General features: G+C 57.9%; 51 protein-coding genes, 3 tRNA genes and 2 pseudogenes (1 of these 56 running past the window's edge). 23 read left to right on the plus strand and 33 right to left on the minus strand.

Annotated features, from left to right (window positions below; genetic code table 11):
* From C1949_RS19545 to uvrB, 12 genes and pseudogenes are all read right to left on the minus strand, one after another.
* Window positions 1–192, minus strand: a pseudogene (locus tag C1949_RS19545) (inovirus Gp2 family protein); the annotation flags it as partial.
* A 418-nt stretch (window positions 193–610) separates the two neighbouring features.
* Window positions 611–687 (minus strand) — tRNA-Pro (locus tag C1949_RS16270).
* Window positions 688–763: 76 nt separating this feature from the next.
* Window positions 764–1,123, minus strand: coding sequence for a MerR family transcriptional regulator (locus tag C1949_RS16275; RefSeq protein WP_083727851.1), 360 nt, complete (start codon window positions 1,121–1,123; stop codon window positions 764–766).
* Window positions 1,104–1,406, minus strand: a complete 303-nt coding sequence (ihfA, locus tag C1949_RS16280; protein WP_083727852.1) for an integration host factor subunit alpha — start codon at window positions 1,404–1,406, stop codon at window positions 1,104–1,106. Before ihfA ends, C1949_RS16275 begins: the two co-directional genes overlap by 20 nt.
* 5 nt (window positions 1,407–1,411) lie before the next feature.
* Window positions 1,412–3,790 carry a phenylalanine--tRNA ligase subunit beta gene (gene pheT / locus C1949_RS16285; RefSeq protein WP_104739518.1) on the minus strand — a complete coding sequence of 793 codons (2,379 nt, stop codon included), beginning with the start codon at window positions 3,788–3,790 and terminating at the stop codon, window positions 1,412–1,414.
* 39 nt (window positions 3,791–3,829) lie between these two features.
* On the minus strand, window positions 3,830–4,834 hold the full coding sequence (gene pheS / locus C1949_RS16290) for a phenylalanine--tRNA ligase subunit alpha (RefSeq protein ID WP_104739519.1): 1,005 nt from the start codon (window positions 4,832–4,834) through the stop codon (window positions 3,830–3,832).
* 107 nt (window positions 4,835–4,941) lie between these two features.
* On the minus strand, window positions 4,942–5,298 hold the full coding sequence (gene rplT / locus C1949_RS16295; RefSeq protein ID WP_083727855.1) for a 50S ribosomal protein L20: 357 nt from the start codon (window positions 5,296–5,298) through the stop codon (window positions 4,942–4,944).
* A gap of 31 nt (window positions 5,299–5,329) precedes the next feature.
* Window positions 5,330–5,524 (minus strand): 50S ribosomal protein L35, encoded by a 195-nt coding sequence (rpmI, locus tag C1949_RS16300; protein ID WP_083727856.1) that lies wholly within the window; start codon window positions 5,522–5,524, stop codon window positions 5,330–5,332.
* Window positions 5,525–5,585: 61 nt separating this feature from the next.
* On the minus strand, window positions 5,586–6,137 hold the full coding sequence (gene infC / locus C1949_RS16305; protein WP_188656508.1) for a translation initiation factor IF-3: 552 nt from the start codon (window positions 6,135–6,137) through the stop codon (window positions 5,586–5,588).
* On the minus strand, window positions 6,134–8,059 hold the full coding sequence (gene thrS / locus C1949_RS16310; RefSeq protein ID WP_104739521.1) for a threonine--tRNA ligase: 1,926 nt from the start codon (window positions 8,057–8,059) through the stop codon (window positions 6,134–6,136). Before thrS ends, infC begins: the two co-directional genes overlap by 4 nt.
* Window positions 8,060–8,238: 179 nt before the next feature.
* Window positions 8,239–8,315, minus strand: a tRNA-Val gene (locus tag C1949_RS16315).
* 167 nt (window positions 8,316–8,482) lie between these two features.
* Complete coding sequence (gene uvrB, locus C1949_RS16320; RefSeq protein ID WP_104739522.1) at window positions 8,483–10,492, minus strand: excinuclease ABC subunit UvrB; 2,010 nt, start codon at window positions 10,490–10,492, stop codon at window positions 8,483–8,485.
* A gap of 335 nt (window positions 10,493–10,827) precedes the next feature.
* Here uvrB and C1949_RS16325 point away from each other — a divergent pair, with 335 nt between their 5' ends.
* Window positions 10,828–12,030, plus strand: coding sequence for an amino acid aminotransferase (locus tag C1949_RS16325; RefSeq protein WP_104739523.1), 1,203 nt, complete (start codon window positions 10,828–10,830; stop codon window positions 12,028–12,030).
* 76 nt (window positions 12,031–12,106) lie between these two features.
* Window positions 12,107–12,182 (plus strand) — tRNA-Asn (locus C1949_RS16330).
* Between the two features lie 47 nt (window positions 12,183–12,229).
* Here C1949_RS16330 and C1949_RS16335 read toward each other — a convergent pair.
* Both C1949_RS16335 and C1949_RS16340 read right to left on the minus strand, forming a co-directional pair.
* Window positions 12,230–12,829 (minus strand): FMN-dependent NADH-azoreductase, encoded by a 600-nt coding sequence (locus C1949_RS16335; protein ID WP_104739524.1) that lies wholly within the window; start codon window positions 12,827–12,829, stop codon window positions 12,230–12,232.
* A gap of 103 nt (window positions 12,830–12,932) precedes the next feature.
* Window positions 12,933–13,253, minus strand: a complete 321-nt coding sequence (locus C1949_RS16340) for a 3-phosphoglycerate kinase (protein WP_104739525.1) — start codon at window positions 13,251–13,253, stop codon at window positions 12,933–12,935.
* A gap of 78 nt (window positions 13,254–13,331) precedes the next feature.
* Between C1949_RS16340 and C1949_RS16345 the strand changes: the two genes are divergently transcribed.
* The 3 genes from C1949_RS16345 (at window position 13,332) to C1949_RS16355 (ending at window position 15,710) form a co-directional block, all read left to right on the plus strand.
* A complete protein-coding gene (locus tag C1949_RS16345; protein WP_104739571.1) occupies window positions 13,332–14,222 on the plus strand; it encodes a LysR family transcriptional regulator in 891 nt (296 codons plus the stop codon).
* A 67-nt stretch (window positions 14,223–14,289) separates the two neighbouring features.
* Window positions 14,290–15,129, plus strand: coding sequence for an alpha/beta fold hydrolase (locus tag C1949_RS16350; protein WP_104739526.1), 840 nt, complete (start codon window positions 14,290–14,292; stop codon window positions 15,127–15,129).
* A 14-nt stretch (window positions 15,130–15,143) separates the two neighbouring features.
* Window positions 15,144–15,710, plus strand: a complete 567-nt coding sequence (locus C1949_RS16355; RefSeq protein WP_104739527.1) for a peptidylprolyl isomerase — start codon at window positions 15,144–15,146, stop codon at window positions 15,708–15,710.
* A gap of 5 nt (window positions 15,711–15,715) precedes the next feature.
* Here the strand turns inward: C1949_RS16355 and C1949_RS16360 are convergent, their stop codons facing one another.
* Window positions 15,716–16,840 carry a GNAT family N-acetyltransferase gene (locus C1949_RS16360; RefSeq protein ID WP_104739528.1) on the minus strand — a complete coding sequence of 375 codons (1,125 nt, stop codon included), beginning with the start codon at window positions 16,838–16,840 and terminating at the stop codon, window positions 15,716–15,718.
* A gap of 132 nt (window positions 16,841–16,972) precedes the next feature.
* On the opposite strand from C1949_RS16360, the gene ada reads away from it, so the two are divergent.
* From ada to C1949_RS16410, 11 genes are all read left to right on the plus strand, one after another.
* Window positions 16,973–18,040: a bifunctional DNA-binding transcriptional regulator/O6-methylguanine-DNA methyltransferase Ada gene (gene ada, locus C1949_RS16365; RefSeq protein WP_104739529.1), complete on the plus strand. Its 1,068-nt coding sequence runs from the start codon at window positions 16,973–16,975 to the stop codon at window positions 18,038–18,040.
* Window positions 18,033–18,944, plus strand: a complete 912-nt coding sequence (locus tag C1949_RS16370) for a DNA-3-methyladenine glycosylase 2 (RefSeq protein ID WP_104739530.1) — start codon at window positions 18,033–18,035, stop codon at window positions 18,942–18,944. Before ada ends, C1949_RS16370 begins: the two co-directional genes overlap by 8 nt.
* A 672-nt stretch (window positions 18,945–19,616) precedes the next feature.
* Window positions 19,617–20,051: a hypothetical protein gene (locus tag C1949_RS16380; RefSeq protein WP_104739532.1), complete on the plus strand. Its 435-nt coding sequence runs from the start codon at window positions 19,617–19,619 to the stop codon at window positions 20,049–20,051.
* A gap of 76 nt (window positions 20,052–20,127) precedes the next feature.
* Complete coding sequence (locus C1949_RS19285; RefSeq protein WP_146040340.1) at window positions 20,128–20,529, plus strand: hypothetical protein; 402 nt, start codon at window positions 20,128–20,130, stop codon at window positions 20,527–20,529.
* 20 nt (window positions 20,530–20,549) lie between these two features.
* A complete protein-coding gene (locus C1949_RS16385; RefSeq protein ID WP_229744354.1) occupies window positions 20,550–21,008 on the plus strand; it encodes a DUF2251 domain-containing protein in 459 nt (152 codons plus the stop codon).
* Window positions 21,009–21,110: 102 nt separating this feature from the next.
* On the plus strand, window positions 21,111–21,470 hold the full coding sequence (locus C1949_RS19290) for a phosphopantetheine-binding protein (RefSeq protein WP_170063099.1): 360 nt from the start codon (window positions 21,111–21,113) through the stop codon (window positions 21,468–21,470).
* An 81-nt stretch (window positions 21,471–21,551) separates the two neighbouring features.
* Window positions 21,552–21,911, plus strand: a complete 360-nt coding sequence (locus C1949_RS16395; RefSeq protein ID WP_104739534.1) for a hypothetical protein — start codon at window positions 21,552–21,554, stop codon at window positions 21,909–21,911.
* Between the two features lie 68 nt (window positions 21,912–21,979).
* Window positions 21,980–22,306, plus strand: a complete 327-nt coding sequence (locus C1949_RS16400) for a hypothetical protein (protein ID WP_104739535.1) — start codon at window positions 21,980–21,982, stop codon at window positions 22,304–22,306.
* A gap of 94 nt (window positions 22,307–22,400) precedes the next feature.
* Window positions 22,401–22,895: a hypothetical protein gene (locus C1949_RS19295; protein WP_146040342.1), complete on the plus strand. Its 495-nt coding sequence runs from the start codon at window positions 22,401–22,403 to the stop codon at window positions 22,893–22,895.
* Window positions 22,896–23,551: 656 nt separating this feature from the next.
* Window positions 23,552–24,457 carry a YihY/virulence factor BrkB family protein gene (locus tag C1949_RS16405; protein WP_104739536.1) on the plus strand — a complete coding sequence of 302 codons (906 nt, stop codon included), beginning with the start codon at window positions 23,552–23,554 and terminating at the stop codon, window positions 24,455–24,457.
* Between the two features lie 164 nt (window positions 24,458–24,621).
* Window positions 24,622–25,818 carry a serine hydrolase domain-containing protein gene (locus C1949_RS16410; RefSeq protein WP_104739537.1) on the plus strand — a complete coding sequence of 399 codons (1,197 nt, stop codon included), beginning with the start codon at window positions 24,622–24,624 and terminating at the stop codon, window positions 25,816–25,818.
* Between the two features lie 188 nt (window positions 25,819–26,006).
* Here the strand turns inward: C1949_RS16410 and C1949_RS16415 are convergent, their stop codons facing one another.
* From C1949_RS16415 to C1949_RS16470, 12 genes are all read right to left on the minus strand, one after another.
* Complete coding sequence (locus C1949_RS16415; RefSeq protein WP_104739538.1) at window positions 26,007–26,714, minus strand: DUF2057 family protein; 708 nt, start codon at window positions 26,712–26,714, stop codon at window positions 26,007–26,009.
* 167 nt (window positions 26,715–26,881) lie between these two features.
* Window positions 26,882–27,931, minus strand: coding sequence for a porin (locus C1949_RS16420; protein ID WP_104739539.1), 1,050 nt, complete (start codon window positions 27,929–27,931; stop codon window positions 26,882–26,884).
* 262 nt (window positions 27,932–28,193) lie between these two features.
* Entirely contained in the window at window positions 28,194–28,949 is a 756-nt protein-coding gene (locus tag C1949_RS16425; protein ID WP_104739540.1) for an HvfC family RiPP maturation protein, read from the minus strand.
* On the minus strand, window positions 28,946–29,782 hold the full coding sequence (locus C1949_RS16430) for an HvfB family MNIO-type RiPP peptide maturase (protein ID WP_104739541.1): 837 nt from the start codon (window positions 29,780–29,782) through the stop codon (window positions 28,946–28,948). The genes C1949_RS16425 and C1949_RS16430 overlap by 4 nt, the downstream gene beginning before the upstream one ends.
* Window positions 29,783–29,785: 3 nt before the next feature.
* Window positions 29,786–30,022, minus strand: a complete 237-nt coding sequence (locus C1949_RS16435) for an HvfA family oxazolone/thioamide-modified RiPP metallophore (protein WP_104739542.1) — start codon at window positions 30,020–30,022, stop codon at window positions 29,786–29,788.
* Between the two features lie 132 nt (window positions 30,023–30,154).
* Window positions 30,155–30,391 (minus strand): anti-sigma factor family protein, encoded by a 237-nt coding sequence (locus C1949_RS16440; RefSeq protein WP_104739543.1) that lies wholly within the window; start codon window positions 30,389–30,391, stop codon window positions 30,155–30,157.
* On the minus strand, window positions 30,385–30,990 hold the full coding sequence (locus tag C1949_RS16445; RefSeq protein WP_104739544.1) for an RNA polymerase sigma factor: 606 nt from the start codon (window positions 30,988–30,990) through the stop codon (window positions 30,385–30,387). The genes C1949_RS16440 and C1949_RS16445 overlap by 7 nt, the downstream gene beginning before the upstream one ends.
* Before the next feature lie 5 nt (window positions 30,991–30,995).
* Window positions 30,996–32,117, minus strand: coding sequence for a beta-ketoacyl-ACP synthase III (locus tag C1949_RS16450; protein WP_104739545.1), 1,122 nt, complete (start codon window positions 32,115–32,117; stop codon window positions 30,996–30,998).
* Complete coding sequence (locus C1949_RS16455; protein ID WP_146040343.1) at window positions 32,102–33,100, minus strand: alpha/beta fold hydrolase; 999 nt, start codon at window positions 33,098–33,100, stop codon at window positions 32,102–32,104. Before C1949_RS16455 ends, C1949_RS16450 begins: the two co-directional genes overlap by 16 nt.
* Window positions 33,101–33,122: 22 nt before the next feature.
* A complete protein-coding gene (gene hrpA / locus C1949_RS16460; protein ID WP_104739547.1) occupies window positions 33,123–37,022 on the minus strand; it encodes an ATP-dependent RNA helicase HrpA in 3,900 nt (1,299 codons plus the stop codon).
* Between the two features lie 83 nt (window positions 37,023–37,105).
* Window positions 37,106–38,794 (minus strand): long-chain-fatty-acid--CoA ligase FadD1, encoded by a 1,689-nt coding sequence (fadD1, locus tag C1949_RS16465; protein ID WP_104739548.1) that lies wholly within the window; start codon window positions 38,792–38,794, stop codon window positions 37,106–37,108.
* A 260-nt stretch (window positions 38,795–39,054) separates the two neighbouring features.
* Complete coding sequence (locus C1949_RS16470) at window positions 39,055–40,740, minus strand: long-chain-fatty-acid--CoA ligase (protein ID WP_104739549.1); 1,686 nt, start codon at window positions 40,738–40,740, stop codon at window positions 39,055–39,057.
* A gap of 323 nt (window positions 40,741–41,063) precedes the next feature.
* On the opposite strand from C1949_RS16470, the pseudogene C1949_RS16475 reads away from it, so the two are divergent.
* Together C1949_RS16475 and C1949_RS16480 are read left to right on the plus strand one after the other, a co-directional pair.
* Window positions 41,064–41,933, plus strand: a pseudogene (locus C1949_RS16475) (lysophospholipase); the annotation flags it as partial.
* Window positions 41,920–42,390 (plus strand): MaoC/PaaZ C-terminal domain-containing protein, encoded by a 471-nt coding sequence (locus tag C1949_RS16480; RefSeq protein ID WP_104739550.1) that lies wholly within the window; start codon window positions 41,920–41,922, stop codon window positions 42,388–42,390. The pseudogene C1949_RS16475 and the gene C1949_RS16480, both read left to right, overlap by 14 nt.
* 318 nt (window positions 42,391–42,708) lie before the next feature.
* On the opposite strand, the gene C1949_RS16485 is transcribed toward C1949_RS16480, so the two are convergent.
* Window positions 42,709–43,887: a vWA domain-containing protein gene (locus C1949_RS16485; RefSeq protein ID WP_104739551.1), complete on the minus strand. Its 1,179-nt coding sequence runs from the start codon at window positions 43,885–43,887 to the stop codon at window positions 42,709–42,711.
* Window positions 43,888–43,996: 109 nt separating this feature from the next.
* Complete coding sequence (locus C1949_RS16490; RefSeq protein ID WP_104739552.1) at window positions 43,997–44,842, minus strand: AAA family ATPase; 846 nt, start codon at window positions 44,840–44,842, stop codon at window positions 43,997–43,999.
* A gap of 282 nt (window positions 44,843–45,124) precedes the next feature.
* Between C1949_RS16490 and cysK the strand changes: the two genes are divergently transcribed.
* From cysK to C1949_RS16510, 4 genes are all read left to right on the plus strand, one after another.
* Window positions 45,125–46,099, plus strand: coding sequence for a cysteine synthase A (gene cysK, locus C1949_RS16495; RefSeq protein ID WP_104739553.1), 975 nt, complete (start codon window positions 45,125–45,127; stop codon window positions 46,097–46,099).
* Between the two features lie 114 nt (window positions 46,100–46,213).
* Window positions 46,214–47,932 (plus strand): bifunctional isocitrate dehydrogenase kinase/phosphatase, encoded by a 1,719-nt coding sequence (gene aceK, locus C1949_RS16500; protein WP_104739554.1) that lies wholly within the window; start codon window positions 46,214–46,216, stop codon window positions 47,930–47,932.
* Between the two features lie 283 nt (window positions 47,933–48,215).
* On the plus strand, window positions 48,216–48,422 hold the full coding sequence (locus tag C1949_RS16505; protein WP_083727464.1) for a cold-shock protein: 207 nt from the start codon (window positions 48,216–48,218) through the stop codon (window positions 48,420–48,422).
* A 236-nt stretch (window positions 48,423–48,658) separates the two neighbouring features.
* The gene (locus tag C1949_RS16510) at window positions 48,659–49,240 is read left to right on the plus strand and encodes a TetR/AcrR family transcriptional regulator (protein WP_104739555.1); all 582 of its coding nucleotides are present in this window, start codon (window positions 48,659–48,661) and stop codon (window positions 49,238–49,240) included.
* Between the two features lie 8 nt (window positions 49,241–49,248).
* Here the strand turns inward: C1949_RS16510 and C1949_RS16515 are convergent, their stop codons facing one another.
* Window positions 49,249–49,638 carry an MFS transporter gene (locus tag C1949_RS16515; RefSeq protein ID WP_104739556.1) on the minus strand — a complete coding sequence of 130 codons (390 nt, stop codon included), beginning with the start codon at window positions 49,636–49,638 and terminating at the stop codon, window positions 49,249–49,251.
* Between the two features lie 55 nt (window positions 49,639–49,693).
* Here C1949_RS16515 and C1949_RS16520 point away from each other — a divergent pair, with 55 nt between their 5' ends.
* Entirely contained in the window at window positions 49,694–51,706 is a 2,013-nt protein-coding gene (locus tag C1949_RS16520) for a S9 family peptidase (protein WP_104739557.1), read from the plus strand.
* Window positions 51,707–51,781: 75 nt separating this feature from the next.
* Here C1949_RS16520 and putP read toward each other — a convergent pair whose 3' ends face one another.
* From putP to C1949_RS16535, 3 genes are all read right to left on the minus strand, one after another.
* On the minus strand, window positions 51,782–53,257 hold the full coding sequence (putP, locus tag C1949_RS16525; RefSeq protein ID WP_104739558.1) for a sodium/proline symporter PutP: 1,476 nt from the start codon (window positions 53,255–53,257) through the stop codon (window positions 51,782–51,784).
* Between the two features lie 161 nt (window positions 53,258–53,418).
* Window positions 53,419–56,574, minus strand: coding sequence for a bifunctional proline dehydrogenase/L-glutamate gamma-semialdehyde dehydrogenase PutA (putA, locus tag C1949_RS16530; protein ID WP_104739559.1), 3,156 nt, complete (start codon window positions 56,572–56,574; stop codon window positions 53,419–53,421).
* A gap of 342 nt (window positions 56,575–56,916) precedes the next feature.
* On the minus strand, window positions 56,917–57,671 hold the 3' portion of the coding sequence (locus C1949_RS16535) for an AraC family transcriptional regulator (RefSeq protein ID WP_104739560.1). Its footprint extends 13 nt past the window's final position; the window shows 755 of its 768 coding nt (coding positions 14–768); the start codon falls outside the window, past its right edge — the gene reads right to left on this strand; the stop codon is at window positions 56,917–56,919.

Below are 57,671 nucleotides of genomic sequence, written 5' to 3' on the forward strand. Positions count from 1 at the left end.
CCCTAGCACCCTTGGATACTCAGCCAGTGCAAGCTCGATAGTCCTGTAAAGGGCGTCTAGATACTCTCGAATGAAAGGCCCCTTATCCACCATCAGAGGTAATCCTTCATAGCTGCCATCCTGATACAGATGGAGATTGCTATTGGATGGATGACGACGAGGGTATCGAGGTTCTGGTAGATGATTAGACATGGTCATGACTCCATTACTAGGTGAAGGTCATAACCATTGCTCTGTATTTCTTTTTTTACTGCCCTCTCTTATACGGACCTTGAGAGAGTTGAGTGGTGCTGCGCTAACCCTACGGGTGAAGCACTAGACATAAAGCATAATACCCGTACCGCGAGACCAAGCGCTGACCAGCCAGTCAAGATGCAGTCAACTTACCAAGCTGGCGCACGGTTTTTGGTCGCGGGTAATTCCGGAGAAAAAGCATCACTCAGGAAGACCTCTAGCCCACATGCCAGACGACAGCGTTTACGGTCTCACCGGAAAATTCAGAGACATTTTGCTGGTAGGGGTAAAAGTAGGGGTATTTTTTTAGGAACACATTCCGAACAGGCATAAAAAAATCCAACCACCGCTAAGTAGTTGGATTTTCTATGTATTTTGGTCGGGACGGAGTGATTCGAACACTCGACCCCTTGCACCCCATGCAAGTGCGCTACCAGGCTGCGCTACGCCCCGACGATGCTTCGATTTGTCTGCCGAAGCGGGTCGCATAATACATTAACTATCTGAAATGAGAAAGTTTTTTTTCGTATCAGCGAACCCGAAGCACGTTAAGCACTTCTTCCAGCTCAGCGATGGTCTGACGAATCAGTTGCTTGTACTGCGTAAGGTCTTCACGCGCTTCCTCACCGGACAGGCGCTGGCGCGCTCCACCGATAGTAAAACCCTGGTCGTACAACAGCGCACGGATCTGGCGGATCATCAACACATCCTGACGCTGGTAATAACGCCGATTACCCCGGCGCTTGACTGGCGACAGCTGGGGGAACTCCTGCTCCCAATAACGCAGAACATGAGGCTTGACTGCACACAACTCGCTCACTTCACCGATGGTGAAATAGCGCTTGCCGGGGATCGCCGGCAACTCGTCGTTATGGCTGGGTTCCAGCATACGCTTCTACTCGTGCCTTCAGTTTTTGTCCTGGACGAAAGGTCACCACACGTCTGGCGGTGATTGGAATCTCTTCGCCGGTCTTGGGATTACGGCCGGGGCGCTGACGCTTATCGCGCAGATCGAAGTTGCCGAATCCCGACAGCTTCACCTGTTCATTGGTCTCGAGTGCATTACGAATTTCTTCGAAAAACAACTCGACCAACTCTTTGGCTTCGCGCTTGTTGAACCCTAACTCTTCGTACAGCCGCTCAGCCATTTCCGCTTTTGTCAGAGCCCCCATTTGACCTATTTCCTTAGTGTGGCGTTGAACCCTTGCTCCAAGGACTGCAGCACTCTGTCCATGACAGCATTCACCTCGTCATCAGTAAGAGTGCGTGACGAATCCTGCAACGTCAAGCCAATTGCCATGCTTTTTCTATGCGGATCAATACCTTTGCCTTCATACACGTCAAACAACCTGAGGTTTTTGAGGTGAGCTCCGGCTTCCGCACGAATACAGCTCAGCAAATCATCGGCCAGCACATCACGATCCACCACCAGCGCTATATCCCGTCTGACTTCAGGGTAGCGGGACAATTCCGCAAAGCGCGGCAGCAAGCCCTGGCAAATTTTTGCCAATGCCAACTCGAACACAAAAACCGGGCCGTTAAGGTCAAGATCAGCAGCCAGCTGCGGGTGCAGCGCACCGACAAGACCCACCTGCTCATCGCCATTAAGAATGCACGCTGACTGCCCCGGATGCAGCGCCGGATGCTCTACCGGTGCGAAGCGGAAGCTGACGCCCGCGGCACTCTGCGCCAGGATGGCTTCGACATCCGCCTTGATATCAAAGAAGTCGATCTTCTCTGCACCGTTGGCCCAACCCTCGGGCTGACGGGCGCCGGTGGCAATACCAGAGAGCATGACTTCCTGCCGCAGACCCTCTGCGCAGGGAATGAAGCGTTGGCCGCTCTCAAACAGACGCACCCGGCCTTGCTGGCGGTTCTGGTTGTACTGCACCGCCTTGCTCAGACCCGGCCATAGCGAGGGACGCATGACAGCCATATCGCTCGAGATCGGGTTGGCCAGCGCCAGTGGTTCGATACTCGGCTCAAACTGCTTGCTCAGACCCGGCTCGATGAAGCTGTAGGTAATGGCTTCATGGTAGCCACGAGCAACCAACAGACGTCGCAGCGCAGGCAGCTCACCACGCACCTCTGGCTTGCCAGCCAGGGTCAGGGCAGCCGTCGGCGCACTAACCGGCAGACGGTTGTAGCCGTAAAGCCGGGCCAGTTCCTCAATCAAATCCACCTCGATGCCGATGTCAAACCGGTGACTCGGCACGTCGATTTTCCACTGGCCATCAGCAATAGCACTAACGCCTAGACCCAGGCCAGTAAGGTAGCCAACCACATCACTCTCGCTCATCTGCATGCCGAGCATCTGTGCAATGCGATCCTTGCGCAAAGTGATCTGCTTCAGTGTAGGAAGCGCCCCCTGTTCTACTGCCTCGATAACCGGACCCGGCTCACCACCGACGATCTCGAGGATCAGTGCGGTAGCGCGCTCGATAGCTTCGCGCTGCAGCTGCCAGTCAACGCCACGCTCGAAGCGGTGCGAGGAATCAGTGTGCAAGCCGTAACCACGCGCCTTGCCAGCAATGGCAATGGTGTCGAAGAAAGCGCTTTCCAGGAACAGATCCCGCGTGCCCTCACTAACGCCACTATGTTCGCCACCCATGATGCCAGCCATGGCCAGCGGACGCTCGTGGTCCGCAATCACCAGAGTGTCGGCGCGCAGGCTGATTTCCTGGCCATCGAGCAGCACCAGTTTTTCACCCTCTTCCGCCATGCGAACACGAATACCGCCCTTGATCTCGGCCAGATCGAAGGCGTGCATCGGCTGCCCCAGCTCGAGCATCACGTAGTTGGTGATATCGACAACCGCGTCAATGCTGCGAATATCGCTGCGACGCAGACGCTCAACCATCCACAGCGGCGTTGGGCGTGACAGATCAACGTTGCGAATAACACGCCCCACATAACGCGGGCAGGCGTCCGCAGCCTGGAGCTCAACCGGGCGCACCTCGTCGTGCACGGCCGCCACAGGCTCAACCTTGATGCGAGCAACCGCAGCGCCGTAGTTGGCACCCACTTCGCGGGCCAGACCGGCGATAGACAAGCAATCGCCACGGTTCGGCGTCAGATCCACTTCAATGATGGCATCATCGAGACCAAGGTACTCGCGCACGCTTTGGCCGGTCGGGGCATCTTGAGGCAGTTCGTACAGGCCGTCGTGGTCTTCAGAAATCTGCAGTTCAGCGGCGGAGCACAGCATGCCGAATGACTCGACACCACGCAGCTTCGCCTTCTTGATTTTGAAGTCCTCGCCCAGCACTGCGCCAACCATGGCGAACGGGATTTTGATGCCGGCTCGCGCATTCGGCGCGCCGCAGACCACCTGAAACTCCTCACTGCCATTGCTGACGCGGCACACCCGCAGCTTGTCGGCATCGGGGTGCTGCTCGGCACTGAGAATCTCGCCCACCACAACGCCGGAGAACTCACCGGCTGCCGGGGTGACGCTGTCTACTTCGAGTCCGGTCATGGACAGGCGCGCTACCAGGTCGTCGCGAGAGACCTCAGGGTTTACCCAGGTGCGCAGCCACTGTTCACTGAATTTCATTATCGATTCCTGCTGTCAAAAGGGTTGCGGGTGCGGCGCTCAACGGAACTGCTCAAGGAAACGCAGATCGTTGTCGAAGAAAATGCGCAGATCGCCCACGCCATAACGCAGCATGGTCAGACGCTCTACGCCCATCCCGAATGCAAACCCCTGATATTTCTCCGGGTCGATACCGGACATGCGGAGCACCTCCGGGTGCACCATGCCGCAACCCAATATTTCCAGCCAGTCGGCCTTTTCTTCGCCGTTCTTGACCACACGGCGACGAATATCCACTTCAGCGGACGGCTCGGTGAAGGGGAAGAATGAGGGACGGAAACGCACTTCGAGATCGGCCTCGAAAAACTCGCGCAGGAACTGCTCGATGGTGCCCTTCAGGTCGGCAAAACTGACACCCTCATCGATCAGCAGACCTTCAACCTGGTGGAACATCGGCGAGTGAGTCTGGTCGGAGTCGCAGCGGTAGACCCGACCCGGGCAGATGATGCGGATCGGCGGCTGCTGGCTTTCCATGGTGCGCACCTGTACCGGCGAGGTGTGGGTTCGCAGCAGGGTATTGGCATTGAAATAGAAAGTGTCGTGCATGGCACGCGCCGGGTGGTGACCCGGAATGTTCAGCGCCTCGAAGTTGTGGTAGTCGTCTTCTACTTCGGGGCCTTCCGCGACGGTATAACCGGCGTGGGAAAAAATCTGTTCAATCCGCTCCATGGTACGGGTAACCGGGTGCAAACCACCGGTAGCCTGACCGCGACCAGGCAACGTGACATCTACCCGCTCGGCAGCCAGACGGGCATTCATCGCCGCACTTTCCATCTCTGACTTACGACCGTTGAGCACGCTCTGAACCTGCTCTTTAGCCTGGTTGACCAGCGCACCGACCTTGGGACGCTCCTCGGCCGGAATGTTGCCCAGGGTCTTCATCACCTGGGTCAGCTCGCCCTTCTTGCCAAGATACTGAACGCGGATATTCTCCAGCGCAGCCACATCAGCTGCCTGTTTGATTGCCTCAAGTGCTTGTGCGACCAGGGCGTCGAGGTTTTCCATCAACACGTACTCCAGAAACAAAAATAGGGGAAGAGCTTTGAGGCTCTTCCCCTATCATTGACGTTGCCAGCCGCGCCCGAGGGCGCGGTGATTGTCGTAACGAGGGCTTAAGCCAGGCTAGCCTTTGCTTTTTCGACAATCGCGGTAAACGCCGCTTTTTCGTTCACGGCCAGATCGGCCAGAACCTTACGATCGATCTCGACGGACGCCTTTTTCAGGCCAGCGATCAGGCGGCTGTAAGACAGACCGTTCTGACGAGCACCAGCGTTGATACGGGCAATCCACAGCGCGCGGAACTGACGCTTACGCTGCTTGCGGTCACGATATGCGTACTGACCAGCTTTGATAACCGCTTGCTTGGCAACGCGGAACACGCGTGAACGCGCACCGTAGTAACCTTTAGCCAGCTTGAGAACTTTCTTGTGACGCTTGCGCGCCATGACACCACGTTTTACACGAGCCATTGCTTTCTTCCTCTAACCTGTACCTTGATGATTAACGCAGACGCAGCATGCGCTCGACTTTTTGGACATCAGCAGCATTCAGCTGCGAAGTGCCGCGAAGTTGACGCTTACGCTTGGTGCTCATCTTGGTCAGGATGTGGCTTTTGAAAGCATGCTTGTGCTTGATGCCGTTCCCGGTTTTCTTGAAGCGCTTAGCAGCGCCACTTTTGGTCTTCATCTTTGCCATGTTCAGTTACTCCAAATTGAAGTGCATCAAATAATCGCAAGGCCTGGCGTTGCCCTGGAGATTACTTTTTCTTTTTGGGGGCGATGACCATCATCAGCTGACGACCTTCCATCTTCGGGTGCTGTTCCACGGTGCCGTATTCAAGCAGGTCGTTTTCGACCCGTTTCAACAGCTCCATGCCCAGCTCCTGATGGGCCATTTCGCGACCACGGAATCGCAACGATACCTTGGCCTTGTCCCCTTCAGAGAGGAAACGAATCAGGTTGCGAAGCTTGACCTGATAGTCACCCTCTTCCGTCCCTGGACGAAACTTGATTTCCTTGATCTGAATCTGCTTCTGATTCTTGCGCGCTGCGGCCTGCTGTTTCTTCTTTTCGAAGATGTGCTTGCCGTAGTCCATGATGCGGCACACAGGTGGCGCCGCATCGGGAGAGATTTCAACCAGGTCCAGCTTGACTTCTTCAGCTGCGGCCATTGCTTCCTGAATGGATACGATGCCGATCTGCTCGCCATCTGCACCAATCAGGCGCACTTCGCGCGCCGTGATATTTTCGTTAATCGGCGGGCGTTGTGCGGCTCTTTTGTCTTGTCTCATCTCGCGTTTAATCTTTATTGCTCCGAATTCGGGCGGCCTCGTTGTGCCACAGCGCGAGATAGGAAATCAGCGAACTCGGTTACAGTCATTGAACCCAGATCTTTACCCTCTCGCGTGCGCACGGCCACGGTGTGCGACTCGACTTCCCGATCACCTACAACCAGCAGGTAGGGAGTCTTGTGCAAAGTATGCTCGCGGATTTTAAAGCCGATCTTCTCGTTTCTCAAGTCCGCAACCACTCTATACCCCATATCCTTCAGGGATTTCTCGACTTCACTGCAGAATTCGGCCTGATTATCGGTGATATTCAGTACCGCCGCCTGCGTCGGCGCCAGCCACGCCGGGAAGTCACCGGCGTAATGTTCGATCAGAATACCGATGAAGCGCTCGAACGAACCCAAGATCGCGCGATGCAGCATGACCGGCGTTTTGCGCGCACCATCTTCGGCAACATATTGAGCACCCAGACGGCCTGGCAGCATAAAGTCCAGCTGCAGCGTACCGCACTGCCAGACACGACCGATACAGTCACGCAGGGAAAATTCGATCTTCGGACCATAGAATGCGCCCTCGCCCGGCTGCAGCTCCCACTTCAAACCCGCCTCGTTCAGCGCATCTTCCAGCCCCTGCTCTGCACGATCCCACAGAGCATCGTCACCAACACGACTTTCCGGACGAGTGGACAGTTTCAGCTCAACGTCATCGAAGCCGAAGTCTTTGTACACCTGCAGGGTCAGCGCAATGAAATCACTCGCTTCTTGCTTAACCTGCTCATCAGTACAGAAGATGTGCGCATCGTCCTGGGTAAAGCCACGCACGCGCATCAGGCCGTGCAACGAACCGGACGGCTCATTGCGATGACAGGAGCCGAACTCGGCCAGACGCAGCGGCAGCTCGCGGTAGCTCTTGAGACCCTGATTGAATACCTGGATGTGGCACGGGCAGTTCATCGGCTTGACCGCGTAATCACGGCTTTCCGACTCAGTGGTGAACATGTTCGCCCCGTAGTGCTCCCAGTGCCCGGAGCGCTCCCAGAGCACGCGATCAACCACCTGCGGCGTCTTGATCTCTTTATAACCGGCACCCAGCTGGACATTGCGCATGTACTGCTCAAGCACCTGATAGATAGACCAGCCGTTGGGGTGCCAGAACACCATACCCGGCGCTTCTTCCTGGGTGTGGAACAGGTCCAGACGCTTGCCGATCTTGCGGTGATCGCGCTTCTCAGCCTCTTCCATGCGCTGGATATAGGCTGCCAGCTGCTTCTTGTCCGCCCAGGCAGTACCGTAGATACGCTGCAACTGCTCGTTCTTGGCATCGCCGCGCCAGTAGGCACCAGAGATACGGGTCAGCTTGAAGGCTTTCAGGAAACGCGTATTCGGCACGTGCGGGCCACGGCACATGTCGACATATTCTTCGTGGTAGTACAGACCCATAGCCTTCTCGTCCGGCATATCCTCTACCAGACGCAGCTTGTACTCTTCGCCACGGGACTCAAACACCTTGATGACCTCGTCGCGCGGGGTCACTTTCTTGATCACGTCGTAATTGGTGTCGATCAGCTCAGCCATGCGCTTTTCAATAGCGGCCATATCTTCCGGCGTAAAGGGACGCTCAAAGGAAATATCGTAATAGAAGCCGTCATCAATAACCGGACCAATAACCATCTTGGCGCTCGGATACAGCTGCTTGACTGCATGACCCACCAGGTGAGCACAGGAGTGGCGAATAATCTCGACCCCTTCCTCATCTTTGGCAGTAATGATCTGCAGCGTTGCGTCCTGCTCAATCAGGTCACAAGCGTCTACCAGGCGACCGTTGACCTTGCCGGCGATCGTCGCCTTGGCAAGACCAGCACCAATGGACTGCGCAACATCTGCAACGGAAACGGGGTTTTCAAAAACGCGCTGACTGCCGTCAGGAAGAGTGATTACGGGCATATGCCGCTCCTTCTCAGTGGTGACCCCTACGCAAGGCCACGTGATGGATGAACCGCTCCGGCAACTCGCTGCAGTCGGACCGGCATCACGATTGCCGGCAGCCCTTTCAGGCTACTGCAGAAGCACCTTAAGCGGTGCAGAAAGAAAAAAACCCGGCCACAGGGACCGGGTTTCTAATTTGGTAGGCACGATTGGATTCGAACCAACGACCCCCACCATGTCAAGGTGGTGCTCTAACCAACTGAGCTACGTGCCTGCGATGGAGGCGAACTTTACGCACCTCCTTTTGCACTGTCAACCACTAAGTCACTGAAAACCTGAAAAAAGCTTGAATCAGCGACATGGCGATCAACAAACGACCAACGCCTGATTATTCTTTGCCCAAATCGCTCAAATAACGCACAAAAACCCTGTAAGCCCGATTCAGACCTGCATCAGTTGATCGCGCAATTTCTGAATCTGATCGCGCAACTGAGCCGCTGACTCAAACTCCAGATCACGCGCATGCTGGAACATTTTCTCTTCCAGCTCGCCAATGCGCTTGGTGATCTCGCCCGGCGTCCGCGGCGCAGAATACCCCGCCCCCTCTTCTGCCACCTTTTGCTGGCGGCGACGACCACTGCGGCTGCCAGGCACAACAGCGCCTTCAAGAATATCTGCCACACTTTTGGTAACGCCCCGTGGCGTAATGCCGTGCTCTTTATTGAAGCTGATCTGCTTCTCACGACGCCGCTCGGTTTCACCGATTGCGCGCTCCATCGATCCGGTAATACGGTCGGCGTAGAGAATGGCCTTGCCGTTGAGGTTTCGCGCCGCCCGGCCGATGGTCTGGATCAGCGAGCGCTCGGAGCGCAGAAAGCCCTCCTTGTCCGCGTCCAGAATCGCAACCAGCGACACCTCCGGCATGTCCAACCCCTCGCGCAGCAGGTTAATCCCTACCAGCACATCAAAAGCACCAGTACGCAGGTCACGAATAATCTCTACCCGCTCCACAGTGTCGATATCCGAGTGAAGGTAGCGCACGCGCACGCCGTGATCACCTAGATAGTCCGTCAGATCCTCGGCCATTCGCTTGGTCAGCGTGGTGACCAGCACCCGCTCTTCCTTATCTACCCGCAGACGAATCTCGGACAGCAGATCATCAACCTGGGTCGTCGCCGGGCGTACCTCAATCTGTGGATCAACCAGACCGGTTGGCCGCACCACCTGTTCAACCACCCGACCGGCATGCGCCTCTTCATAAGGGCCGGGTGTGGCCGAAACGAAGATGGTCTGTGGCGAGATCGCCTCCCACTCGTCGAAACGCATCGGCCGGTTGTCCAATGCCGAAGGCAAGCGGAAGCCGTAGTCGACCAGGGTTTCCTTACGCGAGCGGTCGCCCTTATACATCGCCCCCACCTGCGGCACCGACACGTGGGATTCGTCAATGATCAGCAAGGCGTTTTGCGGTAGATAATCGAACAGCGTTGGCGGCGGCGCGCCCGGCTCACGACCAGACAAATAGCGCGAGTAGTTCTCGATGCCGTTGCAGTAACCCAGCTCCAGAATCATCTCCAGATCGAACCGGGTGCGCTGCTCCAGGCGCTGCATTTCAACCAGCTTATTCTGTTCTTTCAGCACCGCCAGACGTTCTTCCAGCTCAACCTTGATATGTTCCACGGCCTCAAGCAACTTCTCACGAGGCGTCACATAATGGCTTTTAGGATAAACAGTTACACGCGGAACCTTACGTAAAACTTCACCAGTAAGCGGATCAAAAAAGCTGATGGTTTCGACCTCATCATCGAAGAGTTCGATACGAATCGCTTCGAGGTCGGATTCAGCCGGGAAGATGTCAATCACATCGCCACGCACCCGGTACGTCGCGCGAGCCAGCTCCATGTCGTTGCGGGTGTACTGCAACTCGGCAAGCCGCCGCAGCAGAGTACGCTGATCCACCCGATCACCACGGTCGACGTGCAGCACCATGCGCAGGTAGGACTCGGGGTCACCCAGACCATAAATAGCAGAGACCGTCGCCACGATGATGGCGTCAGGCCGCTCCATCAGCGCCTTGGTGGCCGACAACCGCATTTGCTCAATGTGATCGTTGATGGAGGCGTCTTTCTCGATATAGGTATCGGACGAAGGCACATAGGCTTCCGGCTGATAGTAGTCGTAGTAGGAAACGAAATACTCGACCGAGTTATTCGGGAAGAACTCCTTGAACTCACCATACAGCTGCGCAGCCAGCGTCTTGTTTGGCGCCATGATGATGGCTGGCCGCTGCACGTTCTGAATGACATTGGCAATCGTGAAGGTCTTGCCGGACCCGGTCACACCCAGCAGGGTCTGGTGCGACAGTCCCGCCTCAAGCCCCTCTACCAGCTGAGCAATCGCCACCGGCTGATCTCCCGCCGGTTCAAAGCGGGTTTGCAGATTGAACTGATCCATCGATCCAGACCTCACACATTCACGACAATCGGCCATCATACCCGACCAACCTGGATGATGCCCTGCCCGAGCGTCAGTGACGGCAGCACCGTCCCGAGCGTCAGCAATGCAGCTGCAGATCTGCCGGCAACGGGCGCGGCAAAAAGAAGCACTGTGCAGCGGGAACCCGATTGGAGTTATGCGATCAGTTCCTTATAATGAACGGCCGCTAAGATGGCACTGAACCACCCCGTTGGCGGAGTGCAGCACCCCTTCCGCCACCTTAAATGGCAACAGTGCTATCCCCTGGCATAGCCCGACACCCTACATTCACCTGTATCGAGTTTGCCCATATCATGAGTGTGTTTTCCCCGGTAGAACTGGCCCCGCGTGATCCTATCCTTGGCTTGAACGAAGCGTTCAATGCCGATACCCGTGCGAACAAAGTCAATCTGGGTGTTGGGGTATACAGCAACGAAGCTGGCAAGGTGCCGCTGTTGCGCGCCGTTCAAGCCGCCGAAGAAGCCCGTGTTGCCGAACACGCCGCTCGCGCCTACCTGCCCATCGACGGTCTGGCGCCCTATGACCAGGCGGTTCAGAAACTGCTGTTCGGCGCCGATTCAGCCCTGCTGAGCTCTGGTCGCATCATCACCGCTCAGGCACTTGGTGGCACTGGCGCGCTGAAGCTGGGTGCCGACTTCCTGTACCGCCTGGCCAACAAGCGTACCGTTGCCATCAGCAACCCCAGCTGGGAAAACCACCGTGCGCTGTTTGAGGCCGCCGGTTACGATGTCGTTAACTACACCTACTTCGATCCGGCCACCAACGGCCTGAACCTGACCGGCATGCTGGCCGACCTGGAAGCCCTGCCCGAAGGCAGCGTGGTCATCCTGCACGCCTGCTGCCACAACCCGACCGGCGTCGACCTGAACCTGGCCGACTGGGCCAAGGTGATTGACGTCGTTGGTCGCCGCCAACTGGTGCCCTTCCTCGACATCGCCTATCAGGGCTTTGGCGAGAACCTGGAAGACGACGCCGTTGCCGTGCGTCTGTTCGCCGAATCCGGCCTGCCGTTTCTGGTTGCCAGCTCCTTCTCCAAGTCCTTCTCGCTGTACGGCGAGCGCGTTGGCGCCCTGACCATGGTCACCGCCGCCAAGGAAGAAACCGCCCCGGTGCTGTCGCAGCTCAAGCGCGTCATTCGCACCAACTACTCCAACCCGCCGACCCACGGTGCCAAAGTCGTTGCTGCCGTTCTCACCAACCCTGAGCTCTACGCCCTGTGGGAAGAGGAACTGGCCGAAATGCGTGACCGCATCCGCGACATGCGCGCAGCCCTGGTACAGAAGCTTCAGGAAGCCGGCGTCGAACAGGACGTCAGCTTCATCCAGCGTCAGCGCGGCATGTTCTCCTTCTCGGGCCTGAGCAAGGAGCAGGTCGCCCGCCTGGCAGACGAGTTCGGCATCTACGCCGTAGGCAGTGGTCGCATTTGCGTCGCCGCACTGAACAACAGCAACATCGATACCGTTGCCCAGGCAATGGCTGCAGTCATGAAGGCGTGAGTTTCACGCCTGATTGATCAATTGGTTTCAAGGCGTTGACTTTCATCATTTTTTTGGTAGAGTGCGCAGCGTCCATTCCGCGATAGCTCAGTCGGTAGAGCAAATGACTGTTAATCATTGGGTCCCTGGTTCGAGTCCAGGTCGCGGAGCCAAATTAAAAAACCCGGCTAATGCCGGGTTTTTTATTGCCTGTCATTTATCAGACGATAGCAGCCAGCACTTCTTCTGCTTCGGCACGCCCCTTGGCAGCCTCTTCCGGGCCCAGAGCCTGACCCTCAACGTTGATGAACTCAACATCCTTGATACCAATGAACCCCAGCAGCTGGCGAACATAGGGCTCCTGAAAATCGATTGATGTACCGGCGTAGCGACCACCACGGGCGGTAACCACGTACACCTTGCGATCCTCGGTCAGTCCAACCGGGCCATTCTCGGTGTACTTGAAGGTGCGACCCGCGCGCAGCACGTGGTCAAACCAGCTCTTCAGTGTCGACGCAATGCCAAAGTTGTACATGGACGAACCGATGACGACGATGTCGCTTGCCAGCAATTCATCGATCAAGATGTCGGAGCGGGCAGCCGCGTCCTTCTCTGCATCCGTCTGCTCGTCAGTCGGCTTCATCCAGCCGCCCAGCAAGCTGCTGTCGAGGTGCGGCACAGGCTCGGCACCAAGGTCACGGGTAACCACCCAGGAACCGGGGTTGGCAGCTTGAATCTGGTTTACCAGTTGGGCGGTGTACTCTCGGGTCAGCGAGCCATCCTGACGAGCACTGGACTGCACTACGAGGATCTTTTTCATGATTCATCTCCATCTTTCGGTAAAGGATGGAGCCATGATAGAACCAATAAAAAGATAAAAAAGCGCAAAAATACGCTAATACCAATCGAACAAATTGATATATTTAGATCGCGCTGCAGTTAACCGTCACCCGCACCTGGGTAATGGCACGCAGAAAAGACTGACTGACCACCGTGCGCTCACCTGCGGCCAGGCGCACTCGGCGCGGAGCCGGTCGCTCCGGTCCATTGATGAAGGTTGCCTCGCACAGCGCCGCGTTAGAACCTGCGTTGCGCAGCGTTACTGTCGCAATATTGCTGATATCCGTCGTCTGGGTTTCGATGGTGACGCCATCGAGATGCGCTTCCAGATTAATCGGAAAGGCCTGTGAGACAGCAGGCAACAGCAGGCAGGCCAGCGCACTGGCGGAAGCGAGAATACGCATCGAATGCTCCTTGCAGCAAACAGAATTACGACGCAGGTCAAGGTCGTGCAGACCAACGATACGGCAGAGGATGGCAAGATGAAAGCACCACGTGTAACCCTCGAGCAATGGCGCACCTTGCAGGCGGTGATTGATCACGGCGGATTTGCCCAGGCCGCCGAGGCGCTGCATCGGTCGCAGTCTTCAGTCAGCTACACCGTAGCGCGTATGCAGGAGCAGCTGGGTGTTCCGCTGCTCGAGATCGAAGGCCGCAAGGCGGTACTGACCGACGCCGGAGCCGTCCTGCTAAGACGCTCGCGGCAGCTGCTCTCACAAGCCTCGCAACTGGAGATGTTGGCCACCGAGATGGAGCTGGGCTGGGAGCCTGAAGTACACCTTGTGGTAGACGCCGCTTACCCGACCGAGCGCCTGGCCAGCGCCCTGCGCGCCTTCATGCCGCAAAGCCGCGGCTGCCGGGTCCAGCTGCGCGAGGAAGTGCTCTCCGGAGTGGAAGATCGCCTGCTCGATGGCTCTGCCGACCTGGCCGTCTCCGGCCTGAGCATCGCCGGGTTTCTGCCACAGCAACTCAATTCGGTCGACTTCATCGCCGTTGCCCACCCAGAGCACCCACTTCACCAACTGCAACGCAACCTGACCCATGACGACCTGCAAAATCACCTGCAGATCGTTATTCGCGACTCGGGCCAGCACAAACCGCGCGACTCGGGGTGGCTTGGCGCAGAGCAGCGCTGGACCGTCGCCAGCCTGGGCACCGCTGCGCGCATGATTGCCAGCGGCCTGGGGTTTGCCTGGCTACCCTGCCACGAAATTCGCCACCTGATCAGTGAAGGCAGCCTCAAACCGCTACCGTTGGAAAAAGGCGCCAACCGTTCTGTGCCGCTGTTTCTGTACGCCAATAAGGATCGTCCGGTTGGTCCGGCGACCCGAATTCTGGCCGACCTGATCATTGAACATTCAATGACAGAGTGACTCAGGGCTTCAATTGCCGAGAAGTCCGTGCATAGAATGCTGTCTTTATTCGCCAGGGACGCCGTCCATGCCGCAGATCAGACTGAATGACTGTCAGTTCCATTACACCGACCAGGGCGAAGGCCCACCGTTGTTATTACTGCACGGTCTGGGCTCCAGCGAACAAGACTGGGAGTATCAGATTCCCGCGCTGACCGCGCACTATCGCGTCCTCTGTCTCGACATGCGCGGCCACGGCGGCACCGACAAGAGCGGCAAGGGCTACTCTATTGCCCTGTTCGCCAAAGACTGTCTGGCGTTCATCGAGGCCATGGGTTTGCAAAAGCCACACATTGTCGGCCTTTCCATGGGCGGCATGATCGCCTTCCAGCTGGCCACCGATGCACCTGACGTACCCGCCAGTCTGACCATCATCAACAGTGCGCCCGAAGTCATTCCACGCCGCCCTGCCGAGTACTGGATGGCCGGCAAACGCCTGTTCTTCGCCCACATCCTGCCAATGCCAACCATTGCCAAGGGACTGGCGCGCCTGCTGTTTCCCAAGCCCGAGCAACAGCAGCACCGCGATACCTTCATCGAGCGCTGGTGCGCCAACGACCGCAAGAGCTACTTGGCCTCCTTGCGCGCCATCGTCGGCTGGGGCGTCAGCAACCAGCTGGATCGCATCAGTTGTCCGGTGCTGGTTGTCAGCGCGGACCGCGACTACACCCCAGTGGAACTGAAACGCGAATACGTCAGTCGCATGGGCGACGCGCGACTTGAGGTCATCGAAGATTCCCGGCACGCTACGCCAGTCGACCAGCCCGAAGCCTTTAACGAGGTGTTGCTGGGCTTTCTCGCCCAGGTCGACAGCAACCGTGCCATACCAACAACAGAGCCTGCCGAAGCAGGACTATCTACCCACTGACCACGGAGTCAACCATGCTGAAACACCTGATTGGTGCCGCCACCCTCCTTCTGCTCAGCACTGCCGCGCTGGCCGACAACCCCCGAGTACAGCTGAGCACCAACCTGGGTGACATCGTCATCGAGCTGAACGAAGAGCAGGCACCCATCAGCGCCGCCAACTTCCTGCGCTACGTTGAGGCAGGCCACTACGACGGCGTTATCTTCCACCGCGTCATTCCCGGCTTCATGATTCAGACCGGCGGCTTCGACAGCAACATGCGTCAACGTGAAACCGGCAACCCGATCAAGAACGAAGCCGACAATGGCCTGCGCAACCTGCGCTATACCATCGCCATGGCGCGCACCGGCGTGGTTGACAGCGCCACCAGCCAGTTCTTCATCAACCTGGATAACAACGACTTCCTCGATCACGGCTCCCGCGATTTTGGCTACGCGGTCTTCGGCAAGGTCGTCAGCGGTGAGAATGTTGTCGAAACCATCGGCAAGGTGCAGACCACCAGCCGCGGCGGCCACCAGAACGTGCCGGTCAACCCGGTCACCATCATCAGCGCCAAGCGCCTGGAAGACAGCGCCGAGTAAACCCGCTACTCAGCTGCCTGCCGGAATGGCAGGTAGCTGAGCGCCTCCTGCTGATAGGCTTTTACTCCCGCCCGCTCGCGCAGCAGAAAATCCGCCACTGCCCCGTGCAAGCCCGGCTGCAGCTTGTGCCATGACTGGGTCAACACCGGTTCAAAGCCGCGCACCAGCTTGTGCTCACCCTGCGCCCCCGCATCAAACCGCTTTAACCCCTCAGCAATGCAACGTTCCATACCCTGATAAAAACAAGTCTCAAAGTGCAGGCGGTCAAATTCCTCAAGGCAGCCCCAGTAGCGGCCATACAAGGTGTCGCCACCCACGAGAAACAGCGCGCCGGCGACTGGCCGCTCATCCTGCATGGCAAACAACAGGCGGACGTTAGCCTGGCAGTAAAGGTTCAACAGAGTAAAAAACTCAGGCGGCAGATAGGGCTCCTGTCCCCGCTTGTAATAGGTCGCCGCGTAAAACGGGTAGAACTGCCGCCAGGCCGCCTCATCCAGCTGATCGCTGGTCAGCCAACGGAACTCGATGCCCTGATCGCGAATCGCCTGCCGCTCCTTGCGAAAGTTCTTGCGCTTGCGAGAGTTGCAGGCGGCCAGAAAGTCATCGAAGCACAGGTAGTCGCGGTTGTACCAGTGAAACTGGCAACCCAGGCGCTGCAGCCAACCATGCTCCTGCAACAAGTCATTCTCTGCGCCAAGGTTGAACAGCAGGTGCAGGCTGGACACCTCACCGGCCTGCAACTCGGCATCCAGCCCGCCAAGCAGCGCGCCAGCCGCCGCCGGGGCCCGTGCGATCAAACGCGGCCCCTGCACCGGTGAAAACGGCGCCGCACTGAGGTATTTCGGATAATAGCGATGCCCTGCCCGCTCCCAAGCCTCAGCCCACTGCCAGTCGAACACGTACTCACCCCAGGAGTGGCTTTTGCGATACAGCGGCATCAATGCCAGCAGATCATCATTCTGCTCGACCACCCGGTGTGCAGGCTCCCAGCCAGAGGCCGCGCATACCGCTCCGCTTTCTTCCAGTGCGCGCAGAAAGCCGTGGCACAGAAACGGGTAGTCCGCCGCGAGCAGAGCGTCCCAGCTGGCGGCATCAACATCATTGATCGAACTTAAGCGTTTCGGCACCATGGAGCAAAACCCATCCGGCAAATGACACAGCAGCCGATGATGACCGGCTGCCGATTCAGTAGCAAGATACCGGATGCAGCCCCAATCTGCCGCAGGCAACATCTATAGCAGACACCTCGGCGAGACACGGCAATGACCCAGACAACTCCTGATCACCTGAACCGGCAGCGTTGGCAGCAGATCCTGGCGCGTGACGTCACTGCGGACGGCACCTTCATTTATGCCGTCATCACCACAGGCGTGTATTGCCGCCCAAGCTGTCCGTCCCGTCACGCACGCGCCGAAAACCTGCGCTTCTTCGACAACACCAGCGAGGCCCGTGCCGCGGGCTTTCGCCCCTGCCTGCGCTGCAAACCGGATGACGACCCGCATGCCGAACGGCAGGCGCGCATTACCCGCCTCTGCCGGCTGATTGAGCAGGCCGAGCAGGCGCCAACCTTGCAGCAACTGGCCGAAGCGGCCGGGCTGAGCCGCTGGCACCTGCAACGTGAATTCCGCAGAGAGACCGGCTTAACCCCCAAAGAGTACGCCCGCGCTGTGCGGCAAAAACGTCTGCAGCAACAGCTTGCCGACGCCCCGACAGCAACAGACGCCGCTTTCGCCGCGGGGTTTGGCTCGACCAGCCACTTCTACGCCGAAGCCCCCGGTGAACTCGGCATGCCTGCGGCGGATTATCGTCAGGGCGGCTCCAAGCAGCAGGTCGGGTTTGCCATCGGCCCCTGCCCGCTCGGCCGCGTGCTGGTCGCCCGCAGCGCACAGGGCATCTGCTCCATCCTGCTAGGCGATGATGACACCCTGCTGGAAGCCGATCTGCGGGCACGCTTTCCGGAAGCCCAGTGCACGCCCGATACGGGCCTTGGCGACCAGCTGAGCGCCGTGATCGCGCTGATCGAGTCACCACACCAGGCGCAGCAGCTGCCGCTGGATATTCGCGGCACCGCCTTTCAACGTCGCGTCTGGCAGGCGCTGCAAGCCATCCCGCCCGGCCAGACCCGAAGCTACTCCGAGCTGGCCGAGGCCATGGGCTCGCCCAGCGCCGCAAGGGCGGTAGCCGGCGCCTGCGCTGCCAACCCGCTGGCTATCGTCGTGCCCTGCCACCGTATTGTCCGCAGCGACGGTAGTCTGTCTGGTTATCGCTGGGGCGTAGAACGCAAACGCGCGCTCCTGCAACGCGAGGCGCAGGGCCCAAAGGATGACTGAACCCCGTACCGCACTGCGCCTCACCCTACCCGCTGACTATCGTCATACCGATGTGCTGCGCTTCTACGCCCGTGACCGCGAGCAGGTGTCAGAACGCACAACAGGCCAGCGCATCGAAAAGGCCCTGCACTGGCAAGGCCACCCCACCCTGCTGCAACTGGATTTCAGCGAACCCGGCAGCGTGCTGGCCCAACTGTCGATTGCAGAACCTGACACCACTGCGCTCCTGCATTACCTGCGCAACCTGCTCGGCCTCAATCAGGATATCGACGGCCTGCGCATTGCCCACGGCGCGCACGCCGAGATCGCCCGGCTACTCAAGCAAACACCCGGCCTGCGCATGCCGCAAAGCGCCAGCCCGTTTGAAGCCGCCTGCTGGGCCGTCATCGGCCAAATGATCAGCGTCGAAGCCGCCATATCCGTACGCCGCCGCGTCATTCGCGCACTGGGTACGCCACTGGCCAACGGCATGCATTGCCATCCCCAACCCAGCGCGCTGCTGGGCGCATCACCAGACGAGCTGCGCAGCTGCGGCCTGTCCGCCAGCAAAGCCGCCACCCTGATACGTTTGGCCGAGGCAGTAGAAAACAACCAGCTGCCATTGGATACCTGGGCCGCCACCACCCCGTCCCCCACCGCAGCCATTGCCGAAGGCCTCGCCAGCATCAAAGGCATTGGCCCCTGGACCCAGAGCTATATCCTGCTGCGCGGCTACGGCGTACTCGACGGCTCCATGCACGGCGACGTCGTCGTGCGCAAACGCCTCGGCTCACTGCTCAACCTGCCCGAAGCACCGGACCAAGCCTTTACCCAACAATGGCTCGCCCAGTTCGGCTCCTGGAAAGCCCTGGTCGCCGCCCACCTCTGGGCCATGCCAATCGATGCCCAAGCCAAAGACTACTAAGCCGCAAACCAGTAGCGCCCGGCCAGCAAAATGGTGTATTGATTAGGCAAAACCATGCCAGGAACGGCAGTTACTCAAGCGCAACCCGGCTCTACCGCACCGAAGGGTAGTAACGTTTTCATATAATCTCGCCATCGCGCGAATACGCTCGGCCCACCAAGGAAGGTGATAACCGCATGATTTCATTCAAGAAAGCCCCGAACATAAGCGACCGACGCGCCGAGTTATCTCGAACGCGCGGTTATGCATTAGTGCTGCGTGCGGTCTAATCACTGTTATAAGGCAACCAAGATTCAGCTATGGGATTAATAGAAGCGATACTATTAGGAATCCAGTTTAAGAGACTACAAAAGCCTTTGGTGTTCTTTTTTATGCTTATTAGTCTCGTAGTATTTGGCATTTTCGGTGTGGGGATAATCGGGGCTTTAGTGACAGAGCTTGCGTCTACGGAAAAAGAGTTCACCTTCCAGTTGGCCGGTGCCAGCTTTGGCATGCTTGCAATATCAGGCATGTTTTTTGGGATGGCGTGGGTGTGTGGCTACTTTATAAAAAGGTGCTTCGAGTAATGCCTTATAACAAGCCGCTCAAATTCGTTCCGGCCACAAAAAGCGTGGTCTCCACCGGACTCGCTAACGCTCGCCGTTTAGCGGAGCGTTATGTGTCCATAGAGAAATGAGCACTTTTGAGATAGCAAGAGAAACTTTTGAGCGGATAAAGGCGGCACACCCTCATCTCGAAATGGAGATTGAGACAAGCCCTCAGTATGTGGAACTAGCGATGAACATCAAAAAGCAAAACGGTCTAGATTTTGATGTTTATCTAAACCTCCAAAATGACGATGAGCTTCATTTGCAGTTTGAGTCTTTCTGGGGCGAGTGGTTTCCTTGTACTGAATCAACCCGAATTTCAGAGTACGAAACAGCAGTAAATGGCGTCCTTTCTGGAGTTTATCGCGTCAAAGTGATTAGTAGGCGCGGTTCACCAGTAAAAGCACTGCTTCAGGCTCCGTCAGCAGATGAGTGGTCCACAGTTTTCACTTGGGGCAAGCTGCATTTTCCGCTCGGCACAAAGGCTATTAGCTATGTTCAGAATCAAAAAAACACATAACAAACAAAGGCAGCATCGCCCTGCGGGCTGGACGCGCTAACGCGCGCCGCTGCTTTGGGCGTTATACGGACAAAATATGGACAGATTCTCTCTGATAGCGCCGCTGATTGCAGGTGCTTCAATTTTTTTAGCCACCATTATTGCCTCGCGTGGTTTCAAAAGTAGGACTCTGGCAAATGCGGTTGAGGGAAGAAAAACACGGGGGCATGTGTCTATTAATGGTCATGATCATCACGTCACATTAATAGTCAATGAGCGGCAGCTAGCAATCAGATCATTCTTACCCAGTTTTTCTATTATTCTTAACCTAGACGATTTGAGACTATCTAAAGTAAGAGCATTTATTGGAACCAGTATCCAGATCCAGGCGCCAGGCTGTAATTCAGATTCAGGGTTTAGTGAGATGATTATCTCTCATTCATTAGCTAGAAAACTGGAAAAACTATCTAATGGAAAATTTGACTATAGATCCATATAATTTCAACGTTAAGCGCAAGCATGAACATCAAGCATCTACTAATCATTTTCACGCTTTCATGGAACCCTTCTAGTATGGCAGATGAGGCAATGATATATGCCGAAACCAAATTCACTGTCGGCACTGAGACCGTTCTAGAAAGCGGGTCGCCAAGGAATAGCTTTATGGTTGTATTCGAAGATGATGGGGACACAGGTTATTTATATGGTTTAGACATAAGCCGGGAAGGGAATCCAATACTCGACGCCCTCCATATTTACAACGTCACAAACGTGACAGATAAGCATTTGCCGTCGGAAGTGCAAATAGTATGGTCGGGTGATGGCAACAAAGCGCTTTTATTGATAAACGATTATCCACACGCCGCTTTCGACTTCGAAGCTAAAAGAGGATATTGCCGTACAAACTTTCCACCGCCTGATAAAAACTGGACACAATATAGCCATGAATGGAGCGATGATGTTCTGTCACTATTCTGAGTCAGCGCTTAACAGTCGCAGTGGTGGCGACGGCTTTCCCATTGCGGCTCCGCCTTCATTCCAAAGCCGCGCGTGCTGCGTACGTTATGCATGGGAGGTAAAATGAAGTCACCTTACAAAACAATAAGTTTAGCGACATTTCTGCTTTCCACACTCCCTGCTTATTCAGCACAAAATTCGTGCTCTACGGCAGAGACCTCTGTACTGAACGCAACATCCAGCATTATTGGAATACCAGCAAAAGACTTGGCCATTAAATCCGCATTTTCAGAGCAGGCCATCGCAGGTGATGCACTGGATATTATCGAAATAATAATGACAATTGAGGAGGATTTAAATATTGAGATTCCAGATCATCTTATAGAGCAAAAAACAAACTCATCTGACGTTACAGATTTGCCGCACAATCTCACCATCGAGATGTTGCAAGAGATTGTAACGTCGGAGTGCTCCAACACATAATAAAAATTGGTTTAAGTCGTTCGCAGGGACGGGATAATACCCGCTCAACCAGACGGTAGACAACAAATATAAGGAAGTAGAATGCAAACTGATTCCGAAATTTTAAACCCGGGTCTTTATAGACTACACAAACTATTCTTTATCGCATTCACAAGCTTTGCTGTAATCATGGCTTTAATAGGTATTCGTCTTGCTTTCGGTGATGGAGAAGACGCAGCCATCGGCTTCGTTGGCATGGGATTACTTCCGTTTTCAGCATTGCACTGGTACGCGGCTAAAGGCGCTAAAAACGGGGCAAAATCCGGGAAAATCATTTCGAGAGTTATCGGTACATTTTGGCTGTTCGGTATCCCAATAGGGACCATATTGGGTATCTACGTTTGGTACAAAACCGCTGATAGCTGGAAACCTAGCGAAAGCCGAAACAATGAACCCGCCTAACAGTTAGTCAAAGCCGCCGCCGCTTCACGACACGACTTAACAAAGGCTTTAAAGTTCAAGGAGAGAGCATGGACGCATCAATACGGAAAAATGGGTTTAAGAAACTTGCCCTAGGAACCGCAGCTTTGGTCGCTGTGTTTTGGTTTGTTTTGTGGTTGCAACGCCAAGGCTACTCACCGAATTCATTCGCGCTAATTGCGTTAGGCACTCCTGTTGCTATTGGACTTGTGGGCTTGCTCGAAATAACAGTAAACCGTCCATTCTCAGAGATGGAAGAATGGTGGAATAACCTCGAAGGTTGGCAGCGTGGAGTGCTTGGGCTGTTAGTCGTTATTGTTGCATTCGTCTTGCTTGCTTGCGGAATGGCAACAGCCGGCATCTTAGGCCTAATTTAACAAGACCATCAAATTTGTCACGGGCCTTCGGCCATCCACCAGACGCCCTTGTCAGGGCGCTGATTAGCTTCGCGTCATACGGCAAGGAGAAATCGTGGCCATATCTGAACCAGCAAGTCTTCTCGCCGGTTTTGTTCTTGCGCACTCAGCATGGAGTGTTTCAGATCTACCGCAAGGTGATCTACTCGTTCCTTTGGCTATTGTAGAAATTGGAGAGGAGCGAAAGCTGGTCCGTTTCGAAGCTAAAACACAGGAGCAAGCGATTGCGCAAGGCAAAGAGTTTATTGTCCAGCAACAATCGTCCGCATCTGCATGGGCCTTGGCATGGGAAGACCAGATGAACACGAGCACTGGAAAAGTTGACGTGCTCGTTATAGATGCCTGGGCCACGGGCATGGCTGAGCCTATTACATATATTCAGCCCTTCCAGCCATATGCATCTGGCTCATTCAAGCTGCTGGGACCAGCTGTGCCTGTCGTGGCGGGCTCAATCTTAAGCCCTGAGGCGTCGGAGCCATATCTAACAGTCCTTTACCGTGGAGTTTCTTCACATAGCAAAGCGACTAATCGGTGGAGCTCATGGCAATAGCCGTAAAATACTGGCGTTATTTGAGGTTCTAAATGCGAACGCTACTTTCCCTTTATGTATATGTCAGTCTATTGGCATTATCTGCCCAGTGCACAGCGGAAAACAGATACAGAGTTTATTTCCTTACAGAAAAGATCAATGACCAGATATTCATAGGCATTGGCGACGAATTTCAAAAATCGCTTGGCGAGCTCCCGATTGATAACGAGCACGCATACGATTTTGGGGTTTTTACTATCCTGAATACCGATGATATTGATCTTAAGGTCCGCGTTTACAGTTCAGAACAACGTAGAGTGCTGCGTGTACCTCAATATACACCTAATCAGACTTGTACAATTTCTGACTGCCAAGGCTTTCAATTTGTAAAAACTGAATCGCCACCTACTTCTACAAGTGACCCAAATGACCTTTGTAGGTTGCACGTAACATCCTGCGGCCGAGGCCCGGCTATAAGATGATCACATAAATATGCGTTCAACTACCGGGGACGGAACCTATATGTCCTAGCAGCGCTGCGCAAAGTCGGCTTTCTAGCGCCCTTGCCACTGGCCCCACCCTGCCGCGCATGTCTACAATGCCCGTGACCCCACACAACAACAGCGACATAAGGCTTTCTCGACAATGGCTTTCATTACCCACGGCAGTGGCGCCCTATGATCAAGCACTGGTTCGGTATTTTCCGCGCAGCGGTGCAGAACTGGCTTGATAGCCAGGCCTTTATTTATGCCGCTGCTCTGGCGTTCTTCACGGTGTTTTCCATCGCGCCGGTGCTGGTTGTGGTAGTGGCGCTGGTGGGGTTCGTGTTGGGGGAAAGCGCGGTGGAGGGTCAGCTGTTTGCGCAGCTTGAGGGCACCATCGGGCCTGAGGCCGCGGGTGTTATCCAGACGGCGGTGGCCAATTCGCAGATAGATCAGAGCGGCATATGGCCGGCGTTGATCGGTATTCTGGCCACCATCGTTGGCGCAACCACCGTATTCGGCAAGATGCAGCAGTCGCTGAACCAGATCTGGGGCGTGGCGCCGCGGCCGTCTCGTAACAACATCTGGCTATTGATCAAAAGCCGGCTGCTGTCGCTGACCCTAATTCTGGCGATCGGTTTTATTTTGCTGGTGTCGCTGACGCTATCTGTCGCCTTCAGCGCGGTGATGGCCTTTGCCGACAGCTGGCTGCCCGTTCCAGCACCGGCCATGGTGGTGATGGAGTTTTGCCTCTCACTGGCGCTGACTACCCTGCTGTTTGCATCGATGTTCAAGATCCTGCCCGATGTCCTGCTGTCGTGGCGCGATGTGCTGGTGGGCGCCTTCATCACCGCGATACTGTTCGCCGCCGGCCGCTCCCTGATTGCCCTGTACCTGGCCTACTCGGCGACAGCGTCGGCTTATGGCGCTGCTGGCTCGCTGGCGTTGTTGCTGTTGTGGGTGAACTATTCCTCGATGATCCTGTTGTTTGGTGCCGCCTTTACCCGCGCGCATCTGGAGGGCCGGGGCAAACAGGTGCGGCCCAAGCGCACCGCGGTGCGCGTGCAGCGCGAATTGATTGCCAAGGCGCCACAGGAATGACACGCCCTCCTCAGCCGCACAGGATTGCCCTTGGTGCTTGGCGGCACGCCATTTAGCAACCCATAGCGACCGAATCACGCGGGCTTATGCAGCCGGCGCAATCCCCTAACCTGCTCTCAACTCCCGTAAGTTACGCCTACAACAATAAAAGATGGAGTACACGCATGAAGAAAGGGATTCTCTCGATCCTGCTGGTGCTGGCGATCGCCTGCAGCGCTTTCTGGGTCACGGCGGACCAGGATATGCGCCGACTGGCGCTGAATCTGCCGACTAGCACCAACGTACTGTTCTGGACCAGCGAACAGCGCGACGCCGGCTTTCGGGCATTGGACCGCCTGCCGATTCTGAGCAAGTCACGGGTGATAGAGGCCGGAAGCGATGTCTACCCCCTGCCCAACGGCACACCGCTGGATGTCGGCGTGGATGTGGATGCTTTTATGACCTCCCAGCACGCTGCCGCTTTGGTCATTGTGCAGGACGGCAAGGTGCGACTGGAGAAGTACGGTCTGGACTTTGGTCCAGAAGGTCGCTGGACCAGTTTCTCGGTCGCCAAGTCGTTTACCTCGACGTTGGTCGGCGCCGCCATTCAGGATGGCTATATCAAAAGTATCGACGACATGGTGTCGGACTATATACCCGACCTCAAGGGGTCAGCCTACGACAACGTGACCATCCGGCAGCTTCTCACTATGACTTCGGGCGTCGCCTGGAATGAGGACTATGCCGACCCGGAATCCGACGTGGCGCGCTTCAACTCGCACACCGCTGAGCCCGGCGTCGACGTGACCGTGAGCTACATGCGCCAGCTCCCGGCCGAAGCCGAGCCCGGCACCAAGTGGGTGTACAAAACCGGCGAAACCAACCTGATTGGCGTGCTCGCCAGCTCCGCTGCCAACAAACCGCTGGCGGAATACCTGTCTGAGAAAATCTGGAAGCCCTTTGGCATGCAGCAGGACGCAACCTGGCTGCTCGGCTCCACCGGTCATGAAATCAGCGGCTGCTGTGTTCAGGCCGCCACCCGGGACTACGCCCGCTTTGGCCTGTTTATGCTGGCAGGCGGTATCGCCGGCGGCGAACAGGTGCTGCCTGATGGCTGGATTGAGCAGGCCACAACCAAGCAGGTGGATATTGGTCGCCCCGGTGCCGGATACGGCTACCAATGGTGGACACTGGATGACGGAGCCTACATTGCTCAGGGTATTTTCGGCCAGGGCATCTTTATTGATCCCAAGCGCCAGCTGGTAATCGCCTCCAACGGTAACTGGCCGCAAGCTACCGACATGCAAGGCGGCACCCAGAGCAAGGACCGTTTGGCTTTCTACCGCCAGGTACAGCAAGCCATCGACGCAGAGACGCCGTAGGGCGTGTCCAGCCGATGTTCCCGCGCTGGTCGCTGCTTTGCCAGCGACTCGGTGGAGACGCCTTTGGCTTACGCCACCCTACTACGCAGCGCCAGCCCACAGACGTTTCCGCCAGATACACAGACAAAAAAATCCCCGCATGAGCGGGGAATAAAGTGCAGCACACAAGCTTACGGGGTATTGCGAGGTTACTGAGCGGCCCACTCCAGGAAGGCATCACGGCTTTCCGGGCTCAGCATCAGGTAAATTTGCTTCAGGGTTGCCAGGGTCGATGCGTCATGCGGCAAGGTCTGGGCTGGCGCAGCAGCCTGCGACGGAGTCGGCACGGCCATCGGCATCTGGGCATTCTGCGGCGCCGCGCCAATCGGGGCGATGCCGTGGTCCTGGGTGGCAACCATGGTGCCGGAGCCGAACATTTCACCCAGCAAAGAGACATAGCGCGGACCTGGCTCGCTGGCAACGCGCTCACCGGTACGAGTGTTGACCGCGACGCCTTCGAAGTTGTCTTCCATTTCCTGAGCCTGCTTCAGGTTGCTCGGCTCATCGAATTCGAGGCGCCAAACCTCACCGGCCTGACCGTCGATGGTGAAGGTAGCACTGCGGGTACGAACGATTTCGTGGCTCAGACCGCCACCCACATCGTAGCCGTTTTCAAAGTACGCATTGATGCGGTATTTGCCCGGCTGCAGCTCCAGCTTGCGCAGGTTGTTGCCGACCATGCGGTTGGCTTCCGGCGCCGGCTGGCCGTTGATATTCAGGACCTCAAGGGTGTTGGGCATTTCAACAACCAGGACCTGCGAAGCAGGCTGTTCGGCGCCTGAGTACAGTTTTACGGGAGCCTGCTGGGCGCAAGCGGACAGCAGCGCGGCGGCGGCGAGACAGAGCAGTTGACGCATGGGGTATAACTCCTGGCACAAGTGAACATTGAGATCCGTTCGTGATCACACTTTATGACCACCTGGCGACGAGATTAAGACTGTAGAGTTTCACTTTAATGACAAAGCCGGACTGTTTTCGCAAACAGTCCGGCTTTGGGATGCTTCAATCCTGTCAGGTGACGGGATTAGAAGTCGTAACGCAGACCTACGGAGAAGCCAGTAGCGTCTTCACCAGCAGTGCCGGCCGGGTTGGCGGTACGCGCTTGGCTCCAGGGAGTCAGAGCAACGTTCTCGTCGTTATCGACCATGGCGTAGTTGGCGTATACACGGACAGACTTGTCCAGCTTGTGCTCGATACCCACAGCCAGCATGTCGCTGTCGAAGTTGTCGGCGTCAGCGTCGCGGGTCATCCACATGGCTTTCAGGGCAGTAGCAGAACCGACTTTCAGTTCGCCACCCAGGCCGTAGGTGTCAGAGGTCAGTGCGTCTTGCACAGCCTGAGTCACAGCCGGGTTGGTGTAATCAACAGTCTGGTAGAAACCAACCAGCTTGAAGCCGTCAGTGACCTTAAATGCTGCAGCAGCACGGATACCGTCGCGCTCGCCGCGGCCAGTGTCTTCGTCAGCAGATTCGTAAGCCAGAGCCGCTTCCAGCGCGTCGCCCGCGTAGTTCAGGGAGCCGCTGATCACGCTTTCATCGGTGTCGTCTTCGTTGACAGTGCCTTCTTGAACCGAGTAACCCAACTTGGCGAAGAAGCCGTTCATGTCCGGAGTGGTGTATTCCAGAGTGTTGTCATAACGCTCGTCAAAGCGGGCGTTACCAACACGGGTCAGGTTACGCATGTCGCCGACTTGGTCGCCGAACAGGTTAGCCGGACCGCGAGCGGCTTTGAAGGGGCTGTCGAAACGACCCATGCGAGCGGAGCCGAAACCGCCTTTCAGACCAACGAATGTGTCGCGGGTGTTGAAAGAGCTGCCGTTGTCGGTGCCGAAGTCGATCTGCTGCTCGATCTGGAAGAAGGCAGTCAGGTTCGGGTTGATCTCGTGGTCACCCTTGAAGCCCAGACGGGAAGAGTTGCTGGACAGGTTGGTTTCGGAGTAGTCCGCACCGTCATCCAGAAAATCGACGGATACGTGGGCGCGGCCGTAGATGCTTACATCGGCCATGGCGACTGCCGGAATGGCGGCAGCCAGTGCGGTTACGGCGAATCCAGCGAAGTGCTTGCGCAGAGTCATTGAGTCTTCCCTCAGTTATGTTTTGCGTTGACAGTGAAACAACACATTTGGGTTCGCCGGTTGGGGCGACGCCCGGTGTTGGAGGGAATACTGGCAGTGCCATATTTCAGATCAGTTGCGCGAACATGAACATTCAATGACAGAGGAACTTTTCGTCGGGACGCTTGATCGTCTCGGCGGGCAAGAAAAGCTTTGGTTGAAAATCAGAGAGATAGAGGTAACTTCGAGCGGTGCTTCGAGGACCCGTTCCAAGCCAGCTTGATCAAACGCTGGTAGCGCCTGCGGCGAGAATCCCGGCCTCGGCCCAGTCGCGAACCAGCTTGAGGCTGCCTGCGCGCAGGGCGTCATCCTCCGCTAGCCCGCAACGTTCAGCCAATGCAGGCAGGCGCTCGGCAAGGCTGCCGCCCAGATCACGCAGTGCGCAGGCCAACTGCCAGGCAAAGGGCGTCAGCTGCATGAAGCGCACGGCATCAATGCGATCACGCCAGGCCAGCAACACCGTCGGCTGGGCTGGTTGCAGCGGTTGCCGGTAGCCCTCACCTATCAGCTGCACCGGCCACTGATAGGCCAGCGGCCAGGCGACGTCAGACCAGATCAACGGCGTATTCAACTCGATTGCCGAGTCCGTTTCCGACGGAGGCTCCTGCTCGGCAATATCCAGCGCCAACTCGACCCATTCGTAATGTGCCAGCTCCAGCAAAAACGCCGGATCATCGGCCGCCGCGACATAGCCGCTCTGCAGCCACTGGATGAACTGCAGACCGATCTCATGAAAGTACGGAGACTCGCAGGCGTGACCGCTGACGAACTCAGCAGCGAGTTGCGCCCAGCGCGCTTGGGGGATCACCCGGTGCAGCACCGGGAAACTGCCGCGCAGAAAACCGGCGATGTTGTTATGTACCAGACGCTCATACACGGCAACCCGCTGCTCTGGCAGGTCAGCCGGTGGCGGCGCATCAGCGCGATGGCGCACGCGCTCGGTAAAGCGCAACTGCACAGCTTCAAAGACCGTGCTCATGCAGCTACCCTGCCGGTTTGCAGCGCGCGGATTCGTTGCAACTCTGGCAACAGCTCGCTCAGCGCGGGAATGTTGAAGTCTCGTTCCAGCAAGGTCGGCCGCACGCCGTGCAACCCATAGGTCTGTTCCAGCAGTTGCCAGACTGGGTCAGCCACCGCCGCGCCGTGGCTGTCGATCTTCAGTCCCGGCTCGGCGTCAAAGTGACCCGCCATATGCAGGTAGGCAACACGTTCTGAGGGCATTGCCTGAATAAACTCAAACGGATCACCACCGAGATTCACGCTGTTTACGTAGGCATTATTGACGTCTAACAGCAACTGGCAGTCCGCTTCCTCCAGCACCGCGCAAACAAACTCCGCCTCACTCATCTGCCCCGGCAACGTCAGGTAAGCCGAGACATTCTCGATAATCAAAGGACGTTGCAACGCATCCTCAACCTGATGAATGCGCCCGGCGATACGCCTGACATTCTCATCAGTAAAGGGCACAGGTAACAGATCGTAGAGCTGCGCATGATCGCCACAGGCGCTGAGGTGTTCACTGTAGGCGGCGACATTATGCTCATCAAGAAAACGCCGCACATCTGTAAGCAGACGCTGGCTCAAGGGCGCGCTGCCCGCTAGGTTGAGTGACAAGCCATGGCAGACCAGCGGGTAGCGTTCAGTCAGGGCGCGAAACCTGCGCCCCAACCGCCCGCCGACTCCGATCCAGTTTTCCGGGGCCAACTCAAGAAAGTCAGCGACGACAGACTCACTCTCCAGCAGTTCGGACAGCAGGCTGCGACGCAGCCCGAGCCCTGTGCCTGATGGAATGCCGGATCTGAACACCGTCATGGCTCAGCTGCCGCAGGTGCCTTCGCCACATTTGCCTTCGCGCTCACTCTTCTCCTCTTCGTCGCCGCAGGAACCCTCACCACACTTGCCTTCCATATCGTCGGCACCGTGATTGTCGGCAAGGCTGTAGCCGCTCTGCAGTTCCTGTACCGCAAACGGGTTCTCCGTTGCCTGCGCTGCGACACTGGCACCCAGCAAAGTTGCCCCCAGAGTGATTACGACAGTATTGATCTTGTTCATGCGTACTCTCCTGCGTTATTGGTCAAGCGAGCGCAGCGACATTGCCACCCTCTGGATACTAGACGAGCAACCAGACGCGCTGTTACAGCAGCAGGGAGAAATCGGGAATATTTTTCTGACAGAGACGGGAGATCAGTCTGCATCCTGCTGACGCTGGGCCTGCATCGCCTGCAGCAGCGCTTCCAGCTCAGGCACATCGGCGTCTGGCAGCTGGCGAATAACCCGCTGACTGACCCGTAGCTGGCGGATAAAGCGGCGACAGCGCACACACATCGCCAGATGCGCTCGCACGGCCAGCCGTTGTTTCAGGCTCAGTTCACCATCCAGCAGGTCACTGGACAGACCCACCAGCCCCTTGCAGCTCAACATTCGCCGGTCACCTCAAAATGCTCCAGGGTCGCAAATACGCTCAGTCGGGCACGATGCAGCAGCACCCGTACATTGGAGTGCGAGATGTCCAGAAGATTACAGATATCGGTCAATTCCAATCCCTGACGCTCGCGCAGCATCAGGACACTGCGTTGCAGTTCAGACAGTGAGTTGAGGGTGTGTTCGAGGCAATCACGCAAGGCCTGTTCGCCGAGCAGGGCTTCCGGAGAGTCGCTGTGCCACAGTGCCGGCTCCTGTGACCAATGACCGTCAGCAGCAAAGCGGCCATCGTCGATGGTCCCGTGCGGCCCGGTGATGTCATCAAGCAAGACTTCACGACGGTGTTTGCGCAGACGCGATTTGGCGGTATTGGCGGTGATGGTCAGCAGCCAGGTCTTGAGGCTTGAGCGTCCGGCGAATCCGTTGAGATTACGCACGACCGCGAGCCAACTTTCCTGCACCACTTCATCGCTATTGGAGATGCCGACAATGGCAGTCGCCACCGCTCGCATGGCGCCCTGATAGGTGGTCACCAGCTGACGGTAGGCGCTTTGATCGCCGGCGAGCAGGCGCTGGATCAGTTCCTGCTCGCCGGTCACGCGTATCAGCCCTTGCGAACGATAACGCTGCCGATGGAGTAACCGGCACCGAAGGAGCAGATCACGCCATGGCTGCCTACCGGCAGGTCTTCCTGATGCTGGTGGAAGGCAATGATGGAGCCGGCGGAGCTAGTGTTGGCGTACTTGTCGAGCACTACCGGTGCTTCTTCAACGCTCGGGTCGCGGCCAAGCAGCTTGCGGGCAATCAGCATGTTCATGTTCAGGTTAGCCTGATGCAGCCAGAAGCGCTTGATGTCTGTCACGCCCAGACCGGTCTCGGTCAGGTGCTCACCGATCAGGTCAGCCACCATAGGACACACGTCGCGGAACACCTTGCGGCCGTTCTGCATGAACAGCTTGTCGCGCGCGCCGATACCGGACTCGTCACAACGGTTGAGGAAGCCGAAGTTGTTGCGAATGTTGTTGGAGAACTTGGTCAGCAGCTTGGTGCCGAGGATCTCGTACGGATGTTCGCAAACGGCATCGTCAGCGCGCTCGACGACAACCGCGGTGCAGGCATCACCAAAGATGAAGTGGCTGTCACGGTCGCGGAAGCTCATATGGCCGGTGCAGACTTCCGGGTTCACCATCAGTACCGCACGGGCCTGGCCCAACGCAACGGTGTTGGCTGCGTTCTGGATACCGAAGGTGGCAGAGGAGCAGGCAACGTTCATGTCGAAGCCAAAGCCTTCGATCCCAAGCGCTTCCTGGACTTCGATCGACAACGCCGGATAGCCTCGTGGCAGGTTCGAACAGGCAACGATCACGCCGTCAATATCAGCCGGAGTGCGGCCAGCGGCCTCAAGCGCCTGATGGGCTGCCTTGACGGCCATTTCGCACAGCAGCGACTGCTCGTCATCGCTGCGCTCGGGAATGGAGGGAACCATACGGTCGACATCCAGGATGCCGCTCTTGTTAATGACGTAACGGGCCTTGATGCCAGAGGCCTTTTCGATGAACTCGGTACTGGAGCCAGCCAGCGGCTCGACGGTCCCGGCTTCGATTGCGGCAGCATTCTCGGTGTTGAATTTTTCTACGTAGGCATTGTAGCTAGCAACCAGCTCTTCGTTGCTGATGCTCTCGGATGGGGTAAACAAACCTGTTCCGCTGATCACGACTTTGTGCACGGTCGGTCCTCTTCTCGTGTTATGTACGCTGCGTCCTTAACGTCCGGTGCGTTACCGCAAGGAAACAGCTCTTGTGTGTGCGAATCCTGCCGACGCTGGGCCAGCCAGTCGGCAATCAGCGGGAAATGATCCTGCTCTGCCTGCGGATGGGTGAGCAGGTCGGTGTGCCCGTAGTGTCGTGAGCAACCCCGGCCCTTTTCCAGCAAGATTACCTGTGCATCATGTCTGCCCAGCTCGCGGGCAAACAGTCTGACGTCTTCTACGTGCCCCAACACGCGATCGCGATCACCGGCCAGATACAGGCTGGGGGGCCACGCCAGATTCTTCAAGGCGCTAGCATAGTCGAAACCATCGTCAAGATCACGCCATTCGCCGCGCTCCCAGGCCAGATTCGCGGCATGAATTGCGCAGGCTTCATCCTGACTACCCAGTCCCATGGCGCTGGCCGGGATCCGGCCCTTGAACCTGCCCATCAGTGAAGCCAGGGTGCCCCAGAGGGTCCGCCGGGCGAAACGAACCCAGCGACCACCCGCCTTCGCTCTGCGGCGCACGGCCAGTTGCACCAGGCCGCTGATCCGGCCAAGCAGCTGCGGCTCGCGGATCAGCGCACTGGCGAGCCAGACGCCACCCCAACCGTGGCTCAGGACAAACAGGTGTTGCGCCGGGTGACGCTCAAGCAAGGCGTTCAACAACGCCGGAATATCGTGCCGAATCAGGTCGCTCTGTTCGATCGGAGGCTGCTCGCCCAGCGCGGGCAGGCTGTCACCGTGGCCACGCAGGTCCGCGACATAGACGCAACAGCCCTGCTCGGCCAGAAAACCAGCCAAACCGCGCTGGGCTGCCAGATACAGTCGGCTGTCAGCCATCGCACCGTGCAACAGCAGTAGGACTGGCGCTGTGGTACTTTCACTGCCGAAGCACCGCAGCTGCAGTAGCCCACCGTTGTCACTCAACACCTGAATCTGTTCTGTTACCACGCTCACGTCCTTGCTCGTTGGCTGCCAGTCAGGCAGTGATTTCCCGCCACAGTTTCGCAAGCCGCTTGCTGGACACCGGCATGCGCGTACCCAGTTGCTGGGCAAACAGCGACACCCGATATTCCTCCAGCATCCAGCGCCACTCGTCCAGCCTCGGGTCCCAGCGGCCTTCGCGCTGGAAACGCTCGCTCAGCGCCTTGTACTGCTGCCAGAAACCCTGCAGCTCGTCGGTCCAGGCGCGATCACGCGGCACCTGCCCCGGCAGCTTGTCGAGCCGCTGCTCAATCGCACTGAGGTAACGCGGGTACTGGCTCAGCCATTCGCCCGGCACCTGTCGGGCAAAGCCCGGGAAGACCAGTTCAGACAGTTGCTCACGGACATCGTTCATGGCCAGCGCATGGGCCAGATCCACTTTGCCCTTGAAGCGCTTGCGCAAGCCGTGCCATTGCTTGAGGATCGCCAGCACCTGCTGTGCCAGCTGTTCACAGGCAGGCACCCAATCACCACGACCGGCCTCGATCAGGGCAGCAAGGGTTTCGGCATCACGCGGCAACGGTGCCCCAGCGGGCAAAAACACCCGATCGATCGCGCCCAGCAGTACATCGTCCGTCAGCTGCTTTTGCGTACCGAGGTCGCGATAGTAGATAGCGGCATCCTTGAGCGTGGTCAGCTTCTGGCGCAGATACCGCGCCTGCTCATTCAGCTGCGGGCTTTGCAGCAACAACCGCTGCACGCCAAGGCGATGTTCACGCAGGGCGACCTGTGGCACGTCAAATAGCTGCTCAACGACCTCCTCGCCCTGCTCCACCCAGGCTGGGTGGAAGTTGACCGCAATACCGGCCTGCTTGCGTACCAGGGTTTCCGGCAACGCATAAGTGCCGGGCATTTGCGCTGGGGCAGCGGATTTCTGCTCCGCCACCGGTGCTTCAGCTTGCAGCGGCAGGCCGTCGATCTGGGCGCACAGGGCGCTGTAATCACGGCCGGCGCAAATCGGCTTGCCTTCTGCGTCGACCACCTCGATACGCATGCGCAGATGATCCTCCAGCTCAACGTCCGCCCAGGCGTCGTCGTCCAGCCGTACGCCGGTCATCCGCGTCAGCTCGCGGCCGAGCGCCTGAGTCAGGCTGCCGTCGGCAAACGGCATGCGCTCCAGCGCGGCACGCACAAAGTCCGGCACCGGCACAAAGTTCTTGCGAATCGCCTTTGGCAAACCACGTACCAGCGCCACGCATTTGTCGAACAACAGCCCTGGCACCAGCCAGTCGAGCCGCTGCGGGTCGATACGACGCAGCAGCGAGGCAGGAATACGCACCGTCACGCCGTCTGCCGGATGGCCCGGCTCGAAGTGATAGCTGAGCGGCAAGGCCACACTCTCCCAACGCAGCAGATCCGGGTACAGATCGGCGCTGACATCATTGGCCTCGCGCTGCAGCAGGTCATCGCGGGTCATGTGCAGCAGCTTGGGATCGGTCTCGCTGCTGCGCTTGAGCCAGCGCTCGAAACTCGCCAGCTGGTAGATGTTCTCGGGGATGCGCTGATCAAAGAAGCGGTACAACGTCTCCTCGTCCACTACGATATCGCGCTTGCGTGCCTTGGCTTCCAGCTCATCCAACTGGCTGAGCAACTGCTGGTTGGCCTTGTTGAAGGCCGCGCGGCCATGCCACTCGCCCGCCACCAGCGCCTGGCGAATGAACAGTTCGCGCGAAATGACCGGATCAATCGGGCCGAAGTGCACCTTACGCTTTGGCACGATGATCAGGCCGTACAGGGAGACCTGCTCAAAGGCCACGACCTGACCGCGCTTCTTCTCCCAGTGCGGCTCGCTGTGACTGGTCTTGACCAGATGGGCTGCCAGCGGCTCGACCCACACCGGATCAATCTTCGCCGCCAGCCGACCATACAGACGGCGGGTTTCGGTCAGCTCGGCGACCATAACCCAGGCCGGCTTCTTCTTCGCAAGGCCCGAGGACGGATGCAGCAGGAAGCGGCGTTGCCGTGCGCCGAGATAATCGCCCTCTTCCGTCTTGTTGCCCAGGTGACTGAGCAGGCCTGCAAGCAGTGCCTTATGCACGGGCTCGCCGGAAGCCGGCTGCTTGTTTTCTTCCAGCCCCATGTCGCGGCAGGTGAGACGAATCTGCCGATGGGTTTCGCGCCATTCACGCAGGCGCAGATAGTTGAGGAAGTTGCGTCGGCACCAGCTGCGCAGCTGGCTTTGGGTCAGAGCCTGACGCTGGGCCTCAAAACCGTTCCACAGATTCAGGAAGGCGGCAAAATCGGAGCCCTCCTCGTTCCACTGGGCATGGGCCTGATCGGCTGCCTGCTGTTTTTCCAGCGGACGTTCGCGCGGGTCCTGCACAGCCAGCGCGCTGGCAATCACTGCCAGTTCGGCCAGACAGCCCTGACGAGCCCCTTCCAGCAACATGCGACCAATCCGCGGATCGACCGGCAGGCGCGCCAGCTGGCGACCAATGTCGGTCATTGCGCCACTGCGGTCGACCGCACCCAACTCCTGCAGCAAGGTAAAACCGTCGCTGATGGCCCGGCCATCCGGCGGTTCGATAAACGGGAAGTCTTCGATGCGGCCAAGACGCAGATGCAGCATCTGCAGGATCACCGACGCCAGATTGGTACGGCGAATCTCCGGGTCGGTAAACTCCGGGCGACCGAGGAAGTCCTCCTCGCTGAACAGCCGCACACAGATACCGGGCGCGACCCGGCCGCATCGCCCCTTGCGCTGGTTGGCACTGGCCTGCGAGACAGCCTCAACCGGCAGCCGCTGCACCTTGGAACGCGGGCTGTAGCGACTGATGCGCGCCTCACCCGGGTCAATCACATAGACAATGCCCGGCACCGTCAGCGAGGTTTCCGCCACGTTGGTTGCCAGCACCACACGCCGCCCGGCGTGGGAGGAAAAAATCTTCTGTTGCTCAGCGGCCGACAGGCGTGCGTACAACGGCAGAATCTCGGTGTGTTTCAGGTTGGCCTTGCGCAGGTACTCGGCGGTATCGCGAATCTCCCGCTCGCCCGGCAGAAACACCAACACATCCCCCGGCGCTTTACCCTGACTACGCTCGAATTGCTGAATCTCGGTCAGCGCAGCGACGATGCCCTGATCGATGCTCAGGTCTTCCTCGACCGTGTTGCCCTCTTCGTCCCGTTCGGCGCTGAGCGGCCGATACCAGACATCCACCGGGTAGGTACGACCGGACACTTCAATCACCGGCGCATTGCCGAAATGGGCCGAGAACCGCTCAAGATCGATGGTCGCCGAGGTGATGATCACCTTCAGATCGGGCCGCTTGGCCAGGATGGTCTTGAGGTAGCCCAGCAGAAAATCGATGTTGAGGCTGCGCTCGTGCGCCTCGTCGATGATCAGGGTGTCGTAGCGATTGAGGTAACGGTCGTTCTGGGTTTCAGCCAGCAGGATGCCGTCGGTCATCAGCTTGATCAGCGACCGCTCGGAGGTCTGATCGGTAAAGCGCACTTGATAGCCGACCAGTTCCCCCAACGGCGTGTTCAACTCTTCAGCAATGCGCGACGCCACGCTGCGCGCAGCCAGTCGCCGCGGCTGCGTATGACCAATCAAACCGTGGGTGCCGCGTCCCAGTTCAAGACAGATTTTCGGTAACTGGGTGGTTTTACCCGAGCCGGTTTCACCGGCGATCACCACGACCTGATTTTCAGCGATGGCTGCCTTGATCTGCTCGCGCTTGTCGGCAATCGGCAGTGCATCAGGATAGATGATTTTCGGGATCAGCCGGTTGCGCTCGTTGACCCGCTCACTTGAAGCCTCAAAACGCGCCAGCCAGGTTGCCGCAGCCTTGCCCTGATCGTCCTTGGGCAGGCGCTGAAACTGCTGCTGCAGGCGATGACGGTCACTGGCCATGACCTGGGAGAAATCGGGCGCATTGGAGTGCTTGGCTGACATGGTTGATCCTTGGCATTAAAAAACCCCGCCCGGCGATGCCGGGCGGGGCTCTATTGTCGCAAAATCAAGGCGACGGGTGCAGCTTAGTGACTGGCGAGTTTCTTCAGTTCCTCGTCACGCAGCTCGCGACGCAGAATCTTGCCGACGTTGGTGGTCGGCAGTGCATCGCGGAACTCGACGTGCTTCGGCACCTTGTAGGCAGTCAGACTGCTGCGCATATGGGCGATCACGTCTTTCTCGGTCAGGGTCGAGTCTGCGGATTTAACCAGGAACACCTTGATGGCTTCGCCCGACTTCTCGTCCGGCACACCGATGGCAGCACACTGCACCACGCCCGGCAGGGTCGCCATGACGTCTTCCAGCTCGTTCGGGTACACGTTGAAACCGGAGACCAGAATCATGTCTTTCTTGCGGTCCACAATGCGCAGGTAACCGTCTTCCTGAATGATCGCGATGTCACCGGTTTTCAGCCAGCCTTCGGCGTCCAGAATTTCATCGGTCGCATCCTGACGCTGCCAGTAGCCCTTCATCACCTGCGGCCCCTTGACGCACAGCTCGCCACGTTCGCCCAGCGGCAGTTCGTTGCCGTCTTCATCAATGACCTTGCACAGCGTGGACGGTACCGGAATACCAATGGTGCCCAGCTGAATGTTGCTGATCGGGTTTACGGTGGCAACCGGGCTGGTTTCGGTCATGCCAAAACCTTCGCAGATATCACAGCCGGTAACCTGCTTCCAGCGCTCGGCGGTAGCCAGCTGCAGCGCCATACCGCCAGACAGGGTGACCTTGAAGTTGCTGAAATCCAGAGCGCGGAATGCGGCATCGTTACAGAGAGCAACGAACAAGGTGTTAAGCCCAACGAAACCGGAAAACCGGAACTTGGACAGTTCCTTCACAAACGATGAGATATCACGCGGGTTGGTGATCAGCACGTTGTGGTTACCACTGACCATCATTGCCATGCAATGGAAGGTAAACGCATAGATGTGATACAGCGGCAGCGGGCAAATGACGATCTCTTCGCCGTCCACCATGTTCGAGCCCATCAGCGCCTTGGCCTGCAGCATGTTGGCGACCAGGTTGCGGTGGGTCAACATCGCCCCCTTGGCAACCCCGGTGGTGCCGCCGGTGTACTGCAGCACGGCAACATCACCACCAGCCGGATTAGCTTCAGTCAGGCTCAGGCTGCGGCCTTTGGCCATGGCGTCATTGAAGCGAACCATGCCCGGAATGTTGTAGGACGGCACCATCTTTTTGATGTACTTGACCGCCGCATTGATCAGCAGACGCTTGAGCGGTGGCAGCATGTCGCCCAGCTCGGTGACGATGACATGCTTAACGCCGGTTTTCGGCACCACTTCTTCCGCCATGTAGGCCATGTTGGCCAGGCACACCAGCGCCTTGGCGCCGGAGTCATTGAACTGGTGCTCCATTTCCCGCGGTGTGTACAGCGGGTTGGTGTTGACCACAACATAGCCAGCGCGCATGGCGCCGAATACAGCAATCGGGTACTGCAGTACGTTTGGCATCTGAATAGCGATGCGGTCGCCCGGCTGCAGGCCACTGTGTTTTTGCAGGTAGGCAGCAAAGTGACCTGAGAGGGTGTAAAGGTCACCGTAAGTCAGGGTTTTACCAAGGTTGGTAAAGGCAGGCTTGTTTGCGAAGCGCTGGCAGGAGTCTTTGAGGACGGCGAGAACGTTGGGGTACTGGTCGGGATCGATCTCGGAGGAAACACCCGCTGGATATTTGTCTTTCCAGAAATTTTCAAGCATATAGGCCCGCTCCTGAACTGGTATCGCTGCAGTCTTATAGTATGTTCGGTGTGTCTTTAGGTGCTTAAAGCACTCTTTTCATGACGCTCATCTGACGCCTCGCCGAGCGTCGAAATGACGCATCCGAGGGGCCAAAGAGCCCGAAGACTAGCAGCTTTTGTACAGGCAGACCAGCACCCTGAAATCGTACCCAGAGCGCTTGTGGCTTGACTTTGAAGGCCTTTCAGGGTGACTGGCGGGTCACCCTGAAAGGCTTCTGATCACTGGTCGCGCAGCTCGCGACGCAGAATCTTGCCAACCGCAGACATCGGCAGCGCATCACGCAGTTCGTAGTGTTTCGGAACCTTGTAACCAGTGAAGTTGGCGCGGCAATAGGCCTTGAGTTCATCAATTGTGAGGCTCTGGTCGCTGGCAACCACGAACAACTTGACCGCCTCACCGGACTTCTCGTCCTCCACTCCGATAGCGGCCACGTTGGCAACCTTCGGGTGCGCCGCGACCACGTCTTCGATCTCATTCGGGTACACGTTAAAGCCGGAGACGATGATCAGATCCTTGATCCGGTCAACAATTGATACAAACCCATCTTCATCGATGATTGCAACGTCACCGGTGCGGAACCAACCGTCGGCGTCGAGCACCTCTTCGGTCGCTTCCGGACGATTCCAGTAACCCTTCATCACCTGCGGCCCTTTCACACACAGCTCGCCGCGCTCACCGATACCGAGTTCATTACCGTCCTCATCGATCACTTTCAGCGCAGTGCCGGGCGCCGGCAGGCCCACGGAGCCAAGACGCGCCAAACCGTCGCCCGGGCTGGAGGTCACCACCGGAGAGCACTCGGTCAGACCGTACCCTTCGCCGATCAGGCAGCCGGTTTTCTTCTGCCAGCGCTCGGCAGTGGCCTTAACCAGCGCAGTGCCACCGGAGCCGGTGCTCTTCAGACGCGAAAAATCCAGTTTTTCAAACTCGGGATGGTCCATCAGCGCTACAAACAGCGTGTTCAACCCGACAATCGAGGAGAACTGCCACTTCTTGAGTTCGGCAACAAAGCCCGGGATATCCCGCGGGTTGGTGATCAGCACGTTATGGTGGCCGGCGATCATCATGCACATGCAGTTAACGGTAAACGCGAAGATGTGGTACAGCGGCAACGGCGCGATGATGACCTCACCGGCTTCGCCGTTGATCTTCTGGCCGTTGCTGTCGAGCTGCTGCATGTTGGCATACACCTGCTGCATGTTCGCCACCAGGTTGCCGTGGGTCAGCATCGCGCCCTTGGCCACGCCAGTGGTACCACCGGTGTATTGCAATACAGCCACATCGTCGAGGGTACGAACCACTGCCTTGGGACGTTGCCCCTTGCCACGCTTGAGCGCCGTTTTGAACGGCACCGCCTGCGGCAGCGAATAATCGGGGATCAGCTTCTTAACGTACTTGACCGCTGCGTTGACCAGCGTGCCTTTCATTCCGGGCAGCATGTCACCCATACGGGCTTCAAACAGGTACTTGATCTCGGTATCGGGCAGCACTTCCTGCACCAGATGTCCGAACATGTTCATGTAGATCAAGGCCTTGGCGCCGGAATCTTGAAACTGGTGACGCATTTCCCGTGCGGTATACATCGGGTTGGTATTGACGACCACCAGGCCGGCGCGAATGGCACCGAATACGGCAATCGGAAACTGCAGCACGTTAGGCATCTGCACCGCGATACGGTCGCCCGGCTGCAACGAGGTGTGCTGCTGGAGGTAGCTGGCAAACGCAGCAGACAGGCGATCCAGGTCAGCGTAAGTCAGGGTGACACCCATGTTGCTGAACGCGGAAAGCTTAGCGTGCTTCACACAGGCCTGATCAAACACATCAATAATCGAGCTGTACTCAGTCAGGTCGATATCGTTGGGAATCCCTGCCGGCCGCTTATCAGCCCAGAAGGACGCTTCCATTGTTACTCTCCTATTCCCCGGTGGTGCAGTTTCTTATATTAGGCGACGCCATTCATTGGCTTCGATTGAGCATTGAAGCTCAGAGTGCTGCTGTTAAAGTGGCTCAAAACTAACAGGGCTGAGCGTAAATACAAAATGCTGGAGTGTTTCATTTGGTTTGTGAATACCCCGCCTCCACCTCAAGCTTGCAAGACCGCAGCCAACAACAATAACAGCAACGACAGGGCCCACCGACAATGCCGTACACATCACTGACACTCTCTGCTACCGACGGCGCCAGCCTGAACCTGCACCATTAGCCATCTAGAACCCCGCCCCGTGCCAATGTAGTCATTTGCCACGGCATGGCCGAACACGGCGCTCGCTACCAGAACCTGGCCGAGCAGATGAACGCCGTCGGCCTGAATGTCTGGGCACTGGACCTACGAGGTCACGGCGCCAGCACCCCCGACCAGCCGCGCGGACAGCTCGCCGACGGCGCCGACTGGAACTCGCTGGTCGCCGACCTACTGCTGGTGATCGAACACGCACGTCAGGCAGCACCGACACTTCCACTGATTTTGCTCGGACACAGCATGGGCACCTTTGTGGTTCAGAGCCTACTGCTAGAGCACTCGGACCAGATCGACATTGCGGTACTCAGCGGCAGCAACGCCAACCCCGCAGCGCTATGCCGGATCGGTCGACAACTCGCCCGGCTGGAAAGCCTGCTGCGCGGCCCCGACGCGCCCGCCAGCACAATGAACACCCTGTCCTTTGGTCGTTTCAATCGCGCCTTCGGCGACGTCCGAACCGAGTTTGACTGGCTTAGCCGCGATCCACAGCAGGTGGATCTGTACGTCGCCGACCCGTTGTGCGGATTCATACTGAGCGGTCAATACTGGCAATGCCTGTTTGCTGCGCTGACGCACATCGCCAGCCCGGCTCGACTGAGTAGTATTCGCGCCAATCTGCCGGTTCTGATTCTGGGTGGAGACAGCGACCCGGTCAGCGCCGGTGGCGGTTTGGCCAAACTGCAACAACGCTTGCGCGCTGCCGGACTATCGCAGGTAGAATTGCGGCTTTACCCGGGCGCTCGCCACGAAGCCTTCAATGAAACCAATCGGGATGAGGTCATCTCCGACCTGCTTGACTGGCTGGACTCGCGCCTGACCACCCTACCGCAACGGAGCAGCAGCCATGCAGAAGCTTGAAAACCGCATCTACGACGAACTCAATGTTGGCGACAAAGCCAGCCTGGCCCATCAGGTACAGGAAAGTGATCTGCTACTGTTCGCCGCGGTTTCCGGAGACGTCAATCCGGTTCACCTTGACGAGGAATTTGCCGCAGCCACGCCGTTCAAGGGCCGCATCGCCCACGGCATGTTCTCGGGCGCACTGATCTCGGCGGCAATCGCCTGCGAACTGCCGGGACCGGGCAGCATCTACATCGGCCAGGAGCTGAGCTTCCTGCGTCCGGTACGCCTGGGTGACAACATCACCATTGAGCTGGAAGTGCTGGAAAAGCTGCCGAAGAACCGCGTAAAGATCGCCACCCGCGTGATTAATCAGGATGGCAAGCAGGTCGTGGATGGTGTTGCCACCGTGATGGCCCCGACCGAGAAGGTCAGCATCGACCGTCCGCAGGCTCCAGCGGTGCAGTTGGGCTGAGCGGCTGCGGCTTAGCCGCAGTCGCAGCTACAAGCGGCAAGCCTCAAGCTGCAATCTGCAAGCTAAAAACAAACCCGGCACTGTGCCGGGTTTTGTTTTGCGGGTAGAACGCAGGAGATCAGCACTGTAGGGCGGAGAAAACCAACGGCGTCTCCGCGTCTTAAGCAGCAAGCCCACAGAAGTCCGTAAGCAACAGCTAGCGGGATAAAAGCGGCGGAGACGCTGCGCTTACTCCGCCCTACGGCCCTCAGCCTCAAGCGCCCCCTGCAGGGACTGCTTGAGGCTTATAGCTTGCAGCTGCGGCGGCGAAGCCGCCGCCTACTTGCTGAGGTACTTCATCCCGTCTTCCAGCCCCTGCAGGGTCAGCGGGTACATCTTGTCCTCGACCAGCTCGCGAATCAGCTTGGTTGAAGACGTGTACTCCCACGCATCCTTGGGATACGGATTTATCCAGATGAGCTTCTTGTACTTTTCCATGAAGCGCTGAATCCAGACGTAGCCCGCCTCTTCGTTCCAGTGCTCTACGCTGCCGCCCGGCTGGGTGATTTCGTAGGGCGCCATGGCCGCGTCACCGACAAACACCACCTTGTAGTCCGGACCGTACTTGTGCAGCAGGTCCAGCGTCGAGGTGCGCTCGCTGGTGCGTCGCATGTTGTTCTTCCACACCGACTCGTAGACGCAGTTGTGGAAGTAGTAATACTCCAGGTGCTTGAACTCGGTACGGCAGGCGGAGAACAGCTCTTCGCACACCTTGATGTGCGCGTCCATCGAGCCGCCAATATCAAACAACAGCAACAGCTTGACCGCGTTACGCCGCTCCGGGCGCATCTGAATGTTCAGCAGACCCGCATCCTTGGCGGTGTGATCAATGGTGCCGTCGATATCCAGCTCGTCCGCAGCGCCCTGGCGCGCAAACTTGCGCAGCCGGCGCAAAGCGACCTTGATATTGCGCGTACCCAGCTCGATCTGATCATCCAGGTTCTTGTACTCGCGCTGATCCCAGACCTTGACCGCCTTGCCCTGGCGTTTGCCCGCGTCGCCGACACGAATACCCTCGGGATTGAAGCCGCCGGAACCAAAGGGACTGGTGCCCCCGGTACCGACCCACTTGTTGCCGCCCTCATGGCGCTCTTTCTGCTCTTCGAGGCGCTTTTTGAACTCCTCGATCAGCTTGTCGAGACCACCGAGGGTCTGGATCTTGGCCTTTTCTTCGTCAGTCAGCATGCGCTCGAATTCCTTACGCAGCCAATCATCCGGAATCATTGCCTCAATCAGTTGGTCGAGGTTTTCCAGCCCCTTGAAATAGGCACCGAAGGCACGGTCAAACTTGTCGAAGTGCCGCTCGTCCTTGACCATGACCGTGCGCGCTAGATAGTAGAACTCGTCCATATCGGCGAACACCACGTGGTGTTTCAGCGCATTGATCAGGTCGAGCAGCTCGCGTACCGACACCGGTACTTTCGCTGCCCGCATTTCATTGAACAGGCCCAGTAACATCGGGCACCCCCTGTGCAGGTTGTTGAAAAGCAGGCGAGGCGGCGCGCCTCAGGCTCATAGCCGGACAGACATGCCGCTCCCGCTGCGCAGTTGGACTTTCAACCGCCTGCTAGCGGTTCTGGCGACGCGTCATAAAGGCCAGGCGTTCCAGCAATTGGACATCCTGCTCGTTCTTGACCAGCGCGCCATACAGCGGCGGAATCGCCTTGGTCGGATCACGGTCACGCAGCACTGCCTCAGGAATCTGATCAGCCATCAGTAGCTTCAGCCAGTCAACCAGCTCGGAAGTAGACGGCTTCTTCTTGATACCCGGCACCTTGCGCACATCGAAGAAGATGTCCATGGCTTCGGACAGCAGCGTCTGTTCGATCTTCGGGAAATGCACTTCCACGATCTTCTTCATGGTCTCGCGATCAGGGAAGGCAATGTAGTGGAAGAAGCAGCGACGCAGGAAGGCGTCCGGCAGCTCTTTCTCGTTGTTGGAGGTAATGATGATGATCGGGCGCTGCTTGGCCTTGATGGTCTGGTTGGTTTCGTAAACGTAGAACTCCATCTTGTCGAGTTCCTGCAGCAGATCGTTCGGAAACTCGATATCGGCCTTGTCGATTTCGTCGATCAGCAGAATGGCGCGCTCTTCGGACTCAAACGCCTCCCACAGCTTGCCCTTCTTGATGTAGTTGGCAACGTCGTGAACCTTGTCGACGCCCAGCTGAGAGTCGCGCAGGCGGCTGACCGCGTCGTACTCGTACAGGCCCTGATGCGCCTTGGTGGTGGACTTGATGTGCCAGGTAATCAGCTTGGCGCCCATGGACTCGGCCAATTGCTCGGCCAGCATGGTTTTACCCGTGCCCGGTTCACCCTTGATCAGCAGCGGGCGCTCCAGGGTAATGGCAGCATTCACCGCCAGTTTAAGGTCGTCGGTGGCGACGTAGGACTGAGTACCTTCGAACTTCATCTGAGTGTTCCTTGGGCCGGAGCCCGGTGTAGTAAAGACCAGGCATTGCACGAAAAAATGATCGAGCACTATAACTTGCGACGATTTTCACTGTAAACGCGACATGGCACAACCAAAGGCAGACTGATACCGCTTCATTATTGGCGGCGAGATTTCCATTATCACGGGCAGCAATCAGGCCCGAGGGCGTCAAGCAGCGCATTGACGGGCGTAAGCGCCCGGCATAGGCTGATTGGCTTGATTACCCCTGCCCTGCTGCACCTATCAACAAGGAGTCGTGCCATGAGCCGCATCTTCGCAGACAACTCCCAGGCCATCGGCAACACGCCGCTGGTTCGTATCAATCGCCTTGGTCCCAAAGGCGTGACTATTTTGGCCAAGATCGAAGGCCGCAACCCGGCCTATTCGGTCAAATGCCGTATTGGCGCGAGCATGATCTGGGACGCAGAATCCAGCGGCCGCCTGAAGCCGGGCATGACCATCGTCGAGCCGACCTCGGGCAATACCGGTATCGGGCTGGCGTTCGTTGCTGCCGCCCGCGGTTACAAGCTGGTACTGACCATGCCGGCATCAATGAGTCTGGAGCGACGCAAGGTACTTAAGGCACTGGGCGCCGAGCTGGTACTGACCGAACCAGCCAAGGGCATGAAAGGCGCCATCGAGAAGGCGCAGGAGCTGGCAACCAAGCACCCGGAGCAGTATATCTTGCTGCAACAGTTCGAGAACCCGGCCAACCCGGCCATTCACGAGAAGACCACCGGGCCAGAGATATGGAACGACACTGACGGTAGCATTGACGTGCTGGTTTCCGGTGTCGGCACCGGCGGCACCATTACCGGCATTTCCCGCTACATCAAGCTGACCTGCGGAAAAAAGATCACCTCCATCGCGGTGGAACCCTCCAGCTCTCCGGTTATTACCCAGACCCTGCAAGGCGACGAGGTCAAGCCCAGCCCACACAAGATTCAGGGCATCGGTGCCGGCTTTGTGCCTGCCAACCTTGACCTCGGCATGGTTGACCGGGTCGAGCAGGTCACCGACGAAGAAGCCAAGGACATGGCCCTGCGTCTGATGCGCGAGGAAGGCATTCTAGTTGGTATTTCCTGCGGTGCGGCCATGGCTGCCGCCTGCCGGGTTGCCGAAGAGCCTGGCATGCAGGGTAAGACCATCGTCGTCATCCTGCCCGACTCTGGCGAGCGCTATCTCTCCACCATGCTGTTCACCGACCTGTTTACCGACCAGGAAACCGTGCAGTAATTCACCCCATCGCCGCACCGGTCTTCGGTGCGGCAGATCGCAACACACCCTTCCCCGCACCCTCATGACTGGCTATGCTGCGAGCATTCGCTCCCTACCCCGCAGGCGCTATTCATGTCCTATGCTTCCGATCAGATTGCTCAGCAGATTCTTTCCGGCTTTGACCGCTACCGTCGCATCTTCCGCGACCTGACCGCAGGCGCGCGCGCGCGCTTCGAACAGGCCCGCTGGAATGACATCCAGGAAGCCTCAACGCTGCGGATCAATGCCTACGAGGAGCAGGTGCAGGAAACGGCAGACCAACTGGCGTCATCAGCGCCCCTTGGCGACCAGGTTCGCGATGTCGCCGTCTGGCCCGATATTCGCCAGTCCTACATCACCCTGATTGATCAGCGCTTCGACGACGAGCTGGCCGAAACCTGGTTCAACTCAGTGTTCTGCAGCCTGCACCAACACGATCAAATCAGTGACGACACCATGTTCGTCCACAGTACCCGACCGGTTACCCGCCCGCCATCACGCATTTCGCTGACCCGCGGGTTTATCTCGGAGGGCTCGCTGCAGGGTCTGGCCCACCAGATTCTCAGCGAGTACAGCTTCGACGTCCCCTGGGAGGACATGACCCGCGATGTGGATATGATCGTTAACCAGCTGCAGCAGGGGCTACCCGACTGGGCGCAGATGGATCGTGGCTTGACCGCTGAGATGGTGCAAAGCGTGTTCTACCGTAATAAAGGAGCATACTTGGTCGGCCGCCTGATCAGCCAACAGGAGCAGTGGCCCTTCGTACTACCACTGGTCAACCGCGAACATCAGGGCATCAGCGTCGACACCGTAATTACCGACGAGTCCGATGTATCGATCATTTTCTCCTTCACCCGCTCCTACTTCATGGTCGAGAGCGCCGTACCCAGTGAATTGATCGCCTTTATCAAACGCCTGATACCCGGTAAGCACCTGGCCGAGCTGTACACCGCCATCGGCTTCTACAAACAGGGCAAATCCGAATTCTACCGCTCGCTAATTGCTCACCTGACCCACTCAGACGACCGCTTCATCATGGCGCCTGGCGTACGCGGCATGGTCATGAGCGTGTTTACCCTGCCCCGCTTCAACACCGTATTCAAGATCATCAAGGATCGCTTCGCCCCATCCAAGAACATCGACCGCACAACGGTCATTGAAAAATACCGTCTGGTTAAACGCCACGACCGGGTGGGCCGCATGGCCGACACCCAGGAGTTCGCCGACTTCCGTTTCCCGCGTGATCGCTTTGACCCGGAGTGCCTGCAAGAACTGCTGGAGGTTGCCCCGTCCACGGTCATAGAGGAAGGCGACACCATCCTGATTCGTCATTGCTGGACCGAGCGCCGCATGACTCCGCTCAACATCTATCTGGAAAATGCCAGCGAGCAGCAAACCTACGACGCCCTGCTGGATTACGGCAAGGCCATCAAGGAACTGGCCGCAGCGAATATTTTCCCTGGCGACATGTTATTGAAAAATTTTGGTGTTACCCGCCACGGCCGTGTCGTTTTTTATGATTACGATGAAATCAGCTATTTGACCGAAGTTAACTTTCGGGTAATCCCCGAAGCGCTTTATCCTGAACAGGAAATGGCCTCGGAGCCTTGGTACTCGGTATCGCCAAACGATGTATTCCCAGAAGAGTTTCCCGTCTTCCTATTTGCCGACATGCATCAGCGTCGCCTGTTCTCGCGGTTGCACGGCGACCTGTTCGAGGCGAGCTACTGGCAAGGCCTGCAGGAGCAAATTCGCGCCGGTCAGGTGCTGGACGTCTACCCCTATCGACGCGCGGCTGAAAGCGCATAAAACGGGCATTTCCAGCGTTTTGAAAAAAATTCTTGAAAGACGTGCCATTTCCTGAATCTGTCGTATACTCAATTTCGTTTATTCGCGCCTTGAAGGGGTCTGGTTGAGCTCTTGACTTGTCCCACTGAAAGGCGCAGAGTGAGCGCGTAGGTTTTCAAGAGATAGAGTTGTAGGCTGCAAGCGCACTTTTCAGTACGTAAGTTTGTCATTCTCGTGATCTTTGATTCCCACGCTTTAATTGAGTGCAAGCTCAAGTATTTCAATTTGATAGGAATTAGCTGAAATGGCAACTGGTACAGTTAAGTGGTTCAACGACACTAAAGGTTTTGGTTTCATCACTCCGGATGGCGGTGGAGACGACCTGTTCGCTCACTTCTCCGAGATCAAGGTTCAGGGCTTCAAGTCCCTGGCTGAGAACCAGAAAGTGTCTTTTGACGTGACCACTGGTCCGAAAGGCAAGCAGGCTGCAAACATTCAGATCATCGGTTAATCCGATAACTGAATAGAAAAACCCGGCTCAGGCCGGGTTTTTTGTTGCCTGCGGAATGCTAAAAACTACTCGCCTCCGCCGCCCTGACCGCGTACCCTATGCGGCATATAAGTCATCCGACACCCCTGCTGTTGCCCGGGGTATCCCGCGGATGCAACACGTCTAACAGCCTCGTTTTACCCTCGCCCGAGCCACAATCGGTCGCGAGCAGGAACGTAATTCACAGGGGGTTACCAGTGGAAACCACGGTCAGCAGTCAAAACCCGGATGCACTCAGAGTGATCATCTTTCGCGCCGCAGAAGCCATCGTCAGTGAGCTGGGCGCATCGCAACTGACCTTCGCCAGCCTCAGCGAACGCAGCAAGATCGATGAAGCCACACTGCAGAACATGTTTCCAGACCGTGAAGCACTGTTGAGCGCCATGATTGAGTATCGTCTTGAGCGTTTTCGCGTACGCTGGGGTGCCTATGAAAGCGTACTGCCCGACGAGCCCATGCGCGAATTGAAGGCACTGTTGCTCAGCAACATGAGCGAATCAAGCGAAGAGAAAAACCTGGACTCTGCTATTTTTGCCGCGGCTGCCAGCAACCCCGCGCTGCTGCAAACCAGCTCAGACAACGTGCAAGGCCTGTTCGACATTCTGGAGCAATCCCCGCTCGGGCTCGCCCAGGCAGCCATCCTGTTTTTCTCCGTGCGTGGCTACCGTCTGTTTGAGCAACTAAACATGTGCCCGATGACCGACGCTCAGCGCACTGAATTCCAAGAGCAGATCATGCGCCTTGCGCGCATGATGTACGAAGCCAAAACGGGCGAGTAGCACTCCGCTCAGGCGTCAGCTGCGGCCGGCTCTTCTTCCTCCCGGGGATGACGCCGGCGCCACCAGCGCTCTACTGCAACACGCACCAGCGCAATCGGAACGTAGCAGGTAAACGCCAGCGACATCATCATGCCGAGCTCACCCAGCGCGCGCGCCTGATTTTCACCCGTGGAAAGAAAGGTATCGAGCAGGTAGATAAGTAGCGCCGGAGCCATCCAGCTGCCATCTGCCTCCACAGCAACCGGCGTGAACAGCAGCACCCCCATGGCCAGACACAACGGCTCACGAATGAACCACCATCGCGTCAGCGCAGTCATTTTCCACCAGACCAACCAGCAGCCAGCGGCCGTTGCCAGGTAAATCCACCAGACTGTCTGATACTCTGCTTCGTTGAACATTGCCTGCTATCCGTCCGATCAAAATCAACCGCGCCATGATAACGGTTTTTAGCCCATGAGTCCTGAACACAACCAACCCACTGCACGTCGCGAGCCCGGAACCGACCCATACCACTGGCTGGAGCAGCGCGACAGCCCTGATGTCATCAGCTACCTGCAGGCAGAAAACAGCCATACCGATCACTGGATGGCGCCCCATGAGGCATTGCGTGAGCAGCTGTTTCAGGAGATCCGCGGCCGCATAAGGGAAACTGACCTCGGCCTGCCAAGCCCCAAAGGCGACTGGCTCTACTATCAGCGCACCGAAGCTGGAGCCGAGTATCCGCGCTACTACCGTTGCCGCCGTCAAACCGCCACCAGCCTGGACATCGATATCCAGACCGAACAGCTGCTACTGGACCTTAATCAGTTGGCCAACGACGAGGACTTTCTCGAGCTTGGCGACTTCAGTGTCAGCCCAGACCAGAACTGGCTCGCCTACAGCCTGGATACCCAGGGCAACGAGGTCTATCGCCTGTTCGTCCGCTCGCTGGTGGACGGCGAAGAGTATGAGCTGCCACTGGCTGATGCCAGCGGCAGTCTCTGCTGGGCCAACGACAATCAAACCCTGTTTGCCATTAGCCTGGATGACAGCTCCCGCCCGGCGCACCTCTGGCGCCTGCGTCGAGACCAGGAACCGACTAAGGTATTCGACGAGAGCGATGCGCTGTTCTATCTGTCGGTTTACCGCTCCAGCTCGGATCGATACATCTGTCTGTCCAGCAACAGCAAAAACACCAGCGAACGTCATTATCTGCCCGCCGACGAACCAACAGCAGAATTGCGCTGCCTGGCACCCCGCCGCAGCGGTCATGAGTACGACGCGGATCATGGCGAACAGGGCTTCATTATCCGCAGTAACCGTGCCGGAGAGAATTTTGCTTTGTTCCTGTGCCAACCAGGCTCATTCGGGGAACAGGACTGGCAAGTGCTGCGCAGCGCTGACCCCGGACGTACCCTCGAAGACGTCGACGTGCAACGTAGTGCACTGATTCTGCAATACCGCAACGCCGGCCTGACTCAGCTGGAGGTGCTGCCGGACGGTGCTGACGCCTATCAAGTGCAAATGCCCGATGCGGTGTACAGCCTGCACGTGCAATCGGGTGAGGAGTATCACAGCCCCCAGGTCCGCCTGCGTTACGAGTCGCTCAACCGCCCAGCCGAAGTGCGTGCCCTCACCCTTGCGACCGGCGAGCAGCATGTTCTGAAGCAAACACCGGTCGAGGGCCACTTCGCTCCGGAGGAATACCGAGTCCAGCGCCTGTGGGCGATTGCTGGGGACGGCGCTCGTGTACCGATCAGCCTGATTGAACGCCATGACACAAGCGGCCCAGGCCCACTATACCTTTACGGTTATGGTGCCTACGGTGCATCAATGGACCCCTGGTTCTCTCATGCCCGTCTGTCACTGCTGGAGCGTGGCTGGCGCTTCGCGATTGCGCACGTTCGAGGTGGCGCGGAAATGGGCGAGCACTGGTACCAGCAAGGCAAGCTGGAGCACAAGGACAATACGTTCAGCGATTTCATTCATTGCGCCGAGCACTTGATTCAACAGGGCAAGACCGACCCGAGCCAGCTGGTCATCACCGGCGGCAGCGCTGGCGGCCTGCTGATCGGTAACGTAATCAATCAGCGCCCGGAGCTGTTCCATGCAGCCGTCGCGGATGTGCCGTTTGTGGATGTCTGGAACACCATGAATAACCCGGAGCTGCCACTGACCATCGGTGAATATGAAGAGTGGGGAGATCCGAACGAGCCTGAGGTTGCCGAGCGCATCAAGGGCTACGCCCCCTATGAGAACGTACGCGCACAAGCCTACCCTGCTCTCTTTGTGACCGCCGGCTATCACGACGTGCGGGTGCAATACTGGGAGGCCGCGAAGTGGGTCGCACGACTGCGGGCCACGCGCACCAACTTCGAACCGCTGCTGCTGCGAACGCAGATGAGTGCCGGGCACGGCGGTGCCAGCGGCCGCTACCAAGCCATGCGCGATATTGCCGAGGAATACACCTTCCTGCTGACCGTCTGAGCCGGAACCATCGAGTCAGCAGCATAAAAAAACCGCCGCCCCTTGCGGGTGCGGCGGTTTTTTTCGCTCAGACGATTAGAACCGAGAGGCCATGTCATCGAACTGATCAGTTACCTTGCCTTCCGGAGCCGGAGTAACCAGAGTCACCACCACAATCGCGATGGTTGCCAGAATAAAGCCCGGGATGATCTCGTACAGACCAATGCTGTCAATCTGCTTCCAGACCACAACGGTAACACCACCAACGATAATGCCGGCCAGCGCACCGAAGCGGTTCATCCGGCGCCAGAACAGTGACAGGATGATCGCCGGCCCAAAGGCCGCCCCAAAGCCTGCCCAGGCGTAGGAAACCAGGCCCAGTACGGTGCTTTCAGGGTTAAAGGCAAACACCAGCGCGAGAGCGGCGATACCGATCACCGCCGCGCGACCGACCCAAACCAGCTCCTGCTGGGAGGCATCGCGACGGAACAGCGCCTTATAGAAGTCTTCCGCCAGAGCAGATGACGACACCAGCAACTGCGAATCGGCAGTGGACATGATCGCGGCCAGCACCGCAGCCAGCAGAATACCGGCAACCAGCGGGTGCATCAGTGCCTGAACCAAGGCTAGGAACACCGTCTCTGCGTCAGCCAGACCTTCCTCTCCGAAGTAGCCGATACCGATCCAGCCGATCACCAGCGATGCCAGCAGGCAAACGCCGGTCCACAGCACAGCAATGCGACGCGCAGTCGGCAGCGCGGCATCGCTCTCGATGGCCTTGAAGCGCGCCAGAATGTGCGGCTGACCAAAGTAACCGAGCCCCCAGCCCAGCAGCGAGATAATCGCCACAAAGCCCAGCGGCTCGCCTTCTACATTGGTCCAGAGGTTCAGCAGTTCAGGGTTGCGTGCTTCCATTGCCCCGTGCACCGCGTCCCAGCCACCAACAACATTAAGCGCCATCACCGGCACCACGACCAATGCCGCCGCCATCAGCAGCCCCTGAATCACATCGGTCCAGGATACCGCCAGGAAGCCACCAAAGAAGGTGTAGGAAATGATCGCCAGGGTGCCAACAACCACAGCAACCTCGTAGCCGAAACCAAAGGTGCTTTCAAACAGCTTGCCGGCAGCAACCAGCCCGGAGCTGGTGTAGAACAGGAAGAACAGCAGGATGAAGACAGCAGAAATCACCCGCAACAGGCGGCTGTTATCTTCAAACCGGTTCTCAAAATAGGCTGGCAGGGTCAGCGAATCACTGGCCAGATGCGAGTAGACCCGCAGACGCCGCGCAACGATCAGCCAGTTCGCCCAGGTTCCGACGAGCAGACCGAGAGCGATCCAGGACGCTTCATAGCCGGCAGACAGCGCGTAACCCGGCAAGCCCAGCAACAGCCAACCACTCATATCCGACGCGCCAGCAGACAGTGCTGCAGTGCCCGGACCGAGCGAGCGCCCACCGAGGATGTAGTCCGACAGGTTAGTGGTGCGCTTGTAGGCAATATAGCCCAACGCGAGCATCACCCCGATGTACACAATAAACGTCGCCGTAACGACTGCAGTATTACCTTCCATTTTTATTCTCTCTCTTAGAGATGCTTGAATCGGTCTCGCCGGCGGACTGCACACCCGCCGGCACCATGACGGTCAATGTCGTCAGCGCGAGCCGCTCTCGCATCCATGGTTGCTGAACTGTCCTTGCTGCTCATCTATCCCTGTTGCTTCTTTGCCAGTTATTAAGGTTCCCCATCACCTAGCGACAGCAGACTGGCGTTGCCGCCCACCGCAGTGGTGTTGATTGTCCGCGTGCGCTCAGTGACAAACCGTAGCAGATAATGCGGACCACCCGCCTTCGGCCCCGTACCTGAAAGCCCCTGACCACCGAAAGGCTGCACACCAACCACCGCACCGATCTGGTTGCGATTGATGTACACATTACCAATTCGTACCCGCGCATCAATATGCTCGGCAGTATCCTCGTTGCGTGAATGCACGCCAAGGGTCAGGCCAAAGCCGGTTGCGTTGATATCATCAATGATCTTGTCCAGGTCACGTGCACGCCAGGTCACCACGTGCAGAATTGGCCCAAAGTGCTCGTCGCTCAACTCGTTGATGCTATCCAGACGGAAGGCAACCGGGGCGACAAAATGGCCATTCAGCGACTCAGGTACCGGGGTCTCGGCGATCAGGCAACCTGCCTGCTTCATCTCACGTACATGCTTGAGCAGCCCGTCACGAGCATCGGCGTCAATCACCGGGCCAACATCAGTATCGCGACGTGCCGGGTCACCCACATGCAGCTCAGCCATCGCCCCTTTGAGCAGCTCAATAACGCGCTCGGCAATATCTTCCTGCACGAACAGAACGCGCAGCGCCGAACAGCGCTGGCCGGCACTCTGGAACGCAGAACTGACAACATCGTTGACGACCTGCTCCGGCAACGCAGTGGAGTCGACGATCATTGCATTCTGACCGCCAGTCTCGGCGATCATCGGCGCAATCGCGCCGTTGCGGGCGGCCAGCGCGCGGTTGATCACATGTGCAGTCTGGGTGGAGCCAGTGAAGGCCACACCGGCGATACGCGGGTCCGAAGTGATGACACTACCAACCTGTGCGCCATCACCCGGCAGCAGTGCAAGCACGTCACCCGGCAAACCGGCTTCGTGCATTAGTTCGACACAACGTACGGCGACAAGACTAGTCTGTTCGGCCGGCTTGGCAACCACGGTGTTACCGCAAACCAGCGCAGCGCTGACCTGACCCAAGAAAATGGCCAGCGGGAAGTTCCACGGGCTGATACAGGCGAAGACACCGCGGCCTTGCAGGTAGAGCTCGTTGCTTTCACCCGTCGGCCCAGGCAGCGTGATGGTGGCGAAGCGCTGACGCGCCTGCATCGCGTAGAAACGGCAGAAGTCGACCGCTTCGCGCACTTCATCGATACCGTCTTGCAGCAGCTTGCCGGCCTCACGGGTACAGAGCGCCATCAGCTCGGGCATATGCTCTTCAAGCTTGTCGGCGGCGCGCTCGAGAATGGCCGCACGTTCATCAACCGGGGTGGCATTCCAGCGCACAAATGCGCCGCTCAGGTCATCAATCGCCGCACGGGTCTGATCAGCCGAGGCCCAAACCACCTCACCGACCTGATGGCTCAGCTCGTAGGGGCACATAACCGCACGCACTTCACCTTCCAGCCGTTTGCCGTTAACCAGTGGCGCACCGGTCCAGCGAGCGTCCCACCATTTATCCAGCTCGTCTTTCAGAGGCAGCCATTCACTGAGGATATTCATGTTGACGCCCCGGGAGTTACGACGTGATTCACCGTACAGTGCCGGTGGCAGCGGGATACGCGGATTGGCCAGCGATGCGTGGCGCTTGAGCGCAGTTACCGGATGTGCGGTGAGGCTATCCACCGGCACCCGTGGATCAACCAGCTTATGAACAAACGATGAGTTGGCACCGTTTTCGAGCAGACGTCGAACCAGGTACGGCAGCAGATCCTTGTGGGCCCCGACTGGCGCATAAATACGGACCGGACATTTGGCCTGTTCGATCACGGTGTCATACAGCGCATCGCCCATGCCGTGCAGGCGCTGGAATTCGAATTCGCGGCGGCCGGCCAGATCCAGAATGCAGGTGACGGTATGGGCATTATGGGTAGCGAACTGCGGATAGATATGACCTTCGGTCAACGGGCTGAGCAAGTAGCGGGCGCATGCCAGATAGGAGACGTCGGTCGCCTCCTTACGGGTAAATACCGGGTAACTGCTCAAACCAGCCTGTTGCGACCACTTGATCTCGGAGTCCCAGTAGGCCCCTTTGACCAGGCGAACCGGAATACGGTCGCCCTGGGAGCGGGCAACCAGCGTCAACCAGCACAGAACCGGTAACGCACGCTTGGAATAGGCCTGAACCACCAGACCGAAGTTGCCCCAGCCCTGCACGTCAGGGTGACGATACACGCGTTCGAACAGTTTCAGCGACAGCTCAAGGCGATCGGCCTCTTCGGCGTCGATAGTAATACCCACATCACCGACACGGGCCTGGCGCACCAGCGCCAGCACGCTGTCGCCCAGCTCTTGCAACACCTGCTCTTCGCGCGCCGCTTCGTAGTGCGGGTGCAGGGCAGACAACTTGATAGAGATGGTCGGCTTCGGGCTGCGCCCCTTGTATTTGTCTTCTACCAGCGCGGCGATCGCCTTGCTGTAATCCTGGAAATACTTGTCGGCATCGGCACGGGTCAGCGCCGCTTCGCCGAGCATGTCAAACGAGTAGGTGTAGCCCTCGTCACGCTGCGGCTTACCATTCTTCAACGCCTCGGTGATGGTGCGACCAAGGACGAACTGGCGGCCCATGATCTTCATTGCCTGCATCATCGCAGCGCGGATGACAGGTTCACCGCTGCGCTTGATCAGACGGCCCAGTACCGTGCCCGGCGTCCCGTCCTGACGCTGATCCATGTTGACCACCTTGCCGGTCATCACCAGGCCCCATGCAGCGGCGTTGACCAGCGTGTGCTCGCTCTGCCCGAGGTGGCGATCCCACTGCGCGGCATTCAATTTGTCGCGGATAAGCGCATCGGCGGTATCGCCATCCGGCACCCGCAGCAACGCCTCGGCCAGACACATCAGCATGATGCCTTCCTGGGTATCCAGACTGTATTGCTGCAACAGTGCATCAATGCTGTCGACCGCGTTGTCACGCTTGCGTACATCGACAATCAGTTGATTGGCCTTGCGCGCAATCGCGCTCAGGTCCTGACTCTGCGCCAACTCGATCAGCTCGCGCAGATAATCGTCTTCATCAACGGCGTAGTTGGCACTGACCCTGTGCAGAAATTCACTTGGCTGACTGCGCAGGAAATCGCCCTGCAGCGCCTCGCTGGCTTTAAACATTCTGGCATGCTCCTGGATTGACCACTCCCGACAGCGGGATGCGGACATATGAGTTCGCCTACTTACAACCCTAGACCATACGAGCGTAGAGGACGAATCATCCCGTTTGTTGTGATTGAACCGGCACGAAGCCGACCGCCCTCCGGGCAGTCAAAGGCCGGCACTCGACTGTAGAAGCGCAGAACCGAGGAATCTTGCAGAAATCTCTGATGTTTTTGTCAAAAGCTCGGAAGGCAATGGCGCTGCAGGGGAGCATAGGACAGCGCATCGGGACACGAAGAGGAGACTGCATAGCGCCGGCTGGCGCGTCGAGTCAGCTAATGGAGTAATTTGACCAGCAACTCATGCCCGCCCCAAGCGCAGAGCCCTAGGCGTCTGCCCCCACTGCCGCCGCACAGCGTGCGTCAATGCACTTTGACTGGAAAACCCACAGCGACTGGCAACCTCTGCTACCGGCAACTCGGTTTCCTGAAGCAGCCGTGATGCCTCCCGCAAACGCAGTGCGAGTACATACTGATGGGGCGTTACCCCGGTAGACTCACGAAATAGCGCATGAAAATGGCTACTGCTGACGCACACTTGAGCAGCGAGCGCCGCAACGCTGATCGGATGATCCAGATTGGCCGCAACATAAGCATCCAGACGCTGCAGCTCTGCCGAATTGAGCGCACTGCGTCGTGGGGCCTCAACCAGCGTGTCTGAAACCCGACGCTGGAGCGCCGCCAGCAACACGCCGCTGAGGTGCCAAGTCAGGCCATCCTGATCGGGACTCGGATCAGCCAGCGCGTGTTGAGCAAAGTCCAGCAGCCCCTGCAACTGATGATCCAGCTGCAAAAAGCGCGGCCGCTCAAACAACCGCGCCATGCTGTATTCGAGCCCATGATCAGCAACGCCTACCGGCAGATCCATGATCAACATGTGATTGTGGCCACGCCCGGAAAAGGCGTGCGCCTCACCCCCCGGCACAACACAGGCATGTAACCGGTTAACCGCCCCACCCTGCCCCTGCACTTCAAAATCGGCGCAGCCGCTCAGGCCGATCACCAACTGGTGTTCGGGGTGCTCATGAATGGCAGTCTGAACGGGCAGATCCAGTA

This window comes from Halopseudomonas oceani, from assembly GCF_002903165.1.
Lineage (GTDB): Bacteria > Pseudomonadota > Gammaproteobacteria > Pseudomonadales > Pseudomonadaceae > Halopseudomonas > Halopseudomonas oceani.

Excerpts from the sequence above, each read along its gene's own strand:
- fadD1 (WP_104739548.1), bottom strand. The coding sequence starts at position 38,794 with ATGCTTGAAAATTTCTGGAAAGACAAATATCCAGCGGGTGTTTCCTCC.
- C1949_RS16400 (WP_104739535.1), top strand. The coding sequence starts at position 21,980 with ATGGACGCATCAATACGGAAAAATGGGTTTAAGAAACTTGCCCTAGGA.
- C1949_RS16350 (WP_104739526.1), top strand. The coding sequence starts at position 14,290 with ATGCCGCAGATCAGACTGAATGACTGTCAGTTCCATTACACCGACCAG.
- C1949_RS16395 (WP_104739534.1), top strand. The coding sequence starts at position 21,552 with ATGCAAACTGATTCCGAAATTTTAAACCCGGGTCTTTATAGACTACAC.
- C1949_RS16405 (WP_104739536.1), top strand. The coding sequence starts at position 23,552 with ATGATCAAGCACTGGTTCGGTATTTTCCGCGCAGCGGTGCAGAACTGG.
- C1949_RS16370 (WP_104739530.1), top strand. The coding sequence starts at position 18,033 with ATGACTGAACCCCGTACCGCACTGCGCCTCACCCTACCCGCTGACTAT.
- C1949_RS16435 (WP_104739542.1), bottom strand. The coding sequence starts at position 30,022 with ATGAACAAGATCAATACTGTCGTAATCACTCTGGGGGCAACTTTGCTG.
- C1949_RS16385 (WP_229744354.1), top strand. The coding sequence starts at position 20,550 with ATGAACATCAAGCATCTACTAATCATTTTCACGCTTTCATGGAACCCT.
- C1949_RS16485 (WP_104739551.1), bottom strand. The coding sequence starts at position 43,887 with ATGTTACTGGGCCTGTTCAATGAAATGCGGGCAGCGAAAGTACCGGTG.
- aceK (WP_104739554.1), top strand. The coding sequence starts at position 46,214 with ATGTCCTATGCTTCCGATCAGATTGCTCAGCAGATTCTTTCCGGCTTT.
- C1949_RS19285 (WP_146040340.1), top strand. The coding sequence starts at position 20,128 with ATGGACAGATTCTCTCTGATAGCGCCGCTGATTGCAGGTGCTTCAATT.
- C1949_RS16440 (WP_104739543.1), bottom strand. The coding sequence starts at position 30,391 with ATGTTGAGCTGCAAGGGGCTGGTGGGTCTGTCCAGTGACCTGCTGGAT.
- C1949_RS19290 (WP_170063099.1), top strand. The coding sequence starts at position 21,111 with ATGAAGTCACCTTACAAAACAATAAGTTTAGCGACATTTCTGCTTTCC.
- C1949_RS16420 (WP_104739539.1), bottom strand. The coding sequence starts at position 27,931 with ATGACTCTGCGCAAGCACTTCGCTGGATTCGCCGTAACCGCACTGGCT.
- C1949_RS16505 (WP_083727464.1), top strand. The coding sequence starts at position 48,216 with ATGGCAACTGGTACAGTTAAGTGGTTCAACGACACTAAAGGTTTTGGT.
- pheT (WP_104739518.1), bottom strand. The coding sequence starts at position 3,790 with ATGAAATTCAGTGAACAGTGGCTGCGCACCTGGGTAAACCCTGAGGTC.
- pheS (WP_104739519.1), bottom strand. The coding sequence starts at position 4,834 with ATGGAAAACCTCGACGCCCTGGTCGCACAAGCACTTGAGGCAATCAAA.
- C1949_RS16480 (WP_104739550.1), top strand. The coding sequence starts at position 41,920 with ATGCAGAAGCTTGAAAACCGCATCTACGACGAACTCAATGTTGGCGAC.
- putA (WP_104739559.1), bottom strand. The coding sequence starts at position 56,574 with ATGTTTAAAGCCAGCGAGGCGCTGCAGGGCGATTTCCTGCGCAGTCAG.
- C1949_RS16410 (WP_104739537.1), top strand. The coding sequence starts at position 24,622 with ATGAAGAAAGGGATTCTCTCGATCCTGCTGGTGCTGGCGATCGCCTGC.
- C1949_RS16335 (WP_104739524.1), bottom strand. The coding sequence starts at position 12,829 with ATGAAAAAGATCCTCGTAGTGCAGTCCAGTGCTCGTCAGGATGGCTCG.
- C1949_RS16470 (WP_104739549.1), bottom strand. The coding sequence starts at position 40,740 with ATGGAAGCGTCCTTCTGGGCTGATAAGCGGCCGGCAGGGATTCCCAAC.
- rpmI (WP_083727856.1), bottom strand. The coding sequence starts at position 5,524 with ATGGCAAAGATGAAGACCAAAAGTGGCGCTGCTAAGCGCTTCAAGAAA.
- uvrB (WP_104739522.1), bottom strand. The coding sequence starts at position 10,492 with ATGGATCAGTTCAATCTGCAAACCCGCTTTGAACCGGCGGGAGATCAG.
- C1949_RS16340 (WP_104739525.1), bottom strand. The coding sequence starts at position 13,253 with ATGCGTATTCTCGCTTCCGCCAGTGCGCTGGCCTGCCTGCTGTTGCCT.
- C1949_RS16360 (WP_104739528.1), bottom strand. The coding sequence starts at position 16,840 with ATGGTGCCGAAACGCTTAAGTTCGATCAATGATGTTGATGCCGCCAGC.
- putP (WP_104739558.1), bottom strand. The coding sequence starts at position 53,257 with ATGGAAGGTAATACTGCAGTCGTTACGGCGACGTTTATTGTGTACATC.
- hrpA (WP_104739547.1), bottom strand. The coding sequence starts at position 37,022 with ATGTCAGCCAAGCACTCCAATGCGCCCGATTTCTCCCAGGTCATGGCC.
- ada (WP_104739529.1), top strand. The coding sequence starts at position 16,973 with ATGACCCAGACAACTCCTGATCACCTGAACCGGCAGCGTTGGCAGCAG.
- ihfA (WP_083727852.1), bottom strand. The coding sequence starts at position 1,406 with ATGGGGGCTCTGACAAAAGCGGAAATGGCTGAGCGGCTGTACGAAGAG.
- C1949_RS16380 (WP_104739532.1), top strand. The coding sequence starts at position 19,617 with ATGAGCACTTTTGAGATAGCAAGAGAAACTTTTGAGCGGATAAAGGCG.
- rplT (WP_083727855.1), bottom strand. The coding sequence starts at position 5,298 with ATGGCTCGTGTAAAACGTGGTGTCATGGCGCGCAAGCGTCACAAGAAA.
- C1949_RS16415 (WP_104739538.1), bottom strand. The coding sequence starts at position 26,714 with ATGCGTCAACTGCTCTGTCTCGCCGCCGCCGCGCTGCTGTCCGCTTGC.
- C1949_RS16275 (WP_083727851.1), bottom strand. The coding sequence starts at position 1,123 with ATGCTGGAACCCAGCCATAACGACGAGTTGCCGGCGATCCCCGGCAAG.
- C1949_RS16345 (WP_104739571.1), top strand. The coding sequence starts at position 13,332 with ATGAAAGCACCACGTGTAACCCTCGAGCAATGGCGCACCTTGCAGGCG.
- C1949_RS16520 (WP_104739557.1), top strand. The coding sequence starts at position 49,694 with ATGAGTCCTGAACACAACCAACCCACTGCACGTCGCGAGCCCGGAACC.
- cysK (WP_104739553.1), top strand. The coding sequence starts at position 45,125 with ATGAGCCGCATCTTCGCAGACAACTCCCAGGCCATCGGCAACACGCCG.
- C1949_RS16325 (WP_104739523.1), top strand. The coding sequence starts at position 10,828 with ATGAGTGTGTTTTCCCCGGTAGAACTGGCCCCGCGTGATCCTATCCTT.
- C1949_RS16355 (WP_104739527.1), top strand. The coding sequence starts at position 15,144 with ATGCTGAAACACCTGATTGGTGCCGCCACCCTCCTTCTGCTCAGCACT.
- C1949_RS16430 (WP_104739541.1), bottom strand. The coding sequence starts at position 29,782 with ATGACGGTGTTCAGATCCGGCATTCCATCAGGCACAGGGCTCGGGCTG.
- C1949_RS16515 (WP_104739556.1), bottom strand. The coding sequence starts at position 49,638 with ATGTTCAACGAAGCAGAGTATCAGACAGTCTGGTGGATTTACCTGGCA.
- thrS (WP_104739521.1), bottom strand. The coding sequence starts at position 8,059 with ATGCCCGTAATCACTCTTCCTGACGGCAGTCAGCGCGTTTTTGAAAAC.
- C1949_RS16425 (WP_104739540.1), bottom strand. The coding sequence starts at position 28,949 with ATGAGCACGGTCTTTGAAGCTGTGCAGTTGCGCTTTACCGAGCGCGTG.
- C1949_RS16490 (WP_104739552.1), bottom strand. The coding sequence starts at position 44,842 with ATGAAGTTCGAAGGTACTCAGTCCTACGTCGCCACCGACGACCTTAAA.